We start from the raw sequence: 55,873 nt of genomic DNA, 5'->3' as shown, positions 1-55,873 counted from the left end.
TATCGCCGATACCCGCACGGTGCTGACCTTCCGGGCGTTCTGAGCGTCGGTTTTCAGACAGCTTGCGAGCGCGGCGCCGCGCCGCGCTTTTGGGGGAAGGGCGGTCACCGACCGCCCCGCGGCTCGTTCAGCGCTGATAGATCGCTTCCGGCAGCGTCACCCATTGCGTCACGCGCTTGTCGTCGGCGCAGCGCTGCAGGGCCGCGCTTCCCGAGATGACGTCGCCCGTTCCCGGGCCGCTCTTGACGATGAGAAAGACCTGGGTGCCGTGTCCTGCCGAGGCGCTGACGCAGGCGGCATAGTCGTTCGGCTTGACCTGGGCCGCGGCGGCGGTGCGCCAGGCATTGGAGATGCGGGCATCCGTGATCCGGCCCGGCACCAGCTGAACCAGCCGCTGGGCCAGCAGCGAGCGCCCGTCGGGCGGCACGGCGAACTGTTCGACCCCGTCGGCCGTGACCTGGCCCTGCACCATGGGGGGACGCGCCGGAGCGCCGCCGCCGAACCGGGTGGTGCTGCAGGCGGCCAGCGCGACCGACAGTCCGACGGCGCCGACAAGACCCCAATGAAAATGCTGCGTCATAGCTCACACTCCTGCGCGTAGCGTCGCCGACGGGCGACCACCGTGATCCGGACGGGACCATACCACCGGCAACGGATGAACAGCCATTTCCGTTTCAGCGGGGAATGGGATTTGGCGAGGGGAAGGCTGCCCGGAGCGGTGGCGACAGGTTAAGGCATGCGAGCATGGCAGGACGAAGACGAAACGCCGCTGTGGATCACGCCCCCACGAGACCGTCGACGAGGCTGGAGAAGAGGCCGCGCCCGTCGATTCCGCCGGCAAGCGGATCGATCAGGTTCTCCGGATGCGGCATCATGCCGAGGATGCGGCGGTTGGCGGAGTAGATGCCCGCGATATTGTTCAGCGAGCCGTTCGGATTGGTGGCGGCGCTGACCTTGCCGGCCGCGTCGCAATAGCGGAAGGCGACGAGCCCGTCTCCTTCGAGCTGCGTGAGAGTCTCCGGGCTGCAGAAATAATTGCCCTCGCCATGTGCCACGCAGACGTCGATGGCCTGCCCCTGGCGGTAGGCGCGGGTGTAGAGCGTATCGGTGCGCTCCACGCGCAGATGCACGCGCTTGCAGATGAATTTCAGGTCGGCATTGCGCATCAGCACGCCCGGCAGGAGGCCGCCATCGGTGATGATCTGGAAGCCGTTGCAGATGCCGAGCACGAGGCCGCCGCGCAGGGCATGGTCGCGGATGGCTTCCATGATGGCGGCTCTGGCCGCAATGGCGCCGCAGCGCAGATAGTCCCCATAGGAGAAGCCGCCGGGCAGCACCACGAGGTCCGTCTGGGCCGGCAGCGCCGTATCGGCGTGCCAGACCATCTCGACCCGGGCTCCCGCCTGCCTCAGCGCCTTGGCGACGTCCCGTTCGCGGTTGGAACCGGGGAAGATGACGACGGCTGCCTTCATGGAGATTCCTCGCTGTTCGCGGCCCAAGGCCTCCGATCCCGCGCCTTATCGGCCCGGACGGAAGCCCGGGTCAAGCGGAGAGTCGGCATGGCTCCCCTGCTCGCGGCGTGCGGGCAGGGCGGAGCCGCAACCACCCTGCGCCGCTTTCAGCGGGCGGTGTCGAGCCCGTCCGTCAGCCGCTCGAAGGCCGCGATGTCGCCGGCTGAAAGGTCGGGCGCCGACATCCTCGCTTCCAGCGTCCCGCCGGCTTGCCGCAGCAGCAGGACGATGGCGCCGGTCTTCGCCAGCGCACGGTCCTCGATGTCGTAGACACCGCGATAGCCGCTCATGGCCCCGACGACCACCGGCTCGACCGGCCGGCGCGGGCGAATGCGCGAACCCGGTGTCAGGCTCTGCACGCGCAGATCGACGGCGGCACCCGCCGCCGCACCCGGGCCGAAGGCGCCGAATCCGGGCATCGCCAGACGCCGCCCGTCCCGCACGAATGTCACGACGGCGCCCGGTGAGCAGACCGGGGCGATGCAGCGCAGCGTCAGGAGGGAAGGCGGAACCGGCGGAGCCTGTTCCGTCCAGGCCTGCGCATCGTAGCGGAGCGAGAGGCCGTCGCGACGGGCGGCCGTCCATGTGGTGTCGGCGACGCCCGGGCCCGGCGCGAAGGCCAGGAAGGCGGCCGCGAGGGCGGCCCGTCCGTGCCTCAGGCGATGTCGATCGTGTAATTCTCGATGACGGTGTTGGCCAGGAGCTTTTCGCATGCCGCCTTCAGGGTTTCGCGCGCGGCATCCGCATCGGGCTGGGCCAATTCGATGTCGAACACCTTGCCTTGCCGTACACCGCCGACCCCGGCAATGCCGAGCGAGGCGAGTGCTCCCTCGATCGCCTTGCCCTGGGGGTCCAGCACGCCGGTTTTCAGCGTAACGACGACACGGGCCTTCATGCAACACCTCATGGATCTGGCAGTCCGCCTGAAAACCGCTTCCGTCCGGACGTCTGTCGCTCCCCGGCACGCCGCGCGGCGGGGAGGGAAGACATCCAGGGGCTGCGGACACGTCCGCCGCCGGGGGACAAGCGCCGTCTTGCGTCTGGCTCGCCGGGCGGACGGGATGGTTTTCAAACAGTCTTCGAAGTGTTGCGCTTAAAGCAGTCGGCGCGGCTGTTCAATCTCCGCTTTGCATTTGGCGCCGCGACGGCGCCCTGCTACCGCGTCGCCGCGATGATCAACCGCTTCGAAACCGCGGCGTCGGCGGCAATGAGGACGATGAAGGTGGTGCCCGCCGGGCCGCGCCTGCTCACCGCATAGCCTTCAACATGGCGGGACTTCGCCCCGCCGGTCATCGCGAGGTGAACGCCGGACCATGCGCCGTTGCCGAAATTCTCGGCGACGACCTGCGGCGGCGGCGTCTTGCTTCCCGGCCGCGCCGGCCTGGCGATGGCCGCCGCCAGTTGCCGGGGCTGCGCGAGCGCACGCTCCAGCGCCGCGGCCTCCTCGCCCGTGGCGGTGAAGCGTTCGAGCGCCGCATCGTAGCCGCACCGGGCGAGGGTGCACAATTGCATGCCTTCGACGCGAACGTCCCGATTGGTCAGGAAAGCCCGCATCGGCAGGACCTGCCAGGACCCCTGGTCCGGCATGGTCGCCGCGGCATCGCCGATCCAATAGTCGCAGGCGGCGAGCGAGAAGAAGCCGATGGTCACGAAAAAGGCCCGCACGCCAAAGCGCGCGAGCCTTTTCCCGAATTGCAAGCTGGTAAACGTCACGGGAGAAACGCGGTCACTGGACGAGCTTGGGTCCCGTGGTCACCACATTCTCCATCTCGTTGAGGATGCCGAGACGGCGGGCGACTTCGGTATAGGCTTCGACGAGGCCGCCCATGTCGCGGCGGAAACGATCCTTGTCGAGCTTGTCGTTCGACTTGATGTCCCACAGGCGGCAGGAATCCGGCGAGATCTCATCGGCGAGAACGATGCGCATCATCTCGTTTTCCCACAGCCGGCCGCATTCGATCTTGAAATCGACCAGACGGATGCCGACGCCCAGGAAGAGGCCGGACAGGAAGTCGTTGACGCGGATCGCGAGCGCCATGATGTCGTCGAGCTCGGGCGGGCTCGCCCAACCGAAGGCGGTGATGTGCTCTTCGGAGACCATGGGGTCGTTGAGCTGGTCGTTCTTGTAGTAGAACTCGATGATCGAGCGGGGGAGCTGGGTGCCTTCCTCCAGGCCGAGCCGCGTCGCGATCGAGCCGGCGGCGACGTTGCGCACGACCACTTCGAGCGGGATAATCTCGACCTCGCGAATCAGCTGCTCGCGCATGTTCAGCCGGCGGATGAAATGCGTGGGGACGCCGATGTCGTTGAGGTTCTGGAAGAGATATTCCGAGATGCGGTTGTTGAGCACGCCCTTGCCGTCAATGACCTCGTGTTTCTTGGCATTGAAAGCAGTGGCGTCGTCTTTGAAGTGCTGTATCAGCGTGCCGGGCTCAGGTCCCTCATAGAGGACCTTCGCCTTGCCTTCGTAAATGCGGCGGCGGCGGTTCATCGGGATGTACCGTGGTTTGAGAAAATCCGTCAAAGTGCCAGGGCTCCTGGAAATGCGATCCGTGGGCCGGCGCAATTGGCGATTCGATTTGCGACAGCAAACCGGAGACGGAACCAACCTAGCCGATCCCGGCCCTCGGCACAACGATTGTGCCAATGGATCGCGCCGAACTGTTTGACCCTGCACAATGCACCGGCGTCTTACGGCAGGTTAATTTGATTTGGGGATTGTTGGCCTATATGCAACAGGGTGAGTACCTAACTCAACAGGAATCGACCGATGACCACCTTCGACAAGCGCGAAGAAGCCTATGAGAGCAAGTTCGCTCACGACGAGGAGCTGCGTTTCAAGGCGACTGCCCGCCGGAACAAGCTGCTCGGGCTGTGGGCTGCCGAGAAGCTCGGGCTTGCCGGCGAAGAGGCGAGCAGCTACGCCAAATCCGTCGTGATGTCGGACTTCGAGGAGATCGGCGACAACGACGTCGTACGCAAGGTTCTCGGCGACTTCGGCGCCGCCCATATCGGCATCAGCGAGCAGCAGATCCGCGAGACCATGTTCGAGCTCCTCGGCCAGGCGGCGCTGGAGGTTCAGAACGGCGTCTGAGCCGGCCGGTCCCGCCCCGCTTGCGGCGAAGGCGGACTTCTCCTTTCTCCAGACAGGTTTGCCGATGGCTGTTCCTGCGTTGCGTGCCCGTCTCGCCGGCGGCGAGAAGATCTTCGCCGGATGGATGGCTTCGGCCTATCCTCGCATGGCCGAGATGCTCGGCCGCGTCGGCTTCGATGCGGTCATCGTCGACCTCCAGCACGGCGAGGCCGCGTTCACGGAAGCGCGGGACGCCATCGTCGCCGCTCATCTGGTCGGCAAGCCGGCCGGCATACGAGCCGGCCTCGAGGCCTTCGGCGAGGCGGCGCGGCTGCTCGATTGCGGCGCCGAGTTCGTCATCCTGCCGATGATCAACAGCGCAGCCGATGCGCGCAGGCTCGTCGACACCCTGAAATATCCGCCCGTCGGCGGGCGGAGCTGGGGTCCTACCCGTGCGGTCGGCCTCTTCGAGACCGACGCGGAGACCTATCGCGCCCGCGCCAATGACGATTTCATCGTGCTCGCCATGATCGAGACGCGGCAGGCGGTCGAAGCGATGGAGGACATCCTCGACGTTCCCGGCCTCGACGGCGTGTTCGTCGGCCCGAGCGATCTGTCGATCAGCCTCAGCGACGGCGCCAGGCTCGATCACCGCATGCCGGAATCGGTCGCGGTGATGGAGCGGCTTCTGGTCGCCGCCAAGGCCCGCCGCAAGGTGACGGCGATCTTCTGCAGCGGCGGCGAGGCGGCTGCCCGCAACGCCGCCATGGGCTTCGACATCATGGCCGTCGGGTCGGACTGGGCGTTCTTCATCAGCGGCGCCCAGGCGGCCCTGAAGGCGGCCCGCGGCGACGACGGCAAGAAGGTGGCTTCCTACTGACGTCGGCGGCAAGCCCGGCAGTGCGGCATTCGCCGGGCGGTGCAGGGCAAGCGTCGGAGCGATTTCGATCCGCCCGGCAGGGTGCACGCTTCGGTCATTTCAGCTTGGTCAGGAAGCTCGCGAGGCGGAGAAGACCTTCCGGCCAGGGCCCGTGGCCCGATTCGACATTGATGTGGCCCGCCTCGCCGGCATCGACGAATTCGCTGCCCCAGGCCTCGGCGAAGCTGCTCGCCCGGTTGACCTCGCAATAGGGATCGTTCCGGCTGGCGACGAGCAGGGACGGGAAGGGCAGGGGCGCCATCGGCAGGGGGGTGAAATCGAGCGCATGGCCCGGCGTCAGGTCCGGCCTGTCGGCGTCCGGCGGGGCGACCAGCAGGGCGCCGACGACATGCTCCTTCAGCCGGTCCGCGGCCAGGACCGCGGTGGACACGCCGAGGGAATGGGCGATGATGATGGCCGGGCGCGTCGATGTGTGGACGGCTTCGACCAGGCGCCCGACCCAGGCCTCCCGGGTGGGACGGTCCCAATCGTCCTGTTCGACGCGCCGCGCCGTCGAAAGCCGCGCCTGCCAGCGGGACTGCCAGTGGTCCGGTCCGGAATTGCCCAACCCCGGCAGGATCAGGATGTCGGTATCGGAAATGCGCAAGAAAGCTCTCCCTCCGAGAGCAGATTTGCGTTTTCAGCGAACCGCAAAACTGCCCCAATCGTTGCGTCAACGCATCTTCCTGATCGAAAAGCCCATCAGCTTTTCTGAAAGACGCCTTAGCCCTTGCCGAACACCCGGTCGAAGACGGTGTCGACATGCTTGAGGTGATAGCCTTCGTCGAACATCGCCTCCAGCGTCTCGTCGGCCAGCAGTGAGGAAACGTCGGGGTCGGCCTTGAGGAAGGCCAGGAAGTCGCCTTCGCCGCGCCAGACCTTCATCGCGTTGCGCTGGACGAGACGATAGGAATCCTCGCGGCTCGCCCCTGCCTGCGTCAGCGCCAGCAGCACGCGCTGCGAATTGTGCAAGCCGCCGAGGCGATCGAGATTGCGGCGCATGTTGTCGGGATAGATCAGCAATTTGTCGATGACGCCGGCGAGCCGCGCCAGGGCGAAATCGAGCGTGACGGTGGCATCGGGGCCGATCATGCGCTCGACCGAGGAATGGGAAATGTCGCGCTCGTGCCACAGCGCCACATTCTCCATGGCGGGCATGGCGTAGGAGCGGACCATGCGGGCGAGGCCGGTGAGATTCTCGGTCAGGACCGGGTTGCGCTTGTGTGGCATGGCGGAGGAGCCCTTCTGGCCCTCGGAGAAGAACTCCTCGGCCTCGAGCACTTCGGTGCGCTGCAGATGGCGGATCTCGATGGCGAGGCGTTCGATCGAGGAAGCGACCACGCCGAGCGTGGTGAAGAACATCGCATGGCGGTCGCGCGGGATGACCTGGGTCGAGACCGGCTCGACCGCGAGGCCCATCTTGGCCGCGACATGTTCCTCGACGCGCGGATCGATATTGGCGAAGGTGCCGACGGCGCCGGAGATCGCGCAGGTGGCGATTTCCCGGCGGGCGGCGATGAGGCGTTCGCGGTTGCGCGCGAATTCGGCATAGGCCTGCGCCAGCTTGAGCCCGAACGTCACCGGCTCGGCATGGATGCCGTGGCTGCGGCCGATGGTGGGCGTGTATTTATGCTCGAACGCCCGCTTCTTCAGCGCCGCCAGGAGCGCGTCGACATCGGCGATGAGCAGGTCGGTGGCGCGCGACAATTGCACGGCGAAGCAGGTGTCCAGCACGTCCGACGAGGTCATGCCCTGGTGCAGGAAGCGTGCGTCCGGGCCGACGATCTCGCCGAGATGGGTCAGGAAGGCGATGACGTCGTGCTTCACCTCGCGCTCGATCTCGTCGATCCGCGCGACGTCGAACACCGCGTCCTTGGCCTTGGCCCAGATGGTGGCGGCGGCTTCCCTGGGCACCACGCCGAGCTCGGCGAGGGCATCGGTGGCATGGGCCTCGATCTCGAACCAGATGCGGAAGCGGGTCTGCTCCGCCCAGATCGAGACCATTTGGGGGCGGCTGTAGCGAGTAATCATCGAAGGACCTCTGAATTCAGCGTCCTTGTAGGCACGATCGCGGCGAAAGTGTACCCGTCTTCGCGAGATTTATGCGGGATGGCGTGCCGGCTTCCGACCGGCACGCGGTTCTGTCCGTCCCCCTCAGCGGCCGGTTGCGGCCTCGCGGATGGCGGCGATATTGGCGGCATAGGCGGCGGGACCGCCCTTGAACACCGCGGAGCCCGCTACGAGCGCATTGGCGCCGGCAGCGGCGACCAGCGGCGCCGTCGAGGGCGCGATGCCGCCGTCCACCTCGATATCGACGGGCCGGTCGCCGATCTTGGAGCGCACGGCGGAGATCTTGGACAGCATCGCCGGGATGAAGGCCTGTCCGCCGAATCCGGGATTGACGGTCATCACCAGCACGAGGTCGACGAGGTCGAGCACATAGTCGATGGCATCGGCGGGCGTGCCGGGATTGAGCGCGACGCCGGCCCGCTTGCCGAGGCCGCGAATGATCTGCAGCGAGCGGTGCAGATGGGGTCCCGCCTCGGCGTGGACGGTGATGCCGTCGGCGCCCGCCTCGGCGAAGTCCTCCAGATAGGCATCGACCGGCGAGATCATCAGGTGAACGTCGAGCTTGGTGCGCACATGCGGCCGGATCGCGGCGGCGACGCCGGCCCCGATGGTGAGGTTCGGCACGAAATGCCCGTCCATCACGTCGAAATGCACCCAGTCCGCGCCAGCATCCTCGATGGCCTTTATTTCGGCGCCGAGGCTGGCGAAATCCGCGGAAAGGATGGACGGGGCGATGACGATGGGACGGGGCATGAGGGCTCCTGCCGGGGATGGATGACGAGATGACGTATCGGTTCGCCCGTGTCGTGCCAGAGCCTTACGCGCTTTGCAAATGGCCGAACCGTTCGCGCCACGCGGGCAAGGCCGGTGCGTAGGGCAGGGACGACGCCTCATAGATGCCGCGGGCGCAGGCGCGGGCGAGCACATGGGCCGCCGTCGTGCCGAGCCCGATCAGGTCCGCCACGGGATCGGCAATGCCGACCTTGCCGGTCGCCGCCGCGAACACCGTGTCGCCGTCGAGTGGCGTATGCACCGGGTGGATGGCACGCGAAAGGCCATCCTGCGCCATGACGGCGAAATGCCTGGCCTGCGCCTTGGAGAGGCGGGCATCGGTGGCGACGACGGCGATCGTGGTATTCTCCGGCCGCACCCCCTTGTAGCGCAGCGCCAGCGCGTCCGCCGGCCAGGGATGCGGCAGGCCGAGGCCGCCATATTCGGCATCCCTCTCATAGGGAGCAGACCAGAAATGCGGCCCGTCGCCGATGGTGACGCTGCCGAGGGCGTTCACCGCCACCAGCGCGCCGACGGTGAAGGGGCCGATGCGCGCCGAGGCAGAGCCGAGGCCGCCCTTGAGCGAGGCCGTCGTCGCGCCTGTGCCGGCGCCTTCGGTGCCGAGCAGGAACGCCGGGCCGGCCCGGCCCGCGGCTTCGAGTCCGAGGTCGCGATAGGGCGAATGCAGGCCCCATGCCTTGTCGCCGCCATTGAGCAGGTCGAACAGGATCGCCCCCGGCACGATCGGCACGCAGGCGTCGCCGACGCGGAAGCCGCGTCCATGCTGCGCCAGGAAGGCCATGACGCCGCCCGCCGCCTCCAGGCCGAAGGCCGATCCGCCGGAGAGGACGATGGCGTCGACACGCTCCACCGTCCTTTCGAGCCCGAGGAGATCGGTCTCGCGCGTGCCGGGCGCTCCGCCCCGCACATCCACGGCGGCGATGGTGGGCTCGTCGAAGAGGATCGCGGTCGTCCCCGATCCCAGGGCGAGGTCCCGGGCGTTGCCCACGGCGATGCCCTCGACATCGGTGATGAGGTTCTGCAAAGGGGGCCTCCGGCAGATTACGAGGGGCTCCACCCTGAGCCTCCCGCCCGCCTTGTCAACACCCGCTGCGACATCGCCGCCGATCACGACCGCATGATCGCGGTGCAAACGGACTTGGGCGGCGGCGCATGGCGCTGTAGAGCAGAAAGCGGTACGCCCGGCTCGGCCGAGCGGGGCGCCCGATCGTTCACGCACGCACGGATGCATCGATGGCCGACATAACCCTGCCCGCAGTGTTCCTCGCGGGCCTCGCTTCGTTCCTGTCGCCCTGCGTGCTTCCCCTGGTGCCGCCTTATCTCACCTATCTCGCCGGGGCCACCATCGACGAGATCACCGGCGAGACGGTCGACCGCGTCGTGCGGCGGCGGGTGGTGATCTGCGCGGTGTTCTTCATGGCGGGTCTCGCCACCATCTTCATTTCGCTGGGGGCCAGCGCGTCACTGGTGGGCTCGCTGCTGGTCTCGGCCCGGCGCGTGCTTGCCGGCTGGCTCATGCATGCGGCGGATGCCGGTGTCCTGCCGATGAGCTGGGCGGTGTCGGTCGATCCCTTCGCCCTGGTCGCCGGCGTCATCATCATTGCGATGGGCCTGCATTTCCTCGGCGTCTTTCGCATCGCGATGCTGTATCGCCACGCCCGCTTCCACAGCCGCGCCACGCCGGGGCCCTGGGGCGCCTATGTGATGGGCCTTGCCTTCGCCTTCGGCTGGACGCCCTGCATCGGGCCGGTGCTGGCGACCGTGCTGGCCGTCGCCGGGCGGGAGGCGAGCGTCGGCTACGGCGCCTTTCTCCTGGGTATCTATACCGCGGGCCTCGGCCTGCCCTTCGTCGTCGCCGCCCTTGCGATGAACCCGTTCATGCGCTTCCTGCGCCGCTTCCGCACGCATGTCGGCACGGTCGAGAAAGTGATGGGCGGCCTTCTCGTGGTGGCCGGCCTGGCCTTCCTCACCGGCGGCATGGCCGATGTCTCGATCTGGCTGCAGAGCACCTTTCCGGTGCTGACGAGGCTGGGCTGACACAAAAGAAACGCCCCGGCGAACCGGGGCGTGAGTGCTGCTTGTTCGAGGCGCCGGAGCGAGAGGCTCGCTCAGTTGGTCTCGTTCTGGAAGTAGGAGATCTGGCCGTCGGGGCCCTTCTTCCACGTGTACATCACGTAGTCGAGGCTCGTGCGGTCACCCTTCTTGTCGTAGGAGATGTCGCCGAGCACGGTGTGGAACGCCATGCCGGAATGCATCACGTCAGCCATCTTCTGGGTGTCGACGGACTTGGCTGCTTCGGCGGCCTGCTTGAAGATCTGCACGGCCGCGTAGGCATAGAGCGTGTAGGCTTCCGGATTGTAGGTCTTGAATTCCTTGATGACCTCGGCGGCAGCCGGGTTCTTCTTCGGATCCGGACCGTAGGACATCAGGGTGCCGATGACGGCATCGCCGCCGATGGTGGCGAATTCGGCGGTGGTGATGCCGTCGCCCGAGAGCATGACCGTCTTCAGGCCTTGCTCACGCATCTGCTTGACGATGAGGCCGCCTTCGGTCTGCAGGCCGCCCCAGAGGAGCACATCGGCGCCGGCCGACTTGATCTTGGTGACGACGGCCGAATAGTCCTTCTCACCCGTCGTGATGCCTTCATAGACGACTTCCTTCACGCCGTCGGCGTTGAGGTCCGCCTTGGCGAAGTCGGCCAGGCCCTTGCCATAGGGGGTCTTGTCATGAAGGATGGCGACCTTCTTGCCCTTGAAATGGGCGAGCACGTAATCGGCCCACACCCGGCCCTGCTGGTCGTCCGTGCCGCAGGTACGGAACGCATTCCACAGGCCACGGCCGGTGACGGCGACGTTCGTCGCCGAGGGCGTGATGAACAGGATGCCGGCCTTGTCGTAGACGTTCGAGGCGGGAATGGTCACGCCGGAGTTGAAGTGCCCGACGACCATGGTGACGCTGTCGCCGACGAACTTGTTGGCGACGTCGACGCCCTGCTTCGGATCGGACACGTCGTCGCCGACTTCGAGCTCGATCTTCTGGCCGAGAATGCCGCCCGCGGCGTTGATGTCCTCGACGGCCTGCTTGGTGCCGTTGAAGAGCTGCGCGCCGAAGGTGGCGTTGGGGCCGGTCATGGGACCGGCAACACCCATCTTGATCTGGGCGCTGGCGGTGCCGGCGAACGCAAGGCCGGCAGCCAGCGCCACGCTCGTCAACAAGATTTTCTTCATGTGGTTCTCCCTGTGGATGAACGGCTTCCGTAAGAAGCCGGTATCGGCTGAAACAATCACGCCGCCTGAGGACATTCTGCTCAGTTTGCCGTGATTGTCACCCGCTTTCGACGGCTCTCCCGGCCGCGAAATCTCAAATACGAATACCCCTCAGCCTCTCGATTTCCAGCTCAGGGGACCCGTGGACTCGAATCGCCAGGCATAACGCGTCGTCATCTGGCGGGCCCGCGTATGGCGATAGCCCAGAAAGCCGATGACCAGGATGATGCAGAGATCGACGAGATAATAGTGAAGCGATATCAGCGTCCCGCCGAAGGGGGCGAAGTGGATGTATCGCACGGCCGCGGCGAGGATGAGCAGATAGGCTACCAGGACCGTACGGGGCCGCCAGGTCAAGGCACAGGCCCTGCCCGACATCCAGGCGGCGGCCCCCCCCATGATCAGGGTGATGAGGAGGAAGTGGAAGACGGTATCTTCGTAGATGATGCCTTGCATCGTCAGTGTCCTCCTTCCAGATAGGCTGCTCGGACCTCCGGGCGGGCGAGCAATTCCCTGCCCGTCCCCGACATGGTGATGACCCCATTGACCATGACATAGCCGCGATGGGCCAGCTTCAGGGCATGGAAGGCATTCTGCTCGACGAGGAAGACCGTCAGGCCCTGCTGGGCGTTGAGGTCATGAATGGCGCCGAAGATCTGCTTGACGATCAGCGGGGCGAGACCCAGCGAGGGCTCGTCCAGCATGAGGAGCCTCGGCCGGCTCATCAGGGCCCGGGCGATGGCGAGCATCTGCTGCTCACCGCCCGAAAGTGTCCCGCCGCGCTGCGCCGCTCTTTCCTTCAATCGGGGAAAGAGCGTGAACATCTTCTCCAGGTCCTCGGCGAAATGGGCGTAGCCGTCGATGGACGCGCCCATCTGGAGGTTTTCATAGACCGTCATGCGCGGGAAGATGCGGCGGCCTTCCGGCGATTGCGCGATCCTCAGCCGTGCGATGTCGTGGATCGGCAGCCTGGTGATGTCCTTGCCGTCGAACCAGACCTGTCCCTCACGGGCGCGGGGCGAGCCGAATACCGTCATCATCAGGGTCGATTTGCCGGCACCGTTGGCGCCGATGATCGTGACGATCTCGCCCTGGTTGATCTCGACATCGACGCCCCTGAGCGCCTGGATCTTGCCGTAGAACGTGTTGACGCCGCGGACGGCGAGGAGGGGAGAACTCATAGGCCCACCTCCGCTTCGGCCTGCTCGACCTCGTCGTCATCGACACCGAGATAGGCGGCGATCACCTTGGGGTCGTTGCGGACCTCGTCCGGCGTGCCGTCGGCGATCTTCACGCCATAGTCGAGCACCACCACGTGATCCGAGATTTCCATCACCACGGACATGTCGTGTTCGATGAGGAGAAGGGACGTGTCGTGCTCGTCGCGGATCGAACGCAGCAGCAGGTTGAGCTCGAGGCTTTCACGCGGATTGAGGCCCGCCGCCGGCTCGTCGAGGCAGAGCACCACCGGATCCGTGCACATCGCTCGCGCGATCTCGAGGCGCCGCTGGTCGCCATAGGGCAGGTCGCCGGCAGGGTCGTCGGCACGTGGCGTCAATTTCGTCTTCTCCAGCCAGTATTTCGCCTTCTCCATCGCCGCTTTCTCGGCACGCGCATAAGAGGGCAGGCCGAGAAGGCCGAAGATCGAATAGCCCGACTGGCGCATCAGCACGTTGTGCTGGGCCACCAGCAGGTTCTCCAGGACCGTCATGCCCGAAAACAGGCGGATGTTCTGGAACGTCCGCGCCATCCGGGCCTTCTGGTTGACTTCGAAATTCGGCATCCGCTCCAGCAGGAACAGCTTGTTGTCCCCGGCGGAGGAGCTCTGGCGCGCGCTCGCCGTCAGCGCCTCCATCTGGTCCCAAGCCGCCGCCGAGCCGTGCCGCAAGGCGATGCGGCCTTCGCTGGGCTTGTAGAAGCCGGTGATGCAATTGAAGACCGTGGTCTTGCCCGCCCCGTTCGGCCCGATGAGCGCCGTGATGTCGCCCTTGCCGGCCTCGAAGGTGAGATTCCTGACGGCCGTCAGGCCGCCGAAGCGCATCGTGACGTTTTCGATCTTCAGGATGGGATCGTCGATCCAGCGATGGTTCATCCGTGGCCCTCCTTCACGAGGTCACCCGAGACGGCGCGGCGTTCCCTGAGGAAGGCTGTCGGGCTGCGGCTCGAGATCAGGCCGCGCGGTCGCCACAGCATCATCAGCACCATGGCGAGGCCGAAGATGAGGTAGCGGTATTGGTCGGGATCGAAATCCTGACCGAATATATGCTTGAGGAAGGTGAGCTCGCGCAGGAGCTCGAGGCCGCCCTGCATGGCGATCGCGGCGATGACCACACCGAGAAGGCTGCCGCTGCCGCCGAGCACGACGATGGACAGAACCATCACCGACTCCATGAACACGAAGCTTTCCGGGCTGACGGAGGTTTGGCGGGCCGCGAAGCACACCCCGGCGAGGCCGCCGAACATCGCGCCGGTGGCGAAGGCGGCGAGCTTGGTCTTGGTGGTGTCGACGCCGAGGGAGCGGCAGGCGATCTCGTCCTCGCGCAGGGCTTCCCAGGCGCGCCCGACCGGCAGCCGGCGCAGGCGCGAGGACACCACGGCGGTGATCAGCACGAGGACCAGGACGACATAATAGAGCGCGACGTTCGGATAGACGAAGCCCGACAGGAAGCGCGTATTCGGCAGGCCGAACGTCGCCGCGAAGCCGTGCGGCGACGCGTCGAAGGGGATGCCGGGGATGCTGGGCTGGGGGATGTCGTTGATGCCGGCCGGGCCGCCGGTCACCGGCTCCCAGTTGATCAGCACGATGCGGATGATCTCGCCGAAGGCCAGCGTGACGATGGCCAGATAGTCACCGCGCAGGCGCAGCACCGGAAATCCGAGGATGATGCCCCAGAACGCGGCGAGGATGCCGCCGAGAGGCAGGAGGATCCAGAAGGATAGCCCGAAACGCGTCGACAGGATCGCATAGGTGTAGGCGCCCACCGCGTAGAACGCGACATAGCCCAGATCGAGCAGGCCGGCGAGGCCGACCACGATGTTGAGGCCCCATCCCAGCATGATGTAGATCAGGATGATGATGCCGTAATTGCTGATCCACTTCATCGACGCGTTCGGGCCGAGGCCGAGGATCGTCAGGATCGGAAACACGATCGCGAAACCGAGGCCGAGGAAGAGCGGCACGCGCGAGGTGCCCCAGCGGGCGAGCACGCCGCCGACGGCGGCGAGCCTCGAATGTCCGCTCTCCCGGCCCTTGCCGGCCTGGTAGAGCATGATCAGCGCGCGGATGACCATGACGGCCACCACCATGCCGGCCAAGGCCGTCCAGCGCGACTGGAGGATCGTGCTCTGGGTCGTGTTGTCGGAAATGGTCTGGAAGCCGATGATCGGGCCGAACAGGCCGATGGCGATCACGCCCCACAACAGAATATCGGCGATGGCGCCCGTCAGCGACGTGCCCGTCTTATTGCTGCTCGCCATGTGCCTACACCTTTTCCACTTCTGGCCGACCGAGCAGGCCCTGCGGAAGGAAGATCAGGGTGATCGCGAGGATCGAGAAGGCTGCCACGTCCTTGTAGTCGGACCCGAAGGCGCCTGCCCAGAACGTCTCGATCAAGCCGATGAGGATGCCGCCGATCACCGCGCCGGTGAGGGAACCGATGCCTCCGAGGACCGCGGCGGTGAAGGCCTTCACGCCGGGCACGAAGCCGTCGTGGAAATTGATGTTGCCGTAGAAGATCAGGTACATGACGCCGGCGACCGCCGCGAGGGCCGCGCCCATCACGAAGGTCAGCGAAATCGTGCGGTCGACATCGACGCCGAGGAGAGCCGCCATCTTGCGATCCTGTTCACAAGCCCGTTGCGCCCGTCCGAGCGGCGTCTTGGTGACCAGGTACCAGAAGCCGACGAGCAGGACGATGGTGACCACCAGGATCATCAGCTGCTTGTACGATACCGTCGCATCGATGCCGTTTTCGCTCAGTAGCGTGATCGTGCCGGGCATCGGGTCCTTGAAGGCCTTGCCTTCTGTGCCTTGCGCGACCTGCACGAAGTTGGAAAGAGCGATCGACATGCCGATGGCCGAGATCAGCGGCGCCAGACGGAAGGAGCCCCGCAGCGGCCGATAGGCGATGCGCTCGATCGCCCAGTTCCACAGCGAGGTCAGGACCATGCCGATGACCAGCATGAGCAGGAGCGCCAGCGCGACCGATGCAATGCCCAGCCACGTCGTGACCGCGACAAAGACAATCAGTGCGATGAAGGCGGAGAGCATGAAAAGATCGCCATGAGCGAAATTCACCATGCCGATAATGCCGAAAACCATGGTGTAGCCAATGGCTACGAGGCCATATAGCGACCCGATCGTCAGCCCGTTGATGAGCTGCTGGACGAATTCTACCATCGTCTATGAACTTCCCCTTTGCCGTCGCCGCCTTTGTTCTTTCTCCGACACGGTCTCCGCAAGAATCCGGCGGAGCTTGTGCCTAAGAGACAGGCAGTCAATCGACGTATCCTGTTCATAGCAAGGGGAATGGAACCTGACAATCGACTGGCGCGATCATGGCGGCAAGATTGTGGAATTCACGAATTTTTTGGGCAGAAGGGCAATTTCTGGGCATTAAATGGCGGAAAACGCGTCAAACCAGCCTGATCGCCACCGATTTCGGCCTCGGCCGTGGCGCGCCGGCGGGGAACGGGCCGGAATGGCTCTCCAACTTTTGACGAATCTCTCTATTCCCGATCAAAAATTCGGCATCCAGCAATCGAAGTCGAAATCCAACGTGGAATGGTTCAAACCACAAGCAGAGATTGCCCGTAGAAATATAGATTATCGTCAGATCGGCTTTGCTTGGCCGCGCAATGTTTCCAGGGCTTCCGGGGTGTCGATGTCGATCGATGCGCCCTGCGTCTCGACGGGCAGCTCGACGACGGCGTCGGCATTGGCGGCAAGGATCTGCCGCGCGCCGGCGTCGCCTTGCAGGCCGGCGAGATCGCCGAAGAAGCGCCGTGCCCAGATCACGGGGTTGCCGCGCCGGCCATCGACCATGGGCAGCACCACGAGCGCCCCCTTGGCCGGCTCGAAGGCGTCGATCAGGCGGTCGATCAGCGCGGCGTCGACGAGGGGCATGTCGGCCAGCGAGATCAGCGCCGCGTCGCAGTGCGGCGGCAGGGCTCCGACGCCGGCGCGAACCGAGGTGGAGAGCCCCTCGGCGAAATCCGGATTGTGCACGAAGGCGACCGCGAGGCCGGCGAGGGCGGCGCGGACGTCCTCCGCCTGGTGACCGGTCACCACGGTGACGCCGGAGGCCTTCGAGGCGAGCGCGGCCTCCACGGCGTGGCGAACGAGGGGCTTGCCGCGATAGTCCGCCAGCAGCTTGTTCGGCCCGCCCATGCGGGTGGAACGGCCGGCCGCGAGGACGACCGCCGCGACGGTGGGACGCGTCTCGGCCTCGATCTGCGCATTCGTGCGCGGCTGGGGACGGGACACGATCTCCATCAGCAGCCCGCCCACGCCCAGGCCGATGATGTCGGCGCGTGTGACCGGCACGCCCGCCAGCAGGCGCTGGAGGATCCAGTCGAAGCCGTTCTCCTTGGGCGAACGGGCGCATCCCGGCGCGCCGAGAACCGACATGGCGCCTCGCTGTCCGAGCAGGAGGAGGTTGCCCGGATCGACCGGCATGCCGAAATGCCGGACCTGCCCGCCCGCCGCCTCGATCGCTGCGGGGATGACGTCCCGCCGGTCGGCGATGGCGGAGGCGCCGAAGATGATGCCGAGATCGGCACCGGCGGCCTCGGCCCGCGTCAGGGCGGCGCTCAGGGCCGAGGCCTCGTGCGGCACGCGCTCGTCGAGAATCAGGCTGGCCCCGGCCGGCGCCAGGCGATCCCTCAGGACCTGCAGCGTGCGGGCGATGACGCTGTCCTTGAGACCGGGAAGAACGGTCGAAATGGCGGCGACGCGAAGCGGCCGGAACGGCGCCACGCGGATCACCGGCCGGGCGAGGAGGGCGAGCGCACGCGCCAGCACCGTCTCGTCGACCGCAAAGGGAATGATCTTGACCGTGCCGATCATCTCGCCCGCCTTCACCGCGCTGAAGGCCGGCAAGGTCGCGAAGGTGATGCTCTCATCGACGGCGTTGAGGGCGTCGATGACCGCGCGGTCGAGAACGAGGACGCCGGCCCGCCGGGCGAACAGGTTGGCCCGTCCGGTGAAGGCGTCCTCGACGCGGACCTCGTCGCCGCTGAGCGCCTGGGCGACGCGTTCGGCTGCGGCATCCTCTCCGACATCGGTCGGATCGAGGCGCGCGATCACGATGCGCGCAATGCCCTCGCGGCGGAGGGCGGCGATTTCGGCCGCCCGGACGCGCGTGCCCTTCTTCAGGACGAGCGCCCCCTTGCGGATGGAATGCACCGCCACGCCTTCCAGGGCTTCCTCGATGGGAACGTCGCCAAAGAACATCGTTGTGACAATCGAATGAGAGAAGTCTTGCGAATGGGAGAAGTCTTGCGGGAGGATCTTCGGAAGAAAGAGTGTGACCTCAGGCCGGAAGCCGCGGCTTCTTCTCGCCGCTTTCGAGCCTGAGCGCGGAAGTGATCTCGGCGATGATCGCGACGGCGATCTCGGCCGGACTGATGGCGCCGATGTCGAGGCCGATCGGAGCGCGGATCCGGGCGAGCGCCTGGTCGGAAATGCCTTCGGCGCGCAGGCGCTCCAGGCGCCGGGCATGGGTCTTCCGCGAGCCGAGGGCGCCGATATAGAAGCAGTCGCGCGCCAGGGCGTGCGCGAGCGCGGGATCGTCGATCTTGGGGTCGTGGGTCAGGGCGACGAAGGCGGTGTAGCGGTCGATGCCGAGCGGGGGCAGGGCGACGTCCGGCCAGTCGGCCACGAGGCGCACATCCGGAAACCGCTCGGGCGAAGCGAAGGCGGTGCGGGGATCGACGACGACCGGATCATAGCCCAGGAGCCGGGCGAGGGGGACGAGGGCCTGGCTGATATGCACGGCGCCGGTCATCACCAGCTTCACCGGCGGCACATGCACCGTCACGAAATAGGACCGGCCGTCCTGCTCGACGCGGGCGGACTTGCCCTGCCGCATCTGGACGGCGAGGAGCGCGCCGAGCGGATCGCTGGCGATGGCGGATTCGGCGACGAGCCGTTCCTCGCCGCTGTCGAGATCGGTCACCAGGGCCACGGCCCGGCGGTCCTGCCGTGCGCGGTTGAGCGCCTGAAGGGTGGCGAGTTTCATGGTTCAGTCCAGTTTCTCGACATAGACGCGGATAGTGCCGCCGCAGGACAGGCCGACCCGCCACGCGGTCTCGTCGGCCACGCCGAATTCGAGCATTTTCGGCTTGCCATCGCTGATGACGTCGAGCGCTTCGGTCACCACCGCGCCTTCGACGCAGCCGCCGGAGACCGAGCCGAGGAAATTGCCGTCCTCGTCGATCACTAGGTTGGAGCCCGTCGGGCGGGGGGCCGAGCCCCATGTCTCGACCACGGTGGCGAGCGCGACGCCCTTGCCCTGCTCGCGCCAGTCCTGGGCGCGCTGGAGGATTTCCTGGTCGGATGCGAGGGATCCGCCGGGAGAGTCGGGGGATGCGGGAATCATGTCTATCCAGCCTTTCTGAGCCATGCCCGCGGATCGGCCGCGGCATCGGCGCTGCGATCCAGTGCCTTCACCAGATCGCCCATGCTCCTGAGATTGTGGATCGTCCTGAATTCGTCAACATGGGGCAGCATCGCCTTGATGCCGGCGGCCCGCGCCTCGAACGCGTCGAAGCGCAGGAGCGGATTGAGCCAGATCAGCCGCCGGCAGGAGCGGTGCAGCCGGTCGAGCTCGCGGGCGAGCACGGTGTCGACCTGCCGTTCGAGCCCATCGGTGATCAGCAGCACCAGGGCGCCCTGGCCGAGCACGCGCCGGGACCAATCCTTGTTGAAGCGTTCGAGGCAATGGGAGATGCGCGTGCCGCCGTCCCAGTCCTTCACGTCCCTGGCGGCGCGCTCCAGCGCCTCGTCGGGATCGCGGGCGCGCAGGGCGCGGGTGATGTCGGTCAGCCGCGTCGCGAACACGAAGGCGTGGACCCGGCGGCCCTTCTCGGAGATCGCATGGAGGAAATGCAGGAAAAGCCGTGAATAATCCGCCATCGAACCCGAAATGTCGCACAGGGCGACGATGGGCGGGTGCTTTTGGCCCGGGCGGCGGCAGGCGATGTCGATGAGGTTGCCGCCGCTGCGCATGCTGGCCCGCAAGGTGCGCCTCAGATCGATGACGGTGTCGCCGCCGGCGACGAGGCGGCGGGTGCGCACCTGGTCGAAAGGCAAGCGCAGCCGCGCCATTTCGCGCTGGGCGGCGGCGATTTCGGCTGACGTCATCTGCGCGAAGTCCTTGTCCTTGAGGACCTCGCGTTCGGACATCGTCAGCTTGGCGTCGAATTCGACCAGCCGCTCCTCCTCCCGCTGGCGCGGAGGCTCCTTGTAGAAGGCGTCGTTGACGCGTTGCGAACCGGCCTTCGGCTTGTCCTTCTCCTTCAGCGACGCCGCCACCGGCGACATCATGGCGATCAGCTTCTCCGTCAAGGCACGCTTGCGCCAGAACAGGTCGAAGGCCTGGCGGAACAGCAGCGATTGCTCGTGCCGGGTGACGAAGACGCAATGCAGCGTCCAGTAGAAATCCTCCCTGGCGCCCAGCCCCGCTGCCTCGACGGCCCGGATGGCATCGAGCACCGAGGCGGGGCCGATCGGCATGCCGACCTCGCGCAGGCATCGGGCGAAATAGGCGATATTGTCGGCGAGCCGTCCCGGCTGGAGGTCGTCAGGTGGCGGCATCGACGCCCGCCCTGACGTTGTCGATGATCCGCTTGGCCTCGCTGCCCGACAGCCGCGCGATATCGTCCTGGTATTTGAGGAGCACGCCGAGCGTGTCGGAGACGAGGGCAGGATCGAGCGCGACGGCGTCGAGCTCGGTGAGCGCGGTCGCCCAGTCCAGCGTCTCGGCGACGCCGGGCGCCTTGAACAGGTCCTCGCCGCGCAGGGCCTGGACGAAGGCGACGATCTCGCGCGACAGCTTCTCCGGCACATGCGGCACCTTGCGGCGCAGGATTTCGAGTTCGTTGCCGGCGCTCGGATAATCGACCCAATGATAGAGGCAGCGCCGCTTCAGGGCGTCGTGGATCTCGCGGGTACGGTTCGAGGTGATGATGACGATGGGCGGTTCGCCCGCCTTGATGGTACCGAACTCGGGTATGGTGACCTGGAAGTCGGAAAGCACTTCGAGCAGATAGGCCTCGAAGGCTTCGTCCGTGCGGTCGAGCTCGTCGATCAGCAGGATGGGGGCGCCGCCCACCTGTGGACGCACGGCCTCCAGGATCGGCCGGGCGATGAGAAAGCGCTCCGAGAACAGGTCCGAACCGAGGCTTGCCCGATCGATGTCCCCGGTCGCCTCGGCCAAGCGGATCTCGACCATCTGCGCCATGGTGTTCCACTCATAGACGGCGGATGCGATGTCGAGCCCCTCATAGCATTGCAGGCGGATCAGCGGCCGGCCGAGCGTGGCGGACAGCACCTTGGCGATCTCGGTCTTGCCGACCCCGGCCTCGCCTTCGAGGAAAAGCGGCCGACCCATGCGCAGCGCCAGGAACAGGACGGTGGAAAGATCGCGTCCGGCGACATAATCGGCCTTGGCGAGGAGCGAAGCGGTCTCGTCGATCGAGGTGGGGAGAGAAGGCAAAATGATCTCCTGAGTGCACGGCCCACTATAGGATAAGTCTGGCCGGGGCGTAGCAAAACCTTATCGCGCGATCCAGGCGCGAAACCGCGCTGCGAAGGAGCCCGACCACGCCGCACCGGCGCCGGACGGGTCGGAACTGTGTCCTGTCGCCGCATGGACCGGGCTGATCGGCGCGTCGGCGCCGTCACGCCGCGGCAGGGCCCTCGAATGGGGCAGGGCGCGTGCGCCGGCGGGACGGGGGCGATTCGGCGTGGGGGGAACGGAGTGCTGCGCTTGCAGCCGCCCCGCTGTAGGCTGGGGGGCTTGGCCGGGAAGAACGGCGCCGCCTGCCGGCGCGGGGCAGGGCCGGGGTATCGGCAGGGAAGCGGCGGACATCACGGACGCGCGCCGGCCTCGGAGGGGGGGCCGGCGCATGGGAGCCTATGTCCGCCGCCTTCGCGACGTGGGGATCACTGTGCCGCGGCGACGGCCCTGCGGGTCAGCACACCGATCAGATGGGCACGATATTCCGCGCTGGCATGGATATCGCCGTTGAGTTCGTCGGCCGACACGGTGACGCCGTCGAGAGCCGCGGCGTCGAAGCGGCCCGACAGCGCTTCCTCGGCCGCTGCGTGGCGGAACGCGCCGTTCGAGCCGGCACCGGTGATTGCCACGCGTACGGCACCGTCCTTTTCGGCGACGAAGACGCCGACCAGCGCGTAGCGCGACGCCGGATTGCGGAATTTCTCATAAGCCGCCCGGCCCGGGATGGGGAAGGAGACCTTGGTGACGATCTCGCCCTCTTCGAGGGCGGTGTCGAACATCCCGGTGAAGAAATCATCCGCCGCGATCGTCCGCCGGTCCGTGATGATGCTGGCGCCGAGCGCCAGGGCCGCGGCCGGGTAATCGGCGGCCGGGTCGTTGTTGGCGATCGAGCCGCCGATGGTGCCGCGCGAGCGCACCGCCGGGTCGCCGATCAGGCCGGCCAGCGCCGCCAGGGCCGGAATGGCCTCGCCCACCGCCGCGCTGGTCGCGACGTCGGCATGGCGCGTCATGGCGCCGATCACGACGTCGTCGCCCTGGATCTCGATGCCGGACAGGCCCTCGACCTTGTTGAGGTCGATCAGCGTGGCCGGGCTGGCGAGGCGCAGCTTCATGGTCGGCAGCAGCGTGTGGCCGCCGGCGATCAGCTTGGCGTCCTCGGCCGCGGCGAAGGCGGCGACCGCGTCCTGGATGGAGGTGGGGCGCTGATAGGTGAAGGGGTACATGGTTCATTCATCTCCCGATGAAGGCAGGCGCTCGGGCGAGCTCCTGCCGAAACTGAAAAACGGGCATGCAAGAGGCATGCCCGCCTCGATCATTGCGCGGCCTTGCGCAGGCGGCCGGCGCGGCGGGCGGCGTCCCAGACGACCTGCGGGGTCGCAGGCATCGCGATATCCTCGATCCCGATCGCGTCGGTGATCGCATTCATGACGGCCGGCGGGGCGGCGATCGCGCCGGCCTCGCCGCAGCCCTTGATGCCCAGCGGGTTGGACGGGCAGGTCGTCTTGGTCATGCCGACATTGAAGGACGGCAGGTTGTCGGCGCGCGGCATGCAGTAATCCATGAAGGACGCCGTCAGCAACTGGCCTTCGCCATTGTAGAACGCCCCTTCCATCAGCGCCTGGCCGACACCCTGGCCGATGCCGCCATGGACCTGGCCCTCGACGATCATCGGATTGATGATCTCGCCGAAATCATCCACCGCCGTCCACCGGTCGACGGTGGTGATGCCGGTCTCCGGGTCGATCTCGACCTCGCAGATGTGGACGCCGGCCGGGAAGGTGAAATTGACGGGATCGTAGAAGGCGCCTTCCTTCAGGCCCGGCTCGAGGTCCTGGCCGGAGAATTTATGGGCGATATAGGCCTGGAGGGCCACTTCGCCGAAGGCGAGACCCTTGTCGGTGCCGGCGACCGAGAAGCGGCCGTCCTTGAACTCGATGTCGCCCTCGGAGGCTTCGAGCACATAGGAGGCGACCTTCTTGCCCTTGACGATGATCTTGTCGATCGCCTTGAACACCGCCGACATGCCGACGGCGCCCGACCGCGAGCCGTAGGTGCCCATGCCGAACTGCACCTTGTCGGTATCGCCATGCACCACCGCGACCGAATCGATGGGAATGCCGAGCCGATCGGAGACGAGCTGGGCGAAGGTCGTCTCGTGGCCCTGGCCGTGGCTGTGCGAGCCGGTGAGCACCTCGACGGTGCCGATCGGGTTGACGCGGACCTCGGCCGATTCCCACAGCCCGACGCCTGCGCCGAGCGAGCCCACGGCCTGGGAAGGCGCGATGCCGCAGGCCTCGATATAGGCCGAATAGCCGAGGCCGCGCAGCTTGCCGTTGCGTTCCGAGGCGCTGCGCCGCGCCGCGAACCCCTTCACGTCGTGCATCTCCATCGCCTTGTCGAGCGAGGCGTCGTAGTCCCCGGCATCATAGGCCATGATGACGGGCGTCTGGTGCGGGAAGGCCCGCACGAAATTGTTCCTGCGGAACACCGCCGGGTCGAGATTGAGCTCGCGGGCCGCCACTTCGACGAGCCGCTCGACGACGAAGGTCGCCTCCGGCCGTCCGGCACCGCGATAGGCGTCGACCGGCGCCGTATTGGTGTAGACGCCGTCGACTTCGGCATAGATGGCGGGAATGTCGTACTGGCCCGAGAGCAGGGGCGCATAGAGATAGGTCGGCACGCTCGACGAGAAGGTCGACAGATAGGCGCCGAGATTGGCGACGGTATGGACGCGCAGGCCGGTGATCTTGTTGTTGGCGTCGATGGCCAGCTCGGCGTGGGTGACGTGGTCGCGGCCATGGGCGTCGGCCAGGAAGGCCTCGCTGCGATCACCCGTCCACTTGACCGGCCGCCCGATGCGCCGGGCGGCCCAGACGCATACCGTCTCCTCGGCATAGATGAAGATCTTCGAGCCGAAGCCGCCGCCGACATCCGGCGCGATCACCCGCAATTTATGCTCCGGAGCGATGCCGATGAAGGCGGAGAGCACCAGGCGGGCGACATGGGGGTTCTGCGAGGTCGTGTAGAGCGTGTAGGATTCGGTGCCGCTGTCATATTCGCCCACCGCGGCGCGGGGCTCGATCGCATTGGGAATCAGGCGGTTGTTGACGATGTCGAGCCGGGTGATGTGCTTGGCGGCGGCGAAGGCGGCGTCGCAGGGGGCCTGCTCGCCGAGATGCCACTGGAACACGGTGTTGTTCTCGGCTTCGTCATGGACCTGGGGCGCACCGGCGGCCTGGGTTTTCGCCGTATCGGCGATGGCCGGCAGGACCTCATAGGCGACCTCGATCGCCTCGGCGCCGTCCTTGGCCTGGGCCAGGGTCTCGGCCAGAACGACGGCGACGTGGTCGCCGACATAGCGCACCTTGCCCTGCGCCAGGGCGGGGTGTGCGCCCGCCTTCATCGGCGTGCCGTCCTTGGAGTGGATCATCCAGCCGCAGATCAGCCCGCCAATCTTGTCCTCGGCGAGATCCGCGCCGGTGAGGATCTCGATCACGCCCGGCAGCTTGCGCGCCTTGGAGGTGTCGATGGACGCGATCTTGGCGTGGGCATGCGGCGAGCGCAGGAAATAGGCGTGGGCTTGGCCGAAGCGGTTGATGTCGCTGGTGTAATTGCCTTTTCCGGTGATGAAGCGGAAGTCTTCCTTACGGCGCACCGATGCGCCCACGCCGGTGGCGGTCATGGCGTTCTCTCCCATTATGCTGGACGGAGCCGCTTCGAAGGCGGCCTTGTTCTCTTCGGCGAACGAACTTCCGCCGAAGGCGTATGCGGGGCATCACGCGAAGGCATAGGGGCCTATTCGGCCGCCTGGAGCGCCGAATCATCCTGCGTCATGGCCTTGGCGCCGGCAGCGATCGACTTCACGATGTTGTGGTAGCCGGTGCAGCGGCAGATATTGCCTTCGAGCTCATGGCGGATGGTGCTCTCGTCGAGGTCGCCGCCCTTGCGGTTGACGAGGTCGACCGCGGTCATGATCATGCCGGGCGTGCAGAAGCCGCATTGCAGACCGTGATTTTCGCGGAAAGCTTCCTGCATGGGATGAAGCCGGCCGTTTACGGCAAGGCCTTCGATGGTCGTCACCGAGGTACCATCGGCCTGGATGGCGAGGGTCGTGCAAGCCTTGACGGCACGCCCGTCCATATGCACGACGCAGGCGCCGCATTGGCTCGTATCGCAGCCGACATGGGTGCCGGTGAGCCTCAGATGCTCGCGTAGGAAATCGACGAGCAAAGTCCGTGAATCGATATCAGCCGTGACGTCTCGCCCGTTGACGAGAAGTGAGACGGAAGCCATGGGGTCCTCCAAAACCGGTTCGCGACCTGTTGCCCTCCGTTCCTCCGGCGGTGATTTCCGCGCCGGCGGACAGAGGACTCTCATGAAGCAGGTCAGAACGATTTCAATCTGGACCCCCGATTTTCGACGGTCAAGACGGAAGCCGGAAACTTTCCGGACAATCGTCGCGCCGGCTCCCGGCGCATCCCGTCCCTGCTGCGGCAGCGGCCCCGGCCATGAGTCGACGAGCACCAAACTGCGGCAAAACGACAACAGGTGCACAGGATTTGTTCAATTTTATTGGCCTCCTCCGCAGAAAGCGTTCATTCATCTCGAAATTGTCGCAGACCCCAGCTATAAGCCGGGTCGATGATACCTCGAGTTTGGCCCAATTTTGGAACCGCGTAACCCTCGAACGTCCGAACTCCTTGCGGCGATAGCGTCAGCGGACGGGGAGGATCGAATCTATTTCGGCGACCTCACCGCCGCGATGCGCAACCGTGCCTTCGGCATCCTTTTCCTGCTCTTCGGCATTCCCAATTGCATCCCCATGCCGCCCGGAATTCCGGTGATCTGCGGCATCATCATCGCGCTCATCGCTGCGCAGATGATCATGGGCCGCGATAATCTCTGGCTGCCGCAATGGCTCGCCAAGCGGAGCTTTTCCAGGGTCGACCTGCGACGAATCGTCAAGAAGGCCGACCCGTCGATCCGCTGGGTCGAGCGCTTCGCCAAGCCGCGGCTGCCTCTTTTCGCCGATGCGCGCGCCCGGCGCATCGTGGGTATCGTCGGCCTGATTCTCGGCCTCGCCTTGCTCCTGCCGATTCCCATCATCGGCAACGTGCCGCTCGGCATACCCATCTGCATCCTCGGCCTTGGCCTGGTCGAGCGCGACGGCGCCATCATTCTTGCCGGCTACGTCGCCACCGGCATCGGATTGCTGATCACCGCCGGCCTCGGATGGCTCATCTTCCAGGGCGCGCTTGCGATCTTCTGACGCTCCTGACGCTCCTGACGCGCCGGATCGAGGGGAAGGACGAAAGCGTCCGGCCGATCAATGGATCGATAATCCGTGCGCGTCCCATTCGTTCCTCGGGACCGCCTCGCCGAAGCGTCCGGCCGATCAATGGATCGATAATCCGTGCGCGTCCCATTCGTTCCTCGGGACCGCCTCGCCGACCGTGTACTCCAGCGAGAGGACGCGCATGCGGTCGGGAGTCGCGGCGCAGGTGAAGGAATATTGATACCAGACGCCATGGCTGCGAAAGGCGCCGCCATCGCCGTGCAGCGTGTCGCCTGAAATGCTCGGGTCATCCAGCGCATAGGCGATGACGCTGTCTGGGCGGTAGGCGCGCTTCTCGTGGCGCAACTTCTCCATGAGGGCGATGTCGCAGACCTGCTGGAAGCGGTCCGACGGCGCAAGCTTGGCGAGGCTCGCCTCCGTCTTGTTGTTGTTGCGGGCAGTCGCAGGGGCGACCGACACCACGGCGAGAGCTGCGATGAGAAGTATTCTTTTCATTCTTCAAGTCCGACAATTCGTACCGCAGGGTGCGCTTGGTATTTCCATCCCGATGCGGATATCCACGGCCAGAAGAACGAGGCCGCGCGGAAATCGGCATCACGCGCGCTATTTTCCGGATATTGTTGCTGAACTGCACCGGAATCGCGGTGCCGACCGGATGGTTTCGGCAACACGATCGCGGCGGGAACCGGTTGTTCCTTCCGATTCGTCGAACAAATACCGCCATACTTTGTCAATGTCGATCAGCCTTTTGCCGCAACCACCCGAAGGCTCCGATTCGCTCCCGCGTTCCCCGGGCTCTCCGGGCTTGGCACCGGCGGCCGAAAGGCGGCTATTGTGGCCGCCACACGACACGATGCGAGACATTCCATGACGCAGCGCGACTCCCGTCCGACCATCGCCGACCCTGACGACGACCCCCGCCTCTGGCTCGAGGCCGTCGAGGGCAGCGAAGCCATCGCCTGGGTCTCCCGCCAGAATGCGGCAACCCTGCGGCGCTTCGGCGGCACAGGCTTCGAACAGGATCGCGACACCCTCGCCGCCATCCTCGACCGGCCCGACAGGATCCCGCTCGTCACCCGCCACGGATGCCATGTCTACAATGTCTGGAAGGATGCCGGGAATCCGCGCGGCCTGTGGCGGCGCACCACCCTGGCCTCCTATGCCCAGGCGCAGCCGCAATGGGAAGTGCTGCTCGACCTCGATGCCCTCGCTTGCACCGAGGGGGAGGACTGGATCTGGGCGGGCGCCGCGGTCGAGGCGGGTGCCCGGCCACAGCGTGCCCTGGCGAGGCTGTCGCGCGGCGGCAGCGATGCCGCCATGCATCGCGAGTTCGACCTGGAGGAGCGCCGCTTCGTCGCCGGCGGCTTCGTCCTGCCGGAGGCCAAGGGAGGCCTGGCATGGATCGACCGGGATACCGTCGCGATGGCGAGCAGCCTCGGCGAAGGCATGGCGACCCGCTCGGGCTATGCGCGCACCATACGCCTGTGGCGGCGCGGCGCCGATCCGCTCGCGGCGCCGGTGATCTTCGAGACCACGGCCGATGCGATGAGCGTGTGGGCGGAGGTCGATCGGACGGCCGGCGGCGAAAGGCTCTGGTTTCTGGAAAAACCGGCCTTTTTCGATACGATCGGCTGGGTCGGCGACCGGAGCGGGCCCCGCCAGCGCCTCGACCTGCCGCTCGATGCCGCCTGGAACGTCTTCGGCGATTGGCTGGCCGTGAAGCCGCGCAAGGCATGGACGGTCGGCGGGGCGACCCATGCGGCCGACACGCTGCTCGGCATCTCCTTGTTCGCCTTCCTCGCCGGGGAGCGTCGGTTCGCGACGCTGTTCGAGCCGGGCGAGCGGCGGGTGCTGAAGGCCTTCTTCTGGAATGCCGGACGCCTGGTCCTGTCGGTCATGGACAATCTCGAACCCGTCTTCGAGATCGCTGTCCCCGCCGAGCCGGCGTTTCCGGAAGGTCATGGCTGGGAGCGGCATCCGATCGACAATCTGCCCGGGAAGGGCGTCGTCAGCCTGTGGTCGCTCGACGAGGATGAAAGCGAGAGCAATGGCGAGCTTCTCGTCGCCGTGGAAGATCCGGTCACGCCGCCGCAGATTCTCCTGCTCGACATCGCCGAAGGGGCCGCCGAGCCCCGTGCGCCGATGCTGCTGAAACGCAGCCCGGCGTCGTTCGACGCCTCGGGGCTGGTCGTCACCCGCCACAGCGCCGTCTCGATCGACGGCGAGGCGATTCCCTATGTCCAGGTGGGGCCGGCCGCCGTCACCGGCGAGGCGCCCGTTCACATGACCGGCTATGGCGGCTTCGGTGTCACGGTCGAGCCTCATTACGGCTCGGCCGTCGGCAAGCTGTGGCTCGAACGCGGCGGCACCAGCGTCATCGCCAATATTCGTGGCGGCGGTGAGTTCGGCTCGCGCTGGCACGATGCCGGGCGCCGGGAGGGCAAGCGGCTCTCCCATGACGACTTCGCGGCCGTGGCCCGGGATCTGGTCAAGCGCGGCGTGACGCGGCCCGGCCGAATCGCCGCCGAGGGCGGCTCGAACGGGGGTCTTCTGATCGCCAACATGCTGACGCGATATCCCGAACGCTTCGGCGCCCTGTTCTGCACCATCCCGTTGATCGACATGCGCCGCTATTCGAAGCTCCTCGCCGGCGCCAGCTGGATCGACGAATATGGCGATCCGGACCGGCCGGCCGACTGGGCGTTCCTCCGCGACATCTCGGCCTATCATCGCGCCGAAGCCGATCGCCCCTATCCGCCGATTCTGATCGCGACCACCCGCCGGGATGACCGTGTCCATCCCGGCCATGCCCGCAAGATGGCGGCCAAGCTCCAGGATCTGGGCTATGAAGCTTCCTTCTACGAGCCGGAGGCCGGCGGGCACGGCTACGGCAAGGACAACAGCGAGCGGGCTTCCTTCATCGCCCTCGGCCACGCTTTCCTGCGGCGCGCGATCGGCTGGGAGACCGACGACGGCATCTTGTCAAACCCTTGAGGGTTGCCCGAAGCCCCGGGCTCCCTTCCTCTTCGCGGCGGAAGGGAGCAGGCCCATGTCGCGTTTCAAGGCTTCGGTCGCATGGCTTGCCTCAGCCCGCATCGAGCACGCCGTTCTTGCCCGTCGCATAGGGCGGGCGGGGGATGGCGATGTGGGCCGCCCGCAGCGCGGCCGACCAGCGCTCGCGCAGGTCGTGATAATAAGGTTCCCCCGGCTCGATCCGGTAGTTGATGTCGGCCTTCAGCGCGTCGCGATGGGCGACCATGATGTCGATGGGCATGCCGACGCCCAGATTGGAGCGCATGGTCGAGTCCATCGAGATCAGGCCGATCTTGAGAGCGTCCGGAATATCCGTGTTGAAGTTGACCGCCCGGTCGAGGATGGGCTTGCCATATTTGTGCTCGCCGATCTGGAGATAGGGGGTGTCGGCGGTCACCTCAATGAAATTGCCGGCGGAATAGATCATGAAGAGCCGCATCTTGCCGCCCCGGATCTGGCCGCCGAAGAGGATGGCGACATCGAAGCGGCTGTTGTGCTCCTCGAGGCTGCGGCCGTCGGTTTCATATACCGTGCGGATGGCGCGCCCGATGAGCTGCGCCGCCTTGAACATGCTCGGCATCGTCATCAGCGTATCGACGACGCCCGTCTCGGTATTCTCCATGCCTTCCTGGACGTAGTTCAGCACGGCCTGGCTGACCGAGAGATTGCCGGAGGTGCACATGGCCATGATGCGCTCGCCGGGCTCCTCGAAGACATGGAGCTTGCGGAAGGTGGCGATGTTGTCGATGCCCGCATTGGTGCGCGTATCCGCGATCATCACGAGGCCGTCACGCACCGAAATTCCGACGCAATAGGTCATCGACTCCACTCCCGGCGCAAGCCACGAAACCAGGCGCCGCGACTTCGCGCCGCCGGCCACCCCCAAGGCGTCCCTTTAGAGCAAGACGGCATGCGCGCAAACCGGCAATTGCGGCAGGCGCGCTGCGCGAGGGCGGTCAGCCCTGCGACTGGTGCTGGGCCTGCGATCGCGGCGACCTTTCGCTGATCTCGAATTTGACGTCGAGCTTCTCGCCGTCGCCGCCATAATAGGCCCCGCGCATCGGCGCCGCACCGAGATAGTCGAGCGCGGCGGCGACGCGGATATGGCACTCCATTGGACACAGCTCGAGCGAGGGGTCGAAGCCGATCCAGCCGAGGCCGTCGATATGGGCTTCCGCCCAGGCATGATTGGCATTGGCGCTCGCCTCTTCGCCGCCGGGGCGGTAGAGCAGGCCGCTGACATAGCGGGCGGGAATGCCGAGCTGGCGCGCGCAGGCGATGAACAGGTGGGCCATATCCTGGCAGATGCCCCGTCCGGCGCCGAACGCCTCGGTGATGGTCGTGGCCGCCTGCTTGGGATCGCTGACGAATGCGACGCGTTCGTGGATGGCCTGCATCAGCGCATGGGCGGCCCCGAGAGGGCTGCCTTCATTGCCGGCGACGGCCTGGGCGAAATCCCGGATCGCCTCGTCCGCCTGGGTGAGGGCAGTCTCGCGCAGATAGAGCGAAACGGGGAAGCGCTCGATCACGCCGCGAACCACGCCCGCCCTGTCATGGGTCTCGACTTCGCCCTCGACCCGCACATGCATCTCTTCGATGGTGCCCGCGGCGGAGAACACATGGGTGACGTTGCCGAAGGCATCCTCCGATTCGGACAGCCGCACGTCCTGGTCGACAGTGATGCGCCAGCGCACGATATGCTGGCCGTCATGCGAGCGCGGCGTGAGCCGCAGGGTCTGAATCACCGATTTTGCGGGGCGCTCGTAGCGATAGAGCGTATCGTGAGCGACGCGGATGCGCATGTCATGCCTCCTTGCCGGCCTCAGATGAGATATTGTTCGGCAATCGCCGCGCTCAGATTGTTGTTGTCGGTGATGAAGTCCGTCACGAAATCATGCAGTCCGGACTGGAACACCTCCTCGATGCTCAGATTGCGCAGGCGGGACTGGGTTACCCGGGCAAGGCGCTGGGAGGGACCCTGCCGGCCATAGACCTGCGCGAGTTCGTCGAGATGATGGCTCACATTCTCGTAGCATGACGCCAGCGAACGCGGCATCTGCAGGTTGAGCGTCAGGAGGTCGGCCACCAGCCACGGCTTGAGGCTCTCCTTGTAGACCCAGTGATAGGCCGTGAGCGCGGAAACGGCCCTGAGGATCGCGGTCCACTGGAAATAATCGAGGCTGCCGCCAACGCTTTCCGAAGGGGGGAGGAGAACGTGGTATTTCACGTCGAGGATGCGGGCGGTGTTGTCGGCCCGCTCCAGGAAGAGGCCGATTCGCGCGAAGGCATAGGCGTCGTTGCGCAGCATCGTCCGGTAGGCCGAGCCGTCGAACATCAAGGAGACGCCCTTCACCCATTCGAGGAAGCGCGACACCTCCTCGCGGCTCATGCGCGAGGGATCGTAGTTCTTGAGCTGCAGCCAGGCATCGTTGATGGTCGACCACATCTCGGTCGTCAGCGCCGTCCGGATCCCGCGGGCGTTGGAGCGCGCCAGTTCGAAGCAATTGCGGATCGAGGAGGGGTTGGCGGGCGAGAACGCCAGGAATTCCATCACGGTGCGTTCGTTGGCTTCGTCGTAGCAGGCCGAAAAGGCCGGCCCGCAGCCCGCCGTTTCCACGGCGCTTTCCCATTCGGTGGTGACGCCGCCATAGGATGCGGGCAGGGAGGAGAGCCGATAGGCGGCATCGAGAATGCGGGCGAGATATTCGGCCCGTTCCACGTAGCGAGCCAGCCAGAAGAGATTATCGGCGGTACGTGAAAGCATGGTGGTCAGTCCGAAGAGGCATGGAAGGCGGGAGGCAGGCGTGCGGGATGCGGGTCATCGATCGAGGATCCACGTATCCTTCGTGCCGCCGCCCTGGCTGGAATTGACCACCAGGGATCCCTCCTTCAATGCGACGCGGGTCAGGCCTCCCGGAACGATGCGGATCTTGTCCGAGCCCGTGAGCACGAAGGGGCGCAGGTCGACGTGGCGCGGCGCCAGCCCCTCGTCGACATAGCAGGGGCATGTCGACAGGGCCAGCGTCGGCTGGGCGATATAGTTGAAGGGATGGGCCTCCAGCCGGGTGCGGAATTCGGCGATCTGCTCCTTGGTCGCGTGCGGGCCGATCAGCATGCCGTAGCCACCCGATCCCGACACTTCCTTCACCACCAGGTCCGACAGGTGATCGACGACATAGGCGAGGGCGTCGGGTTCCCTGCAGCGCCATGTCGGCACATTGTGGAGGATCGGCTCCTCGCCGAGGAAGAAGCGCACGATCTCCGGCATATAGGAGTAGACCGCCTTGTCGTCGGCGACGCCGGTGCCCACCGCGTTGGTGAGCGTGACGTTTCCGGCCAGATAGGCGGTCATCAGCCCGGGGACGCCGAGTGCCGAATCGGGCCGGAAGACGAGGGGGTCGAGGAATTCGTCGTCGATGCGGCGATAGATCACGTCGACGCGCCGCGGCCCCTCGGTGGTGCGCATATAGACGATCTCGTCGCGGACGAAGAGATCGCGCCCTTCGACGATCTCGATGCCGAGCCGGTCGGCGAGGAAGGAATGCTCGTAATAGGCCGAATTATACATGCCCGGCGTGAGCAGCACGACCACCGGCTCCGACGAGGCCGAGCGCGGGGCGATCGAGCGCAGCGTCGCCAGCAACTCGTCGGTGTAGTTCTCGACCGGCGCGATGCGATGCCGCGCCACCACCTCGGGGAAGAGGCGCATCGTCACTTCGCGGTTCTCCAGCATGTAGGAGACGCCCGAAGGAGTGCGCGCATTGTCTTCCAGGACATAGAAGGTGTCGGCGTCCATCCGCACGATGTCGATGCCGGCGATATGGACGTAGACGTCGTGCGGCACGCTCTGGCCGGCCATTTCCGGCCGGAACGCAGGATTGTTGAAGATGAGGTCTTCCGGCACGACGCCGGCGCGCACCACCTCGCGCTTGCCGTAGACGTCGCGGATATACATGTTGAGCGCGCGCACGCGCTGCTCGAGGCCGCGCTTGAGCGATGCCCATTCCTTCGCCGCGAGAATGCGCGGAATGATGTCGAAGGGAATGAGGCGTTCGGCGCCGTCCTTGTCGCCATAGACCGCGAAGGTGATGCCGATGCGCCGGAACAGGAGTTCCGCCTCGTTTCGTCGGTGCGTCAGCAATTCCTTGGGTGTCGTGGCGAGCCAGTGGGCGAGATCGGCATAGGCAGGTCGAATCGTGCCGTCGCTCAAGGTCATCTCGTCAAACGCCACCATACATGCCTCCGGATTCCCGCCTGCGCACACTCTGAGGGAGTTCGATGGGGCCGGCAAGGGATCAATGTGCGATGGAGGCGTCCGCAATGAAAAAGTGGCGATATTTGCCTTTCTTCTAGGCAAATTGCCTCTCTTTGTCCCGCAAATCAGCCCGATAAAGCGGCTTCCCGGTGCGATGGGGTGCGCTGGACGGGCGAATGGGGCAGCAAAGTGAGCGATCGTTCGCTTCACGCCCATCGAGTCTGCCGGTCGGCGGCTCTGCCTGACGCGGTCAGATCAGCTGCAGGCCGCGCAGGCTCGCATGGCCGTTGCGGCCGATGATGAGATGGTCGTGCAGGACGATGCCGAGCGGCTTGGCGACATCGGCGATGGTGCGCGTCATCGTGATGTCGGCGGCGGAGGGGGAGGGATCTCCCGAGGGGTGGTTGTGCACGAGAATCAGCGCGGTCGCCGACAGTTCGAGCGCCCGCTTGACGATCTCGCGCGGGTAGACGGGCGTGTGATTGACGGTGCCGGTCTGCTGGATTTCGTCGGCGATCAGGCCGTTGCGCGTGTCGAGAAAGAGGATGCGGAAGATCTCGCGCTCGGCGAAGGCCATGGTGCTCCGGCAATAGTCGATGAGGCTCGCCGAGGAACTCAGCACCGGGCGCTTGGCGAGATCCCCCTTGGCGAGCCGGTGGCCGGCCGCCTCGATGATCTTGAGGTCCCCCGCGACGTTGTCGCTGATCCCCTCGACCTCCTTGAGGCGGGCGAGCGGCGCGCCGAGCACTTCGGCCAGCGAGCCGAAGCGGGCGATGAGCGTCTTGGCGAGCGGCTTGACGTCCCGGCGCGGGATCGAGCGGAACAGGATCAGTTCGAGCAGCTCATAGTCCGGGAGCCTGCCGCCGGTTTCGGCGAAGCGCTCGCGCAGGCGCTCGCGGTGGCCGTGGAAATGCGGCTCCGGCGCGGAGATGGCCGCCTCGCCGAGTTCGAGAAGCGGCGCAGCCGTGGAACCCTTCCGGCGCTTCCCGGCGTCAGGCGGCGTCGCCATAGGGGGGCTTGTCGAGCTTGCCGGGCGACAGCGTGAAGATCTCGTATCCCGTTTCGGTGACGGCGACGGAGTGCTCGAACTGGGCGGAGAGCGACCGGTCACGGGTGACCGCCGTCCAGCCGTCGCTGAGAATCTTCACGTCCGGCCGGCCGAGATTGATCATCGGCTCCACGGTGAAGAACATGCCGGGCTTGAGCACGATTCCTTCGCCGCGGCGGCCGTAATGCAGGATGTTCGGCTCGTCGTGGAACAGCCGGCCGAGACCGTGGCCGCAGAAGTCGCGCACCACCGAGCAGCGCTCGCCCTCCGCGAAGACCTGGATCGCATGGCCGATGTCGCCGGTGGTGGCGCCGGGGCGGATCACCTCGATGCCACGCATCATCGCCTCGTAGGTGACCTCGATCAGGCGCTCGGCCCGGCGCGACACCTCGCCCGCCGTGTACATGCGGCTGGAATCGCCGTGCCAGCCGTCGAGGACGACGGTGTAGTCGATGTTCAGGATATCGCCGTCGCGCAGCGGCTTGTCGTTGGGGATGCCGTGGCAGACGACGTGATTGAGCGAGATGCAGCTCGATTTGGGGTAGCCGCGATAATAGAGCGTGGCCGGATAGGCCTTGTTGTCCATCGCGAACTCGAAGGCGAGCTTGTCGATCGCCTCGGTGGTCACGCCCGGGCGCACGGCATCCGCCATCAGGTCGAGAGCCTGCGCCGCCAGACGTCCGGCAGCCCGCATGCCTTCGAACGCTTCCGGGCCATGGATCTTGATCTGGCCGTTCTTGCGCTGAGGTGACAGTTCCGCGTCGATGAAGCTCATGAAACCTTCCGGGGCGTTTGCCGAATTCTTATGCCATTTGGGTATGCGAACAGGAAAGAGAATTTTGAAATTTGCATGACGGACTTGCGCTTGCGTCTGTTCGGCTTCATTCGTGCGCGTCGAACGCAAGCGAGACGGACTTGATGTTGGACGAACTGGACCAGAGCCCCTATGGCGAACGGGCGCCTTCGGCCGCAGTGGCGCGGATCATGGGAGTGACGCGGCGCCAACCCGACAATTGGCTGGGACGGCGCATCGCCTATGCCCTTCGCAGCTATGCCAGGAGCCAGCTGACCGGGCCGGTCGACACCGAAGCGATGGGGGCGCGGTTCCGCCTCTACCCCTTCACCAATGTCTGCGAGAAGAAGATCCTGTTCACGCCGCAATTCTTCGATCCGGTCGAGCGCGACTTCATCCGCTCGCGCCTGAGGCCCGACTTCGTCTTTCTCGACGTCGGTGCCAATATCGGCGGCTATTCGCTGGCAGTGGCGGCCTTCGCCGGTCCGCAAGCCCGCATCATCGCCTTCGAGCCGCAGCCGCAGATCTTCGAGCGCCTCGCCTACAACATCGCCCAGAACCCGTTCGGTACCATCAAGGCGGTTGCCTGCGCCGTCGCCGATCACGACGGCGAGCTCACGCTCTTCCTCAACTGCGAGAACCGCGGCCAGGCCAGCGTGAAGCTGGTCGCGAGCGAGCAATCCTCAGGCGGCATGATCAAGGTGCCCGCAAAGTCGCTGCTTTCCCTGCTGCGCGAGGAAGAACTCACCCATGTCGACGCCGCCAAGCTCGATGTCGAGGGCGCCGAGGACCTGATCATGGAGCCCTTCCTGCGCGACGCGCCGAAATCGTTGTGGCCGAGGCTCCTGCTGGTGGAGAACATCGAGGGGCGATGGCACAAGGACGTCGGCATCCTCCTGCTCGACCACGGCTACAGGAGCATCACGATCAGCCTGCGCAACGTCGCTTTCGAGCTTCCAGACGCGACATGATCCCGAGGCGAAACGCCGGGGAGGGGACGATCATCGAATCGCCCTCGTAAATGGAAGACCTGCGCCAAGGAGCGGGTCGATCGGCGATCGACCCTGCAAATCCCGCATCGGAACGGGATGTCCGGCCGTCCGGGGTTACCGTCCGAAAATGCCCTTGAAGAACTGCGCCATGGTATTGCGCTTCTTCTTGCGCTCGAGTTCCGCGGCGTCCTTCAGCCAGGTGATCTGCACGACGCGGCGCTCGCCGGCGAAGGGCTTGTGGCCGTGCCAGGAATTGTCGGCGCGGCGGAAGCCGAAGCAGGTTCCCATCACCGGCGGGATCTCGGCCGTCATCGAATCGAAATCGTCCGGACCTTTGAGGACGCGCAGGCGGCCGGCGCCGTCGTCGTTCCAGGCGTCGTTCATGTAGACGAGGAAGGTGGCGAGCTTGCTTTCGCTGTCGGTATGGATCCGGCCGTCCTTGAGCTGCGACAGGCGCCGTACCGTGGTCAGGCGCGGATGCGGATCGAGGTCGAGGCCGAGCTTGGACGAGAGGGCTTCGGCCATGTCGGAGCTTTCGAGCTCGTCGATCAGCTGCTTGAAGGTTCCGCGCTGGTCCACTTCCTCGACGGTCAGGAAGCCGGGCTTTTCGATCTTGGGGAAGTCCTGCCGCAACTGGGGGATCTTCTCCTCGTTCAGGAAACCGTCCCCGACGATGTATCGGTAGGGCTGGGTATGAACCTCGGCTGCCCGGATGACGTCGAGATTGATGATGTTTGTGTTCACGCGACACCTCCACGCACTGGGCGGGCTATAGTATGAAACGACGACGATGTCAGTCGATTTTCCCACGGGCCGCACGGTGATGATACCGTCGGCGCTGCTCAACGAATCCACAGTCCGGCAGGAACCGGCCCACCGTCTCAACCGTTGTCATTTTCGTGACCTTTTCAAGCAGCGTCAAGCTGGATCCGGGCGGGGGGCTCGCGGCCCGCCGGCCTGCCGCTGAGAGAGGCGGTGGCCGCGCGCCTGCGGGCGAGTGACAGGCGGCATTGGAAAATCCGGCATCCTGCTCGCTTGCGATTTGACAAGGGGCTGCTTGATCGGTGTTCTCTCCTACCCCAATTCTGGCTGAGCCGCCCATGCGGCGTGCCAATGCCTGTGCGAGGATCAGCCTTTGTCCCTGACGCCTGCCGATGTCCGCCGCGCGCTCGAACTCGTCAAACTGCCGGCGAGCGGCCAATCCCTGCCGGCTTCGGGCCGCCTGACCGAGATCCGCATCGACGGAGCCAAGGTGATGTTCGCCATCGCCATCGATCCGACCGAGGCGCGTGCGATGGAACCCGTACGCGCGGCGGCCGAGAGCGCCGTGCGCGGCCTGCCCGGCGTCGCCAACGTCCTCGTCGGCCTCACGGCGGACAGGCCGGCGGGCGAGGCGCGCCGCACCGAGCCCGGGCCGCGCGCGCAGGCGGCGCAGCAGCGCCCGGTCGGCCTGCCCGGCATCGACAAGGTGATCGCCGTCGCCTCCGGCAAGGGCGGCGTCGGCAAGTCGACCACCGCCTGCAACCTCGCCATCTGCCTGGCCCAGACGGGGCTGCGCGTCGGCCTGCTCGATGCCGACATCTTCGGTCCGTCGATTCCCAAGCTGTTCGGCCTGCGCGGAAAGCCCGAAGTGGTGGAGGGGCGGATCATGAAGCCGCTCGAAGCCTATGGCGTGAAGGTGATGTCGATCGGCTTCCTCGTCGACGAGGAGACGCCGATGATCTGGCGAGGCCCGATGGTGATGTCGGCCCTCACGCAGCTTTTGCGCGAAGTGCGCTGGGGCGAGCTCGACGTCCTCGTCGTCGACATGCCGCCCGGCACCGGCGATGCGCAATTGACCATGGCGCAGCACACGCCGCTGGCCGGCGCCGTCATCGTCTCGACACCGCAGGACCTGGCGCTGATCGATGCCCGACGCGGCGTAGCGATGTTCCAGAAGGTGAGCGTGCCGGTGCTCGGCATCGTCGAGAACATGTCGACTTTCTCCTGCCCGAACTGCGGCCACGTCTCGCATCTGTTCGGCCATGGCGGTGCGCGGCGCGAGGCGGAACGGCTCGGCGTGCCTTTCCTCGGCGAATTGCCGCTGTCGCTGGAGGTGCGCGAGCGTTCCGACAGCGGCAGGCCGGTCGCCGCGACGCTTCCCGACAGTGCCGAAGCGGGCATCTACCGCCAGATGGCCGCCTCCGTATGGGCGACCTTGTCCGGCGGCGGGCCGGATCGACGCGCCCCGCCGCGGATCGTCATCGAATAGGGACGGGGGGCCGCCGCGCCGCCGGCGGAACCGCAACGAGACTGAAGAAGCAATCGGTTGGGAAAAAGCAGATGGAAAGCAGCGGCCAGTCTTCCTCCGCCACGGTGAGGGCGGCGATCCTCGTCATCGGCGACGAGATCCTGTCGGGGCGCACCAAGGACAAGAATATCGGCTATATCGCCGAGTTCCTCACCGGCGTCGGCATCGACGTCAAGGAAGTGCGGGTGGTTCCGGACGAGGAGGATCGCATCATCGAAGCGCTCGATGCGCTTCGCGGCCGGTACGACTATGTGTTCACCACCGGCGGCATCGGCCCGACCCATGACGACATCACCGCCGATGCGGTGGCCAAGGCCTTCGGCGTCGCCATCGACGTCGACCCGCGTGCGGTGGCGGTGATGACGGCCCATTACGGCGGCTCCGAGCACCTCACGCCGGCGCGCCTGCGCATGGCCCGCATTCCGGCGGGCGCCGAACTCGTGGACAACCCGGTTTCGGCGGCGCCGGGCTTCATGCTCGGCAATGTCGTCGTGATGGCGGGCGTGCCGCACATCATGCAGCGCATGCTCGACAATGCCGCGCTGAAGCTGCGCACCGGCTCCGTGACCCTGTCCGACAGCGTGTCGCCCGGGCCGGGCATCGGCGAGGGCATGATCGCCGAGCCGCTGGCCGCCATCGCCGCCGGCCATCCCGAGGTGTCGATCGGCTCCTATCCTTCCTTCGGCCCGGCCGGCTTCCAGACCCAGCTGGTGATCCGCGGCAAGGATGCGGCGAAGGTCGCCGCGGCCAAGGCCGATATCGAGGCGATGGTGACGGGGCTCCGGCGATAGAATCCGGCCGCTCCGGCCTATCCGGCGTGTGCGGGCTTGATTGCGCCGATTTCGCGGGTATGAAGGACCGCCCGCGAACAAGGATCGGACCATGAGCTCGCCCAAGCCCGACAAGGCCTTCCCCGTTTCCTGGGACCAGTTCCATCGCGATGCGCGGGCGCTCGCCTGGCGGCTGTCGGGCAATGGTCCGTTCAACGCCATCGTCTGCATCACGCGCGGCGGCCTCGTGCCGGCGGCGATCATCTCGCGGGAACTCGGCATCCGCCTGATCGAGACGGTGTGCATCGCCAGCTACCACGACTACAAGACGCAGAGCGGCCTGATGGTGCTCAAGGATGTCGACGACAAGCTCGCGGTGAACGGCGGCGAGGGCATCCTGGTGGTCGACGATCTCGTCGATACCGGCAAGACGGCGCGCGTCGTGCGCGAGCGGCTGCCGAAGGCGCATTTCGCCACCGTCTACGCCAAGCCACTGGGCCGGCCGCTGGTGGACACCTTCGTCACCGAAGTCAGCCAGGATACCTGGATCTATTTCCCCTGGGACATGGGCCTCGCCTTCCAGCCGCCGATCGCGCAGGAGAACAACGGCTAGAGCGCAGCGGTTTCAGGTTGAACCGCCGAGCCCGTCACCGGTCGCCCGTCCTGGAAACGCAAAGCGGCAAAAGGCCGGCCGATCGATGCCGGTCCTTCAAATCCTGCAGCCTTGCAGGAACAACCGTGCGCAAACCCTTGCACGCCGGAGGATTTCCTCGCCCGAGGGTGCCGGCGCGCGGCCCAGCATGACGTTGCGCTGCGGCTCCATGATCATCATGCCCCGCAGCATGCCCACGGCGAGGGCTGGATCGTCCAGCCTCATCAGTCCGCGATCGCATTGGCGCCGGAGCCATCGTTCCATGGCCAGGCTCGTGCGCAGCACCGCGGTATCGTAGAAAGCGTTGGAGATCTCGGGGAAACGGTCGCTTTCCCCGATGACGAGACGGTTGATGGCGATCGTCTCGGGGCTGAGCGTCAGCCTGCCATAGGCGGCGAGGATGCGCCCGAGCGCCTCCTCCAGATCGGTCGCCTCCAGGGTTTCGTCGTCGATCGCCAGCATGAACAGTCCGATCCTGTCGGCGACGACGGCGGTGAAGAGATCCGCCTTGGTGGGGATGAGGCGGTACATCGTCTTGGTCGAGATGCCGGCCCGCTGCGCCACCGTCGCCATGCTGGTTCCGGCATAGCCGCTCTTCTGGAATTCGCATGCCGCGGCTTCGACGAGGAGGTGGCGGGTGTCCTCGTCGCACCGCAGCTGCGGCCGCCCTCTTGGGCGCGCCGCCACCGCCTGAATTTGTCGCATAATCATTTTCCAAATTATCGTTGACAGTCCAGATCTAGCGGTTATTTTAGAAAATATCAAGTTTCCTTAATTCTGGTTTTTGTAGATCATTGAGCCGATGCGCCGATTTGGCTTCGAGCCGGGCGAGGCGGCCGGGAGCCGAGACGATGACAAAGCATTCAACCTCCCTGGAGATCGAACGGCGGATATCCGCGACAGAGGCCGCTCCGTCCCTGCAGCAGCCGCTTCTGCGCGGCAAGGGCGAGGGACGGCAGGCGCCGGCGCTTGCCGGCGAGGCGGCCGTGGTCGCTCCCCCGGCGAGGAAAGGCCGGCTGCGTCCGGCGCTGCTCGCCGCCGCAGGCATCGCCGCGGCAACGGGCGCAGCCTGGTTCGGCTGGCAATACTGGACGGTCGGGCGTTTCCAGATCTCCACGGATGACGCCTATATCCAGGCGGACAACACGACGATCGCCCCCAAGGTCTCCGGCTATATCGCCGCCGTCCTCGTCGGCGACAACCAGCCGGTGAAGGCCGGCCAGGTGCTGGCCCGTATCGACGACCGCGATTTCCGGGTCGCCCTCGACCAGGCCAAGGCCGATGTGGCCGCAGCCCGTGCGGCGATCGCCAGCAAGCAGGCCTCCCTCGATGCGCAGCAGTCGCTCATCGAGGCGGCGAAGGCCACCGTCACCGTCGACCAGGCCAACCTGACCTTCGCCCAGCAGGATGACCGGCGCTATTCGGCGCTGGCCTCGAACGGTTTCGGCAGCGTGCAGAACGCTCAGCAGGCTTCGGCCCGCATCGCTGCCGGGCGCGCCGCCGTGGAGCGGGATACGGCCTCCCTCGTCAACGCGACCAAGCAGGTCGACCTCCTGAAGGCCCAACTCGCGCAGGCGCAGGCGACGCTCGCCCATGACGAGGCGGTGCAGGACCAGGCCGAGCTGAACCTCTCCTATACCAACGTCGTCGCGCCGGTGGACGGCGTCGTCGGCAACCGCACGCTGCGCGTTGGGCAATATGTGCAGGCCGGCACGCAGCTGATGGCGGTGGTGCCGCTGGCGGCCGCCTATGTCGTCGCCAACTACAAGGAGACGCAGCTGACCGGCGTCCGTCCCGGCCAGGCCGCCGACATCGACGTCGACATGTTCCCGGGCGTGACCTTCCATGGCCATGTCGACAGCATCGCGCCGGCGAGCGGGCAGGAATTCGCGCTGCTGCCGCCCGACAACGCGACGGGCAACTTCACCAAGGTCGTCCAGCGCATTCCCGTCAAGATCGTCCTCGATGCCGGCAATCCGCTCGCCGGCGGGCTGCGGCCCGGCATGTCGGTCTATCCGACGATCGAGACCGGGGCCCGGTCCTGAGGATCGAGGCCCGTCCCTGACATTCGAACATCACAACCTCCGGAGGGCATGGCGATGTCCCGTTCTGTCCAAGCTGCTTCACCGTCCGCCGACAAGGCCAGCCTGGCGACATGGATCGCCGTGCTCGCCGGCATGATCGGCGCCTTCATGGCGATCCTGAACATCCAGATCACCAATGCCTCCCTCCTCGACATCGAGGGCGGCATCGGCACCGGCGTCGACAACGGCGCCTGGGTGTCGACCTCCTATCTCATCGGCGAGATCGTGGTCATCCCGCTCACCGGCTATCTCAGCCAGGTCCTGTCCTTCCGCCGCTACATCATCGGCAGCACCTTCTTCTTCGCGCTGTTCTCGATGGCGTGCGCCTTCGCCCATGACCTCGGCACCATGATCGCCATGCGCGGCCTGCAGGGCTTCGCCGGCGGCGTGCTGATCCCGATGGCCTTCACCATGGTCGTCACCCGCCTGCCCAAGCCCCAGCAGCCGCTCGGTCTCGCCATGTTCGCGCTGGCCGTGACCTTCGCGCCCGCCATCGGCCCGACCATCGGCGGTTATCTGACCGAAAATTACGGCTGGCAAGCGATCTTCTTCATCAACACCGTGCCCAGCCTCGTCATGATCGTGGCGCTGCTGATGACACTGGAACGCGAGCCGATGCGCCTCGGCCTCCTGAAGGAGGGCGACTGGGCGGGCATCGCCACCATGACCATCGGGCTCTCCTCGCTGCAGACGCTGCTCGAGGAGGGCAACCAGGACGACTGGTTCGCCTCGGCCTTCATCGTTCGCCTCGCCGTCATCGCCGCGGTCTTCCTCACCGCGTTCATCTGGATCGAGCTCACGGTGAAGAAGCCGCTGGTCGACCTCCGACTGCTGCGCGGCCGCAATTTCGGCATCGGCACCCTCGCCAACGCGCTGGTGGGCTTTGCCCTGTTCGGCACCGTCTATGTGCTGCCGCAATATCTGGCGCAGGTGCAGGGCTACAATGCCGAACAGATCGGCGAGGTGCTGGCCTGGACGGGCCTGCCGCAGATCGTGCTGATCCCGCTGGTGCCGCGCCTGATGAAGACGTTCGACATCCGCTATATCGGCTTCGTCGGCGTCGCCCTCTTCGCCGCCAGTTGCTTCATGAATATCGGCATGTCGCTCGACTATTCCGGCGACCAGTTCTTCTGGCCGAACATCGTGCGCGCCATCGGGCAGGCGATGATCATCACACCCCTGACGGCGATCGCGACGCTCGACATCGCGCCCAAGGATGCCGCCAACGCTTCCGGCCTGTTCAACATGCTGCGCAATCTCGCCGGCGCCGTCGGCACGGCGACGCTGGCGACCATCATCACCAAGCGCGAGCAGTTCCATTCCAATATCATCGGCCAGTCCGTCACGCTCTACCGGCAGGAGGTGCGCGACAGGATCACGGCGATGACCGGCTATTTCACGGCGCACGGCGTCTCGGATCCGGCGCTGGCGCATCGCGAGGCCATCGCCGCGCTCGGCAGCACCGTCAAGCGGCAGGCGCTCGTGATGAGTTTCAGCGACACCTTCGCCGTCATCGGCGTCATGCTGGCGATCGCCGCCCTGTCGCTTCTCCTCGCCCGCAAGGGCCAGGCCGGGGCTGTCGCGGCGCACTGAAGCAGAACCCCGGCTGGCGCGGACGTCCCGTCCGTTGGGGGCCGAGATAAGGCGATTTTCGGCCCATAACAGTTCAGGATATGTCATTGCCGGGCTTGTCCCGGCAATCCAGCCGGGACGCCAGCCGTCATGCCGCACGAAGTCTGGATATCCGGGACAGGCCCGGGTAGGACAAATTCTGCCTCCTCCTCCTATCTCAGCACCTCTGGACGGGATGTCCCCGCAGCCGGGAGGAGCCTGCCGATTGGGCAAGTGCCTATCGGTTTGGCCTCCAAATTCATCAGCGCAATGGCCGCCGAAAAGCATTGCCATACCGACGATGGAAAAGCGCCGCTCCATCGCCGCGCCACCCTGGCACATAATTTGCTTTCCCCTGAATTTTGAATTCATTATGCAAGGGGATACGGATGAAATACGCCTCGGTCGCTCTGGCGGCTTCGATCGTCGCAGGCAGTTTCGGCCTGATCGCGGGTTCCTCGCCGGTCATGGCCGACGATCTGTCCTATTTCGAGAAGCAGCTCGAGCCCTATCGCGCCAAGCCCTCCTTCGTGGCGCCGGGGCCGAGCTTCGATGCGCCGAACTGCATGAAGGGCAAGTCGATCCTCAGTATCCCCGTCTCCAGCGCCAATCCCTTCACGGCGAATATCGAGAAGGCGATGCAGGCCGTCGCCAAGGATGTCGGCTTCAAGTTCACGACCTGGGAGAACCAGGGCCAGAGCTCGCAATGGGTCCAGGGCATGGACACCGCCCTTAACCAGAAGGTCAGCCTGATCGATCTGCTCGCCGGCTCCGACCCGCGCGTCCTCGTGCCGCAGGTGAAGGCGGCGCAGGCCGCCAAGATCCCCGTCATCGCCTCCCACTACAATGGCGTCGAGCAGACGTCGATCGTCAACGGCTTCGCCGACGGCGACGTGCCGATCGACTATTTCAAGGCCGGCTCGCTCCTCGTCGACTGGGCGATGGTGAGCACCAAGGGCAAGCTGAACGCGCTCGTGCTGATCGCCAGCGGCCCGCTCTCGACCGATTCCATGGTTGCCGGCATCAATGCCGAGCTCAAGCATTGCGACGGCTGCAAGACCAAGACGCTCAACTACACCGTGCCGGACTGGGGCACCCGCATCACCCCGGGCGTGCAGGCCGCGCTCCTCGCCGATCCGACCATCAACTACGTCATCGTCATCTATGACAGCATGGCGCAGTTCGTGGTTCCCGCCATCACCATCACCGGCTCGCAGGATCGCGTGAAGGTCGATGCCTTCAACGGCACGCCCTTCGTGCTCGGCCTCGTCCAGGCCGGCCAGGTCGAGATGGATATCGGCGAGAATCTCGACTGGATCGGCCATTCGATCCTCGATTCGGAAATGCGCCGGGTCTGCGGCCTGCCGCTGGTCTCGGACCCCAAGATCCCCTTCCTGATGTTCACCAAGGACAATGCCAAGGATGCCGGCACGCCGCCCCAGCTCTCGCAGGGCTATGGCGACGCCTATGTCAAGGGTTTCCACGATCTGTGGCAGCTGAAGTGAGCGAGGCCGTCGGAGGTGAGCCCGCCAGGCCGGCCGCCCGCCCCCAGGGGCTGCCCCTGGCGCTGCTCCTGACCGGCCTCACCAAGACCTTCGGCGGACAGCGCGCCCTGGACGACGCCTCGCTGGAGGTCGCCCAGGGCGAGGTCCACGGCCTGCTGGGGCAGAACGGCTCCGGCAAGTCGACCCTCATCAAGGTGCTGGCGGGCTTTCACGCGCCCGACCCGGGCGGACGCCTGACGATCTGCGGCACTGACGTACCGATGCCGCTCGCCCCCGGCGCCTTCCGGCGCCACCGCATCAGCTTCGTGCACCAGCATCTGGGCCTCATCCCGAGCCTGACCGTGCTGGAGAACATGCTGATCGGCCGGCTGGCGCACAGCCGCTCCCTGGCGATCAACTGGGGCCGCGAGCGCCGCGCGGCGGCGGCGCGCTTCGAATCCTACGGCGTGCCGCTCGATCCCGGCGCGACCCTCGCCGATCTTTCGCCGGTGCAGCGCGCCTTGCTCGCCATCATGCGCGCCACGGAGGAGATGCAGGGCGGGGAGGGCGAAGGCAATGGCCTGCTGATCCTCGACGAACCCACGCCCTTCCTGCCGCGCCGGGACGTCGACCAGCTTTTCCGCGTGGTGCGGGCGGTGGTCGCCGGGGGCGCCAGCGTCATCTTCGTTTCGCACGACGTCGACGAGGTGCTGGAGATCACCGACCGGGCGACCGTGCTGCGCGACGGCCGGGTGGCCGGGCGGCTGGTCACGGCGCGCTCCTCCAAGCAGGATTTCATCGAGGCGATCGTCGGCCGCCGTCTCGCACTGGCCGAGCGCCCGCCTGCGCCGCCCGCGGCTGCCGCGCCGCTCCTGACGGTGACGGGGCTTTCGGGCGGCACCATCGCCGGGCTGGACCTCACTGCGGCCGAAGGCGAGGTCGTCGGGCTCACCGGCCTCATCGGCTCGGGCTATGACGAAATTCCGTATCTGCTCTATGGCGCGCGGCCGGCGGCGGGCGCCCTCCGGCTCGGCGGCGACGATTTCGGCCTCGCCGGCTTCTCGCCGCGCGAGGCCATGGCCCGCGGCGTCGTCCTCATCCCCGGCGACCGCCCGAATGCCGGCGCGATCGGCGTGCTGCCGGTGTCCGACAATGTGACGATGCCCGTCCTCGGCACGCGCTTCCGGGGCTGGCGGCTCGACCGCGGCGGCATGGTGCGCCTCGCGCGGGAGCTGGGCGAGCGCTTCGACGTGCGGCCGCCCAATCCGCTGCTGCCGATGGCGGCCCTCAGCGGCGGCAACCAGCAGAAGGTGCTTCTGGCCAAGTGGCTGCAGCAGGCGCCCCGTCTCGTGCTCCTCGACGAGCCGACCCAGGGCGTCGACATCGGAGCGCGCCAGACGGTGTTCCGCCATATCGCCGATGCGGCCGCCGCCGGTGCGACCGTGCTCTGCGCCAGCTCCGACTACGAACAGCTCGCCGCCATCTGCAGCCGCGTGCTGATCTTTTCCGAGGGGCGCGTCGTCGCCACCCTGACCGGAAGCGACATAACCAAGGAGGCGATCGCGGAGCGAAGCCTCGGCGCCGCGGCGCGATGAAAGGCCCGTCCATGTCCAATACAGCCCAGAGCGAAGCGGTGTCCGCCAAAGCGGACGGGGCCGGCAGGAGACGCTTCTTCGGCAGGGTCGAGCAGTTCGGCCTCATCGTGGTCTGGCTGCTGATGATCGCCGTGTTCGGCTATCTCCAGCCCGACACCTTCCTCACCTGGGCCAATTTCTCCACCATCCTCGGCTCGCAGGCGGTGCTGGTCGTGGTGACGCTCGGCCTCCTGATCCCGCTCACCGCCAATGATTTCGACCTGTCGATCGCCTATACGATGACCATGTCGTCCATGCTCATCGCGGTGATGAACGTCAATATGGGCATCGGCATCGGCTGGGCGGTCGCCGCCGCGCTTCTTGCCGGCATCGTGATCGGCCTCGTCAACGGAGTGCTGATTACCGTCTTCCGCATCCACTCGCTCATCGTTACGCTCGGCGTCGGCACCTTCCTGCACGGCATGACGCTATGGATGAGCGATTCGATGACGATATCGGGGGTTTCGAACATCCTCATCAATGCCGTCATCGTGCAGCGCCTGTTCGGCATCCCGCTCGAATTCTACTACGCGATCGCCATCGCGCTGATCATCTGGTACGGGCTCGAATATACGGCCCCCGGCCGCCGCATCCTCTTCGTCGGGCGCGGGCGCGAAGTGGCGCGCCTGTCCGGCATCAACACCGATCGGGTGCGCATCGCTTGCCTCGCCGCCTCGGGCTTTCTCGGTGCGCTCGCCGGCGTGCTCTATACGGGCACGCAGGGCGCGGCGGACCCGGTCTCCGGCGTGTCCTATCAATTGCCCGCCTTCGCCGCCGCCTTCCTCGGCTCCACCTGCATCGTGCCGGGCCGCTTCAATCCCTGGGGCACGACGGTCGCGGTCTATTTCCTCGTCACCGGCATCACCGGCCTCGTCTTCCTCGGCTTCAGCTCCTTCATCCAGGAGATGTTCTACGGCGGGGCCCTGGTGGTAGCGGTGACGCTGTCGCAGCTCGTCCGCGGGCGGCAGGAGCAGCAGTTCTGATCCGCCTGCATCCAAGAAATCCCTGATCATCGGAGGCCAGGATGGCAATCTCGCTCGAACGCGACCTCATCGGCTATGGCGCGCACCCGCCCGACCCCAAATGGCCGAACGGCGCCCGCCTCGCGCTCAACTTCGTCCTGAATTTCGAGGAAGGCTCCGAATACAGCATCGGCGACGGCGACGGGCTCACCGATTCCGGCCTCGTCGAGATGCCGGGCTCGCCGGTGACGCGGGGCGAACGCGATCTCGCCGCCGAATCCATGTTCGAATATGGCAGCCGCGTCGGCTTCTGGCGGCTGATGCGCATCTTCGCCGAGCGCGACCTGCCGATGACGATCTATGCCTGCGCCCTCGCACTGGAGCGCAACCAGCCGGCGGCCGACGCCATCCGTGCGGCGGAGCACGACATCTGCTGCCATGGCTGGCGCTGGATCGAGCATTTCAAGCTCTCGGAGGCTGAGGAGCGCGAGCATATCCGGCTGGCGATCGAAAGCCTGGAGCGGACCGTCGGCGGACGGCCCCTCGGCTGGTATTGCCGCTACGGACCGAGCGTCAACACCCGCAGGCTGCTGATGGAGGAGGGCGGCTTCCTCTATGACAGCGACAGCTACAATGACGAGTTGCCCTATTACGTGCTGGCCGAAGGCAAGCCGCAGCTCGTCGTGCCCTACACGCTGACCAACAACGACGTGAAATGGGGCACGGCGAATTTCGGCACCGGCGAGGATTTCTTCACCTATCTGCGCGAGAGCTTCGATGTCCTCTACGACGAAGGCCGGACGGCGCCGAAGATGATGAATGTCGGCATGCATATGCGCCTGCTCGGCCATCCCGGCCGGGCCTCCGGGCTGATGCGCTTCCTCGACTACGTCAAGTCGAAGCCGGACGTGTGGGTCTGCAAGCGGCTCGACCTCGCCCACCACTGGCTGGAAAACCACCCCTACAAGGAGAGCGCCTGATGCCCGTCCTCAAGCTCGAGCCGGTCACGGCGGAAGCCTTCGCGCCGTTCGGGCAGATCCTGCCCGCCCGCCAGACCGGCGAGCCGCGCCTCGAGCTGATCGAGGAGCTGCAGAATCTGCGCGATACCGGCAAGGCCCGCCTCAGCCTCGCCGCCGTCGCGCCGAAGGCGCTGCCGCTCACCGCGGTGGAGATGGAACGCCATGTGTTCTCCTCGCAGGCCTTCATTCCCTATGATGGCCAGGGCTTTTTGGTGCTGGTGGCGCCGCACGGCGCCGACGGCCTGCCGGACGTGTCGGGCCTCAGGGCCTTCCGCTTTCCGGGCGATGTCGGCGTCAACTACCGCGCTGACACCTGGCACCACCCGCTGACCGCCCTCGACGGCCCGTCGCGCTTCGTGGTGCTCACCTTCGTCGACGGCACCGAGACGGACGAGCAATTCGTACCGCTGCCGGAGCCGGTGACGATCGAGGCGTGAGGGCAGGGGCAACGGAGCGCCGGCGCGCGGATGGGCCGGCATCCTTCTCGCCCGTGCGGGAGCAGGAGAAATCGCGCCATTTGCGGGCCGTTGAAACCCGCAGGGGCGGGATCGCCGCAATCGTCTCGGTCCTCGTCTCTCCGGATGCCGGCGTTCGGCGCTTGACTCCGGAGGAAGGTCGTCGCATCTCATGGGGAGAACAAAAATAGAACTTGCTCTGACAAGAACAAAAAGTGTACATGTTCCCATGTGCCGGGTGAGCGGATGATTCCTTTCAGTTCGGCATCAGCACGGTTCGTTCCCCGTTCGACAGTTGCGGGGCGGCCCGGCCGAGGTGACGAATCCATTCTCGCTTGGTAGGGAACAGGGCACATGAGTCAGACGCAGTTGCGCTTGGTCGAAGGAACTTCCATGGACAAGACGAAGGCGCTCGACGCCGCCCTTTCCCAGATCGAACGTGCCTTCGGCAAGGGTTCGATCATGCGGCTCGGCAAGAACACCAAGTCGATGGAAGTGGAGGCGATCCCGACCGGTTCGCTCGGCCTCGACATCGCGCTCGGCGTCGGCGGCCTGCCCAAGGGGCGGGTGATCGAGATCTACGGGCCGGAATCCTCCGGCAAGACCACCCTGGCGCTGCACAGCGTCGCCGAAGCGCAGAAGAAGGGCGGCGTCTGCGCCTTCATCGATGCCGAGCATGCGCTCGACCCGATCTATGCCCGCAAGCTCGGCGTCAATCTCGACGACCTCCTGATTTCGCAGCCCGACACCGGCGAGCAGGCGCTCGAGATCTGCGACACGCTGGTGCGCTCCGGCGCCATCGACGTCATCGTCATCGACTCGGTGGCGGCGCTGACGCCGAAGGCCGAGATCGAAGGCGAGATGGGCGATGTCCAGCCCGGCCTGCAAGCGCGCCTGATGAGCCAGGCTCTGCGCAAGCTGACGGCCTCGATCGGCCGCTCCAATTCCATGGTCATCTTCATCAACCAGATCCGCATGAAGATCGGCGTGATGTATGGCAGCCCGGAGACGACGACGGGCGGCAACGCGCTGAAATTCTATGCCTCCGTGCGCCTCGACATCCGCCGTATCGGCGCGATCAAGGACCGGGAGGAGGTCGTCGGCAACCAGACCCGCGTCAAGGTGGTCAAGAACAAGGTCGCGCCGCCCTTCAAGCAGATCGAGTTCGACATCATGTATGGCGAGGGCATCTCTAAGGTCGGCGAGCTCGTCGATCTCGGCGTCAAGGCCGGCGTGGTCGAGAAGTCCGGCGCCTGGTTCAGCCATGAGAGCCAGCGGCTCGGGCAGGGACGCGAGAATGCCAAGCAGTTCCTGAAGGACAATCCGGACGTCGCCAACAAGATCGAGAGTTCGATTCGCCAGAATGCCGGCCTGATCGCCGAGCGCATCCTCGACAATATCGACCCGGCCGAGGCGGACGAGGAGTAGGGCGCAGCCTTATTCGAGGGGGCGGGCAGACGCGCGATCGCGCCTGTCGGGGCGTGGGTTCCGGCCCCGGCGGATCGTGCTTCGGCGGCATGGCGCGGCATCGGCCTGGCGGTCCAGGCCAATCAAGCGGCCGCAGGAGGCTTTTGCCAGCGAAGGCGAGCCAAAAACCCGTCCGGCAGCCTCGCCGGACGGGTTTTTGACGTTTACTCTGCTCGACAGGCCGGTACGGCATCGCTACAACGCGCCACCACCATATTGATGCTGGCTCCCGGCGGGATCCGGCCAGCGGGAACAGGCATATCGAGCAATGAGCGGCGTCAACGAGATCCGGTCCACCTTTCTCGACTATTTTGCGCGCAACGGCCACGAGCCGGTGGCATCCTCCCCGCTGGTGCCGCGCAACGACCCGACGCTGATGTTCACCAATGCCGGCATGGTGCAGTTCAAGAATGTCTTCACCGGCGTCGAGAAGCGGCCCTATTCGCGCGCCGCGACCTCGCAGAAATGCGTGCGCGCCGGCGGCAAGCACAACGACCTCGACAATGTCGGCTACACCGCCCGCCACCACACCTTCTTCGAGATGCTGGGGAACTTCTCCTTCGGCGACTATTTCAAGGAACGGGCGATCGAGCTCGCCTGGAACCTGATCACCAGGGATTTCGGCCTGCCGAAATCCAAGCTGATGGTCACCGTCTATTCCGAGGACGACGACGCCTACGCGCTGTGGAAGAAGATCGCCGGTCTCTCCGACGACAAGATCATCCGTATCGCCACCTCCGACAATTTCTGGCGCATGGGCGATACCGGCCCCTGCGGCCCCTGCTCCGAGATCTTCTATGACCATGGCGAGCAGATCTGGGGCGGGCCTCCCGGCTCGCCCGATGCCGACGGCGACCGCTTCATCGAGATCTGGAACCTCGTCTTCATGCAGTTCGAGGAACTGGCGGGCGGCGAGCGCCTGGCGCTGCCGCGTCCCTCGATCGACACCGGCATGGGACTGGAGCGCATCGCGGCGGTGCTGCAGCACAAGCACAACAATTACGACATCGACCTCTTCCAGGCGCTGATCCGCGCCTCGGTGGATGCGATCGGCGTACCTGCGGACGAGGCGCATGTCGCCAGCCATCGCGTGATCGCCGATCACCTTCGGGCGTCGTCCTTCCTGGTCGCCGACGGCGTGCTGCCCTCCAACGAGGGCCGCGGCTATGTGCTGCGCCGCATCATGCGGCGCGCCATGCGCCATGCCTCGCTGCTCGGCGCCAAGGATCCGGTGATGTGGAAGCTGGTGCCGGCGCTGGTGCGCGAAATGGGCGCGGCCTATCCCGAGCTCGGCCGGGCGGAGACGCTGATCACCGAGACGCTGCAATTGGAGGAGACGAGCTTCCGCCGCACGCTGGAGCGCGGTCTCGGCCTGCTCGAGGCGGAGTCGAAGAAACTCGGCGACGGACAGGTCTTCTCGGGCGACGTCGCCTTCACGCTGTACGACACCTATGGCTTTCCGCTCGACCTCACGCAGGATGCCTTGCGCTCGCGCAACATCAGCGTCGACGAAGAGGCCTTCCACGCCGCGATGGCGCAGCAGAAGCAGCGGGCCCGCGCGGCGTGGGCCGGTTCCGGCGATGCGGCCACCGAGACCGTGTGGTTCGGCCTGCGCGAGGAACTCGGCGCCACCGAATTCCTCGGCTACGAGACCGAGACGGCGGAAGGCGTCGCCCTGGCCCTCGTCCGGGACGGCAAGGCCGTCGAGGCGCTGGAGCCGGGCGAGAGCGGCTTCCTCGTCCTCAACCAGACGCCGTTCTACGGTGAATCCGGCGGCCAGCAGGGCGATGCTGGACTCATCCATGGCGCCGGCGTCAAGCTGCACGTCACCGACACCCAAAAGAAGCTCGGCGACCTCTTCGTCCATGCCGTCACCGTCGACGAGGGCACGCTGCGGAAGGGCGCCGCGCTCGAGCTGGCGGTCGACCACAAGCGCCGCTCGGCCATCCGCGCCAACCATTCGGCGACGCATCTCCTGCACGAGGCGCTGCGCCTCACGCTGGGCGACCACGTCGCCCAGAAGGGCTCGCTGGTCGCGCCCGACCGGCTCCGCTTCGACTTCTCGCATCCCAAGCCGATCTCGGACGAGGAATTGCGGGAGATCGAAGACCTCGCCAACGAGATCGTGCTGCAGAACACCGAGGTGACGACCCGCCTGATGAGCGTCGACGACGCCATCGCCTCCGGCGCCCGCGCGCTGTTCGGCGAGAAATATGGCGACGAGGTGCGCGTCGTCGCCATGGGCGAGGGGCTGCCCGGCTCCAACAAGGCCTGGTCCGTCGAGCTGTGCGGCGGCACCCATGTCCGGCGCACCGGCGACATCGGCCTCATCCGCATCGTGTCGGAAGGCGCGGTGGCGGCCGGCGTGCGCCGCCTCGAAGCGATGACGGCGGAGGGGGCCCGCAAGCATCTGGTCGGCGAGAGCCGCCTGCTGCAGGGCCTGTCGGATCTGCTCCGCGTGCCGGTGCATGAAGCCGGCGAGCGCCTGACGACGCTGCTCGAGGAGCGCCGGAAGTTCGAGCGCGACCTCGCCGAGGCGCGCAAGAAGCTCGCCATGGGCGGAGGCGGCGGCGAGAGCGAGATCCGCATGGTCGGCGATGCCCGCCTGCTCGCCAAGGCGGTCACCGGCATCGATCTCAGGGACCTCAAGGCGCTGGCCGACGAGGGCAAGAAGCAGATCGGTTCGGGCGTCGTCGCCATCGTCGCCACCTCGGAGGACGGCCGCGCCGGCCTCGTCGTCGGCGTGACCGCCGATCTCACCGGGCGCTTCAACGCAGTCGATCTGGTGCGCAAGGGCTCGGAAGCGCTCGGCGGCAAGGGCGGCGGCGGTCGGCCGGACCTGGCGCAGGCCGGCGGCCCCGACGGCTCCCGGGCCAAGGAGGCGCTCGACGCCATCGCCGCCCACCTCGCAGAGGCCTGAGGCATGATGCCGGCACCCGAAACGCCGAACTGGATGCGGCCGCTCTGGGTGCGGCTCGCCCTCTGCCTGGCGCCCGCCGCCTGGGCGGCCGGCGAATTGTGGCACGGCAACCAGATGTGGGGCAGCCTGTTCGGCATCATTGCCGCCTATGGCGCCTGGATCTACATCGTCCGCTATCGCCCCCCGGAAGGGTAGGCGGTCCTGCCGGACGCCATTTCCGCTGATCTCGGGGGACGTTCCATGTCGGCTTTTCCGGTCTACGCCTTCGACAACGCCATCGTCCGCCTGCCGGCGACGAGCGTCGTGCAGGGCCTGCGCGCCGAGGACCGCGGCGCCCCGACCCATGAGGGGGTCGGCGCCGAGCATCGGGCCTATGTCGAGGCCCTCAGGCTGGCGGGCGTCGAGGTCGAGATCCTCCCGGCGCTGGAGGCCTTTCCGGATTCGATCTTCGTCGAGGATCCCGCGCTGGTCTTCGCCGAAGGCGCCATCCTGCTGCGTCCCGGCGCGCCCAGCCGTTTCGGCGAGACGGCGGCGATCGAGCCGGTGCTGCGGCGCCGCTTCGAGCGGGTGCTGTCGCTGCCCGGGCCCGGCTTCGCCGATGGCGGCGATGTCCTGGTGACGCTGCAGGCGGTGATGATCGGTCTTTCCGACCGCACCGACCGGCAGGGCGCCGAAGCGTTGGTCGCGTGCCTGGCCGAACTCGGCCGCCGCGGCGAGATCGTCACCACGCCGCCCGGCGTCCTGCACTTCAAGTCGGATTGCTCGCTGCTCGACGAGGGCACCATGCTGTCGACGGCCAGGCTCGCCGCGTCCGGCGTCTTCGCCGGCCTGCGCGTCCTCCACACGCCGGAGGGCGAGGAGGCCGGCGCGAACGCCCTGCGCGTCAACGAGCGCGTCCTCGTCGGCGAGGACTATCCGCGCACGGCGGCCCTGCTCGAGGCGGAGGGCTTCAGCGTGGTGCGGCTGCCGACGTCGCAGATCGCCAGGATCGACGCCGGCCTCTCCTGCATGTCGCTGCGCTGGCACGCTTGATCTGGGGCGGGACCGTCCCGCCCCAGTGCGCAGAGACCGATGCGACGGGAAGGGCGATCACCGGTCGCCCTCTTCCTTTCCCCTGCTCTCGGGGTCACCGAGACGGGCGATCGGTGATCGCCGCTCCACAGGCACCCGTCAGGGCGCGCGGCTCGTCTTGGCGAAGGAGGCTTCGAAGCGCCGGAAGGCCGCCTCGATCACCAGCGTGGTGAGGAGATAGCCGACGGCGACGGTCAGCAGCGGGGTATAGGTGATCGCTTCCCGCGAGCGGATGATGTTGATCTGGCCGAGCAGGTCCTGCACCGTCACCAGATAGGCGAGTGCCGTCGATTTCAGGCACAGCACGGTCTCGCCCGCGAAAGTCGGCATCATCGCCTGCATGGCGCGGGGCAGCCAGATGCGGCGCACGAGGCTGAAGCCGCGGAAGCCGAAGGCGCGGGCCGCCTCGAGTTCGCCGCGCGGCACCGACAGCAGGGCCCCCCGCATCACCTCGCCGACATAGGCGCCGACGCTAACGACGAGGGCGAAGATCACGTAATAATAGCCTTCCCGCAGGAACGGCCAGATGAAGCTGTGGCGGATGCCGGGAATGGCCGGAAACAGCGAGCCCAGGCCGACATAATAGATGAACATCTGCACGAGCAGCGGCGTACCGCGGATGATCGAAACGAAGGCCGTCGAGACCGCGTAGACGAACCTGTT

At 66.3% G+C, this 55,873-nt stretch carries 56 protein-coding genes (2 of these 56 running past the window's edge); 22 read left to right on the top strand and 34 right to left on the bottom strand.

Features of this window, described 5'->3' with window-relative positions:
- On the top strand, positions 1-43 hold the 3' portion of the coding sequence (locus tag J3R73_RS19055; RefSeq protein ID WP_307430334.1) for an Lrp/AsnC ligand binding domain-containing protein. Its footprint begins 194 nt before the window's first position; 43 of the gene's 237 nt are visible here — the last part of the coding sequence; its start codon lies off the left edge, out of view; it ends in the stop codon at positions 41-43.
- Between the two features lie 84 nt (positions 44-127).
- On the opposite strand, the gene J3R73_RS19050 is transcribed toward J3R73_RS19055, so the two are convergent.
- The 6 genes from J3R73_RS19050 to purC all read right to left on the bottom strand — a co-directional run bounded on the left by J3R73_RS19050 (position 128) and on the right by purC (position 4,002).
- Positions 128-580 carry a hypothetical protein gene (locus J3R73_RS19050; protein WP_307430331.1) on the bottom strand — a complete coding sequence of 151 codons (453 nt, stop codon included), beginning with the start codon at positions 578-580 and terminating at the stop codon, positions 128-130.
- A gap of 196 nt (positions 581-776) precedes the next feature.
- Positions 777-1,472 (bottom strand): phosphoribosylformylglycinamidine synthase subunit PurQ, encoded by a 696-nt coding sequence (gene purQ / locus J3R73_RS19045; RefSeq protein WP_307430328.1) that lies wholly within the window; start codon positions 1,470-1,472, stop codon positions 777-779.
- Positions 1,473-1,618: 146 nt separating this feature from the next.
- A complete protein-coding gene (locus J3R73_RS19040) occupies positions 1,619-2,224 on the bottom strand; it encodes a hypothetical protein (protein ID WP_307430325.1) in 606 nt (201 codons plus the stop codon).
- On the bottom strand, positions 2,167-2,406 hold the full coding sequence (gene purS / locus J3R73_RS19035) for a phosphoribosylformylglycinamidine synthase subunit PurS (protein ID WP_307430322.1): 240 nt from the start codon (positions 2,404-2,406) through the stop codon (positions 2,167-2,169). Before purS ends, J3R73_RS19040 begins: the two co-directional genes overlap by 58 nt.
- 260 nt (positions 2,407-2,666) lie before the next feature.
- Positions 2,667-3,161 (bottom strand): hypothetical protein, encoded by a 495-nt coding sequence (locus J3R73_RS19030; protein ID WP_307430319.1) that lies wholly within the window; start codon positions 3,159-3,161, stop codon positions 2,667-2,669.
- A 76-nt stretch (positions 3,162-3,237) separates the two neighbouring features.
- Entirely contained in the window at positions 3,238-4,002 is a 765-nt protein-coding gene (gene purC, locus J3R73_RS19025; protein WP_307430314.1) for a phosphoribosylaminoimidazolesuccinocarboxamide synthase, read from the bottom strand.
- A gap of 279 nt (positions 4,003-4,281) precedes the next feature.
- On the opposite strand from purC, the gene J3R73_RS19020 reads away from it, so the two are divergent.
- The gene (locus tag J3R73_RS19020) at positions 4,282-4,605 is read left to right on the top strand and encodes a DUF1476 domain-containing protein (protein WP_307430311.1); all 324 of its coding nucleotides are present in this window, start codon (positions 4,282-4,284) and stop codon (positions 4,603-4,605) included.
- 64 nt (positions 4,606-4,669) lie between these two features.
- Complete coding sequence (locus J3R73_RS19015; RefSeq protein ID WP_307430309.1) at positions 4,670-5,464, top strand: HpcH/HpaI aldolase family protein; 795 nt, start codon at positions 4,670-4,672, stop codon at positions 5,462-5,464.
- A gap of 94 nt (positions 5,465-5,558) precedes the next feature.
- Here the strand turns inward: J3R73_RS19015 and J3R73_RS19010 are convergent, their stop codons facing one another.
- The 4 genes from J3R73_RS19010 to J3R73_RS18995 all read right to left on the bottom strand — a co-directional run bounded on the left by J3R73_RS19010 (position 5,559) and on the right by J3R73_RS18995 (position 9,389).
- Entirely contained in the window at positions 5,559-6,110 is a 552-nt protein-coding gene (locus J3R73_RS19010; RefSeq protein ID WP_307430306.1) for an RBBP9/YdeN family alpha/beta hydrolase, read from the bottom strand.
- Positions 6,111-6,226: 116 nt separating this feature from the next.
- Positions 6,227-7,534, bottom strand: a complete 1,308-nt coding sequence (gene purB / locus J3R73_RS19005) for an adenylosuccinate lyase (protein ID WP_307430305.1) — start codon at positions 7,532-7,534, stop codon at positions 6,227-6,229.
- A gap of 123 nt (positions 7,535-7,657) precedes the next feature.
- Positions 7,658-8,326 carry a ribulose-phosphate 3-epimerase gene (gene rpe, locus J3R73_RS19000; RefSeq protein WP_307430303.1) on the bottom strand — a complete coding sequence of 223 codons (669 nt, stop codon included), beginning with the start codon at positions 8,324-8,326 and terminating at the stop codon, positions 7,658-7,660.
- Positions 8,327-8,390: 64 nt separating this feature from the next.
- Positions 8,391-9,389 (bottom strand): P1 family peptidase, encoded by a 999-nt coding sequence (locus tag J3R73_RS18995; protein ID WP_307430301.1) that lies wholly within the window; start codon positions 9,387-9,389, stop codon positions 8,391-8,393.
- A gap of 209 nt (positions 9,390-9,598) precedes the next feature.
- On the opposite strand from J3R73_RS18995, the gene J3R73_RS18990 reads away from it, so the two are divergent.
- Complete coding sequence (locus J3R73_RS18990) at positions 9,599-10,402, top strand: cytochrome c biogenesis CcdA family protein (RefSeq protein ID WP_307430298.1); 804 nt, start codon at positions 9,599-9,601, stop codon at positions 10,400-10,402.
- Between the two features lie 71 nt (positions 10,403-10,473).
- On the opposite strand, the gene J3R73_RS18985 is transcribed toward J3R73_RS18990, so the two are convergent.
- The 6 genes from J3R73_RS18985 to J3R73_RS18960 all read right to left on the bottom strand — a co-directional run bounded on the left by J3R73_RS18985 (position 10,474) and on the right by J3R73_RS18960 (position 16,030).
- Positions 10,474-11,592 carry a branched-chain amino acid ABC transporter substrate-binding protein gene (locus J3R73_RS18985; protein WP_307430290.1) on the bottom strand — a complete coding sequence of 373 codons (1,119 nt, stop codon included), beginning with the start codon at positions 11,590-11,592 and terminating at the stop codon, positions 10,474-10,476.
- A gap of 150 nt (positions 11,593-11,742) precedes the next feature.
- Positions 11,743-12,087 (bottom strand): DUF6867 family protein, encoded by a 345-nt coding sequence (locus J3R73_RS18980; protein WP_307430287.1) that lies wholly within the window; start codon positions 12,085-12,087, stop codon positions 11,743-11,745.
- Between the two features lie 2 nt (positions 12,088-12,089).
- The gene (locus J3R73_RS18975) at positions 12,090-12,812 is read right to left on the bottom strand and encodes an ABC transporter ATP-binding protein (RefSeq protein WP_307430285.1); all 723 of its coding nucleotides are present in this window, start codon (positions 12,810-12,812) and stop codon (positions 12,090-12,092) included.
- The gene (locus J3R73_RS18970) at positions 12,809-13,723 is read right to left on the bottom strand and encodes an ABC transporter ATP-binding protein (protein ID WP_307430283.1); all 915 of its coding nucleotides are present in this window, start codon (positions 13,721-13,723) and stop codon (positions 12,809-12,811) included. The genes J3R73_RS18975 and J3R73_RS18970 overlap by 4 nt, the downstream gene beginning before the upstream one ends.
- Positions 13,720-15,108 carry a high-affinity branched-chain amino acid ABC transporter permease LivM gene (gene livM / locus J3R73_RS18965; RefSeq protein ID WP_307430280.1) on the bottom strand — a complete coding sequence of 463 codons (1,389 nt, stop codon included), beginning with the start codon at positions 15,106-15,108 and terminating at the stop codon, positions 13,720-13,722. Before livM ends, J3R73_RS18970 begins: the two co-directional genes overlap by 4 nt.
- Before the next feature lie 4 nt (positions 15,109-15,112).
- On the bottom strand, positions 15,113-16,030 hold the full coding sequence (locus J3R73_RS18960) for a branched-chain amino acid ABC transporter permease (protein ID WP_307430277.1): 918 nt from the start codon (positions 16,028-16,030) through the stop codon (positions 15,113-15,115).
- 158 nt (positions 16,031-16,188) lie between these two features.
- On the opposite strand from J3R73_RS18960, the gene J3R73_RS18955 reads away from it, so the two are divergent.
- Positions 16,189-16,350: a hypothetical protein gene (locus J3R73_RS18955; RefSeq protein WP_307430275.1), complete on the top strand. Its 162-nt coding sequence runs from the start codon at positions 16,189-16,191 to the stop codon at positions 16,348-16,350.
- A gap of 112 nt (positions 16,351-16,462) precedes the next feature.
- Here the strand turns inward: J3R73_RS18955 and J3R73_RS18950 are convergent, their stop codons facing one another.
- The 8 genes from J3R73_RS18950 to J3R73_RS18915 form a co-directional block, all read right to left on the bottom strand.
- Positions 16,463-18,085: an NTP transferase domain-containing protein gene (locus J3R73_RS18950; protein ID WP_307430273.1), complete on the bottom strand. Its 1,623-nt coding sequence runs from the start codon at positions 18,083-18,085 to the stop codon at positions 16,463-16,465.
- Positions 18,086-18,164: 79 nt separating this feature from the next.
- Positions 18,165-18,872, bottom strand: coding sequence for an XdhC family protein (locus J3R73_RS18945; RefSeq protein ID WP_307430270.1), 708 nt, complete (start codon positions 18,870-18,872; stop codon positions 18,165-18,167).
- A 3-nt stretch (positions 18,873-18,875) separates the two neighbouring features.
- The gene (locus J3R73_RS18940; protein WP_307430267.1) at positions 18,876-19,232 is read right to left on the bottom strand and encodes an XdhC family protein; all 357 of its coding nucleotides are present in this window, start codon (positions 19,230-19,232) and stop codon (positions 18,876-18,878) included.
- 2 nt (positions 19,233-19,234) lie between these two features.
- Positions 19,235-20,449 (bottom strand): vWA domain-containing protein, encoded by a 1,215-nt coding sequence (locus J3R73_RS18935; protein WP_307430264.1) that lies wholly within the window; start codon positions 20,447-20,449, stop codon positions 19,235-19,237.
- Positions 20,436-21,350: an AAA family ATPase gene (locus J3R73_RS18930; protein WP_307430260.1), complete on the bottom strand. Its 915-nt coding sequence runs from the start codon at positions 21,348-21,350 to the stop codon at positions 20,436-20,438. Before J3R73_RS18930 ends, J3R73_RS18935 begins: the two co-directional genes overlap by 14 nt.
- A 449-nt stretch (positions 21,351-21,799) precedes the next feature.
- Positions 21,800-22,597, bottom strand: coding sequence for an FAD binding domain-containing protein (locus J3R73_RS18925; protein WP_307430257.1), 798 nt, complete (start codon positions 22,595-22,597; stop codon positions 21,800-21,802).
- 89 nt (positions 22,598-22,686) lie between these two features.
- Positions 22,687-25,056, bottom strand: coding sequence for a xanthine dehydrogenase family protein molybdopterin-binding subunit (locus J3R73_RS18920; RefSeq protein ID WP_307430254.1), 2,370 nt, complete (start codon positions 25,054-25,056; stop codon positions 22,687-22,689).
- Between the two features lie 113 nt (positions 25,057-25,169).
- Positions 25,170-25,667: a (2Fe-2S)-binding protein gene (locus tag J3R73_RS18915; RefSeq protein ID WP_307430253.1), complete on the bottom strand. Its 498-nt coding sequence runs from the start codon at positions 25,665-25,667 to the stop codon at positions 25,170-25,172.
- Between the two features lie 373 nt (positions 25,668-26,040).
- On the opposite strand from J3R73_RS18915, the gene J3R73_RS18910 reads away from it, so the two are divergent.
- Complete coding sequence (locus J3R73_RS18910) at positions 26,041-26,643, top strand: exopolysaccharide biosynthesis protein (protein WP_307430248.1); 603 nt, start codon at positions 26,041-26,043, stop codon at positions 26,641-26,643.
- A gap of 126 nt (positions 26,644-26,769) precedes the next feature.
- Here the strand turns inward: J3R73_RS18910 and J3R73_RS18905 are convergent, their stop codons facing one another.
- A complete protein-coding gene (locus tag J3R73_RS18905; RefSeq protein ID WP_307430243.1) occupies positions 26,770-27,165 on the bottom strand; it encodes a DUF930 domain-containing protein in 396 nt (131 codons plus the stop codon).
- 372 nt (positions 27,166-27,537) lie between these two features.
- Here J3R73_RS18905 and J3R73_RS18900 point away from each other — a divergent pair, with 372 nt between their 5' ends.
- Positions 27,538-29,664, top strand: a complete 2,127-nt coding sequence (locus J3R73_RS18900; protein ID WP_307430240.1) for a prolyl oligopeptidase family serine peptidase — start codon at positions 27,538-27,540, stop codon at positions 29,662-29,664.
- Positions 29,665-29,755: 91 nt separating this feature from the next.
- On the opposite strand, the gene J3R73_RS18895 is transcribed toward J3R73_RS18900, so the two are convergent.
- The 6 genes from J3R73_RS18895 to map all read right to left on the bottom strand — a co-directional run bounded on the left by J3R73_RS18895 (position 29,756) and on the right by map (position 35,781).
- Positions 29,756-30,523: a proteasome-type protease gene (locus J3R73_RS18895; protein ID WP_307430237.1), complete on the bottom strand. Its 768-nt coding sequence runs from the start codon at positions 30,521-30,523 to the stop codon at positions 29,756-29,758.
- Positions 30,524-30,659: 136 nt separating this feature from the next.
- Positions 30,660-31,505 carry a transglutaminase family protein gene (locus tag J3R73_RS18890; protein WP_307430235.1) on the bottom strand — a complete coding sequence of 282 codons (846 nt, stop codon included), beginning with the start codon at positions 31,503-31,505 and terminating at the stop codon, positions 30,660-30,662.
- 20 nt (positions 31,506-31,525) lie between these two features.
- Positions 31,526-32,467 (bottom strand): alpha-E domain-containing protein, encoded by a 942-nt coding sequence (locus J3R73_RS18885; protein WP_307430233.1) that lies wholly within the window; start codon positions 32,465-32,467, stop codon positions 31,526-31,528.
- Between the two features lie 54 nt (positions 32,468-32,521).
- Complete coding sequence (locus J3R73_RS18880; RefSeq protein WP_307430230.1) at positions 32,522-33,937, bottom strand: circularly permuted type 2 ATP-grasp protein; 1,416 nt, start codon at positions 33,935-33,937, stop codon at positions 32,522-32,524.
- A 271-nt stretch (positions 33,938-34,208) separates the two neighbouring features.
- Complete coding sequence (gene radC, locus J3R73_RS18875; protein WP_307430227.1) at positions 34,209-34,967, bottom strand: RadC family protein; 759 nt, start codon at positions 34,965-34,967, stop codon at positions 34,209-34,211.
- The gene (gene map, locus J3R73_RS18870; RefSeq protein ID WP_307430225.1) at positions 34,951-35,781 is read right to left on the bottom strand and encodes a type I methionyl aminopeptidase; all 831 of its coding nucleotides are present in this window, start codon (positions 35,779-35,781) and stop codon (positions 34,951-34,953) included. The genes radC and map overlap by 17 nt, the downstream gene beginning before the upstream one ends.
- Positions 35,782-35,924: 143 nt before the next feature.
- On the opposite strand from map, the gene J3R73_RS18865 reads away from it, so the two are divergent.
- Positions 35,925-36,770 (top strand): FkbM family methyltransferase, encoded by an 846-nt coding sequence (locus tag J3R73_RS18865; RefSeq protein ID WP_307430222.1) that lies wholly within the window; start codon positions 35,925-35,927, stop codon positions 36,768-36,770.
- Between the two features lie 135 nt (positions 36,771-36,905).
- Here the strand turns inward: J3R73_RS18865 and J3R73_RS18860 are convergent, their stop codons facing one another.
- Positions 36,906-37,535, bottom strand: a complete 630-nt coding sequence (locus J3R73_RS18860) for a 2OG-Fe(II) oxygenase (RefSeq protein ID WP_307430218.1) — start codon at positions 37,533-37,535, stop codon at positions 36,906-36,908.
- 391 nt (positions 37,536-37,926) lie between these two features.
- Here J3R73_RS18860 and J3R73_RS18855 point away from each other — a divergent pair, with 391 nt between their 5' ends.
- From J3R73_RS18855 to gpt, 3 genes are all read left to right on the top strand, one after another.
- Entirely contained in the window at positions 37,927-39,042 is a 1,116-nt protein-coding gene (locus J3R73_RS18855; RefSeq protein WP_307430216.1) for an Mrp/NBP35 family ATP-binding protein, read from the top strand.
- 71 nt (positions 39,043-39,113) lie between these two features.
- Positions 39,114-39,872: a competence/damage-inducible protein A gene (locus J3R73_RS18850; RefSeq protein WP_307430213.1), complete on the top strand. Its 759-nt coding sequence runs from the start codon at positions 39,114-39,116 to the stop codon at positions 39,870-39,872.
- A 91-nt stretch (positions 39,873-39,963) separates the two neighbouring features.
- A complete protein-coding gene (gene gpt, locus J3R73_RS18845; RefSeq protein ID WP_307430210.1) occupies positions 39,964-40,464 on the top strand; it encodes a xanthine phosphoribosyltransferase in 501 nt (166 codons plus the stop codon).
- Between the two features lie 96 nt (positions 40,465-40,560).
- On the opposite strand, the gene J3R73_RS18840 is transcribed toward gpt, so the two are convergent.
- On the bottom strand, positions 40,561-41,208 hold the full coding sequence (locus tag J3R73_RS18840) for a TetR/AcrR family transcriptional regulator (RefSeq protein ID WP_307430207.1): 648 nt from the start codon (positions 41,206-41,208) through the stop codon (positions 40,561-40,563).
- 146 nt (positions 41,209-41,354) lie between these two features.
- Between J3R73_RS18840 and J3R73_RS18835 the strand changes: the two genes are divergently transcribed.
- The 11 genes from J3R73_RS18835 (at position 41,355) to J3R73_RS18785 (ending at position 55,171) form a co-directional block, all read left to right on the top strand.
- Complete coding sequence (locus J3R73_RS18835; protein ID WP_307430204.1) at positions 41,355-42,548, top strand: HlyD family secretion protein; 1,194 nt, start codon at positions 41,355-41,357, stop codon at positions 42,546-42,548.
- A gap of 54 nt (positions 42,549-42,602) precedes the next feature.
- Positions 42,603-44,180, top strand: a complete 1,578-nt coding sequence (locus tag J3R73_RS18830; RefSeq protein ID WP_307430201.1) for a DHA2 family efflux MFS transporter permease subunit — start codon at positions 42,603-42,605, stop codon at positions 44,178-44,180.
- A 407-nt stretch (positions 44,181-44,587) separates the two neighbouring features.
- A complete protein-coding gene (locus J3R73_RS18825; RefSeq protein WP_307430200.1) occupies positions 44,588-45,703 on the top strand; it encodes a sugar ABC transporter substrate-binding protein in 1,116 nt (371 codons plus the stop codon).
- Entirely contained in the window at positions 45,700-47,277 is a 1,578-nt protein-coding gene (locus J3R73_RS18820; protein WP_307430197.1) for a sugar ABC transporter ATP-binding protein, read from the top strand. The genes J3R73_RS18825 and J3R73_RS18820 overlap by 4 nt, the downstream gene beginning before the upstream one ends.
- Positions 47,278-47,288: 11 nt before the next feature.
- Complete coding sequence (locus J3R73_RS18815) at positions 47,289-48,299, top strand: ABC transporter permease (RefSeq protein WP_307430194.1); 1,011 nt, start codon at positions 47,289-47,291, stop codon at positions 48,297-48,299.
- A 41-nt stretch (positions 48,300-48,340) separates the two neighbouring features.
- Positions 48,341-49,258 carry an allantoinase PuuE gene (locus tag J3R73_RS18810; RefSeq protein WP_307430191.1) on the top strand — a complete coding sequence of 306 codons (918 nt, stop codon included), beginning with the start codon at positions 48,341-48,343 and terminating at the stop codon, positions 49,256-49,258.
- Entirely contained in the window at positions 49,258-49,734 is a 477-nt protein-coding gene (locus J3R73_RS18805; protein WP_307430188.1) for an ureidoglycolate lyase, read from the top strand. The genes J3R73_RS18810 and J3R73_RS18805 overlap by 1 nt, the downstream gene beginning before the upstream one ends.
- A gap of 372 nt (positions 49,735-50,106) precedes the next feature.
- Positions 50,107-51,180 carry a recombinase RecA gene (recA, locus tag J3R73_RS18800; protein ID WP_307430185.1) on the top strand — a complete coding sequence of 358 codons (1,074 nt, stop codon included), beginning with the start codon at positions 50,107-50,109 and terminating at the stop codon, positions 51,178-51,180.
- A gap of 307 nt (positions 51,181-51,487) precedes the next feature.
- Positions 51,488-54,139 carry an alanine--tRNA ligase gene (alaS, locus tag J3R73_RS18795; protein ID WP_307430182.1) on the top strand — a complete coding sequence of 884 codons (2,652 nt, stop codon included), beginning with the start codon at positions 51,488-51,490 and terminating at the stop codon, positions 54,137-54,139.
- 3 nt (positions 54,140-54,142) lie between these two features.
- Complete coding sequence (locus J3R73_RS18790; RefSeq protein WP_307430180.1) at positions 54,143-54,334, top strand: hypothetical protein; 192 nt, start codon at positions 54,143-54,145, stop codon at positions 54,332-54,334.
- Positions 54,335-54,379: 45 nt separating this feature from the next.
- The gene (locus J3R73_RS18785) at positions 54,380-55,171 is read left to right on the top strand and encodes a dimethylarginine dimethylaminohydrolase family protein (RefSeq protein WP_307430177.1); all 792 of its coding nucleotides are present in this window, start codon (positions 54,380-54,382) and stop codon (positions 55,169-55,171) included.
- Between the two features lie 138 nt (positions 55,172-55,309).
- On the opposite strand, the gene J3R73_RS18780 is transcribed toward J3R73_RS18785, so the two are convergent.
- A protein-coding gene (locus J3R73_RS18780) for an ABC transporter permease subunit (RefSeq protein ID WP_307430173.1) crosses the window boundary here: on the bottom strand, positions 55,310-55,873 show its 3' portion. 174 nt of this gene lie beyond the right edge of the window; the window shows 564 of its 738 coding nt (coding positions 175-738); its start codon lies off the right edge, out of view; its stop codon occupies positions 55,310-55,312.

It is taken from the genome of Labrys monachus (genome assembly GCF_030814655.1).
GTDB classification, from domain to species: domain Bacteria; phylum Pseudomonadota; class Alphaproteobacteria; order Rhizobiales; family Labraceae; genus Labrys; species Labrys monacha.
The sequence above is the reverse complement of the archived record's forward strand: the minus strand, read 5'-3'. Positions and strand labels throughout refer to the sequence as shown.

Coding starts and splice junctions, on each gene's coding strand:
- J3R73_RS19050 (WP_307430331.1), bottom strand. CDS start 580: ATGACGCAGCATTTTCATTGGGGTCTTGTCGGCGCCGTCGGACTGTCG.
- purQ (WP_307430328.1), bottom strand. CDS start 1,472: ATGAAGGCAGCCGTCGTCATCTTCCCCGGTTCCAACCGCGAACGGGAC.
- J3R73_RS19040 (WP_307430325.1), bottom strand. CDS start 2,224: ATGCGAAAAGCTCCTGGCCAACACCGTCATCGAGAATTACACGATCGA.
- purS (WP_307430322.1), bottom strand. CDS start 2,406: ATGAAGGCCCGTGTCGTCGTTACGCTGAAAACCGGCGTGCTGGACCCC.
- purC (WP_307430314.1), bottom strand. CDS start 4,002: ATGAACCGCCGCCGCCGCATTTACGAAGGCAAGGCGAAGGTCCTCTAT.
- J3R73_RS19020 (WP_307430311.1), top strand. CDS start 4,282: ATGACCACCTTCGACAAGCGCGAAGAAGCCTATGAGAGCAAGTTCGCT.
- J3R73_RS19015 (WP_307430309.1), top strand. CDS start 4,670: ATGGCTGTTCCTGCGTTGCGTGCCCGTCTCGCCGGCGGCGAGAAGATC.
- purB (WP_307430305.1), bottom strand. CDS start 7,534: ATGATTACTCGCTACAGCCGCCCCCAAATGGTCTCGATCTGGGCGGAG.
- rpe (WP_307430303.1), bottom strand. CDS start 8,326: ATGCCCCGTCCCATCGTCATCGCCCCGTCCATCCTTTCCGCGGATTTC.
- J3R73_RS18990 (WP_307430298.1), top strand. CDS start 9,599: ATGGCCGACATAACCCTGCCCGCAGTGTTCCTCGCGGGCCTCGCTTCG.
- J3R73_RS18985 (WP_307430290.1), bottom strand. CDS start 11,592: ATGAAGAAAATCTTGTTGACGAGCGTGGCGCTGGCTGCCGGCCTTGCG.
- J3R73_RS18980 (WP_307430287.1), bottom strand. CDS start 12,087: ATGCAAGGCATCATCTACGAAGATACCGTCTTCCACTTCCTCCTCATC.
- J3R73_RS18975 (WP_307430285.1), bottom strand. CDS start 12,812: ATGAGTTCTCCCCTCCTCGCCGTCCGCGGCGTCAACACGTTCTACGGC.
- J3R73_RS18970 (WP_307430283.1), bottom strand. CDS start 13,723: ATGAACCATCGCTGGATCGACGATCCCATCCTGAAGATCGAAAACGTC.
- livM (WP_307430280.1), bottom strand. CDS start 15,108: ATGGCGAGCAGCAATAAGACGGGCACGTCGCTGACGGGCGCCATCGCC.
- J3R73_RS18960 (WP_307430277.1), bottom strand. CDS start 16,030: ATGGTAGAATTCGTCCAGCAGCTCATCAACGGGCTGACGATCGGGTCG.
- J3R73_RS18955 (WP_307430275.1), top strand. CDS start 16,189: ATGGCGGCAAGATTGTGGAATTCACGAATTTTTTGGGCAGAAGGGCAA.
- J3R73_RS18950 (WP_307430273.1), bottom strand. CDS start 18,085: ATGTTCTTTGGCGACGTTCCCATCGAGGAAGCCCTGGAAGGCGTGGCG.
- J3R73_RS18945 (WP_307430270.1), bottom strand. CDS start 18,872: ATGAAACTCGCCACCCTTCAGGCGCTCAACCGCGCACGGCAGGACCGC.
- J3R73_RS18940 (WP_307430267.1), bottom strand. CDS start 19,232: ATGATTCCCGCATCCCCCGACTCTCCCGGCGGATCCCTCGCATCCGAC.
- J3R73_RS18935 (WP_307430264.1), bottom strand. CDS start 20,449: ATGCCGCCACCTGACGACCTCCAGCCGGGACGGCTCGCCGACAATATC.
- J3R73_RS18925 (WP_307430257.1), bottom strand. CDS start 22,597: ATGTACCCCTTCACCTATCAGCGCCCCACCTCCATCCAGGACGCGGTC.
- J3R73_RS18920 (WP_307430254.1), bottom strand. CDS start 25,056: ATGACCGCCACCGGCGTGGGCGCATCGGTGCGCCGTAAGGAAGACTTC.
- J3R73_RS18915 (WP_307430253.1), bottom strand. CDS start 25,667: ATGGCTTCCGTCTCACTTCTCGTCAACGGGCGAGACGTCACGGCTGAT.
- J3R73_RS18905 (WP_307430243.1), bottom strand. CDS start 27,165: ATGAAAAGAATACTTCTCATCGCAGCTCTCGCCGTGGTGTCGGTCGCC.
- J3R73_RS18900 (WP_307430240.1), top strand. CDS start 27,538: ATGACGCAGCGCGACTCCCGTCCGACCATCGCCGACCCTGACGACGAC.
- J3R73_RS18895 (WP_307430237.1), bottom strand. CDS start 30,523: ATGACCTATTGCGTCGGAATTTCGGTGCGTGACGGCCTCGTGATGATC.
- J3R73_RS18890 (WP_307430235.1), bottom strand. CDS start 31,505: ATGCGCATCCGCGTCGCTCACGATACGCTCTATCGCTACGAGCGCCCC.
- J3R73_RS18885 (WP_307430233.1), bottom strand. CDS start 32,467: ATGCTTTCACGTACCGCCGATAATCTCTTCTGGCTGGCTCGCTACGTG.
- J3R73_RS18880 (WP_307430230.1), bottom strand. CDS start 33,937: ATGGTGGCGTTTGACGAGATGACCTTGAGCGACGGCACGATTCGACCT.
- radC (WP_307430227.1), bottom strand. CDS start 34,967: ATGGCGACGCCGCCTGACGCCGGGAAGCGCCGGAAGGGTTCCACGGCT.
- map (WP_307430225.1), bottom strand. CDS start 35,781: ATGAGCTTCATCGACGCGGAACTGTCACCTCAGCGCAAGAACGGCCAG.
- J3R73_RS18865 (WP_307430222.1), top strand. CDS start 35,925: ATGTTGGACGAACTGGACCAGAGCCCCTATGGCGAACGGGCGCCTTCG.
- J3R73_RS18850 (WP_307430213.1), top strand. CDS start 39,114: ATGGAAAGCAGCGGCCAGTCTTCCTCCGCCACGGTGAGGGCGGCGATC.
- gpt (WP_307430210.1), top strand. CDS start 39,964: ATGAGCTCGCCCAAGCCCGACAAGGCCTTCCCCGTTTCCTGGGACCAG.
- J3R73_RS18840 (WP_307430207.1), bottom strand. CDS start 41,208: ATGCGACAAATTCAGGCGGTGGCGGCGCGCCCAAGAGGGCGGCCGCAG.
- J3R73_RS18835 (WP_307430204.1), top strand. CDS start 41,355: ATGACAAAGCATTCAACCTCCCTGGAGATCGAACGGCGGATATCCGCG.
- J3R73_RS18830 (WP_307430201.1), top strand. CDS start 42,603: ATGTCCCGTTCTGTCCAAGCTGCTTCACCGTCCGCCGACAAGGCCAGC.
- J3R73_RS18825 (WP_307430200.1), top strand. CDS start 44,588: ATGAAATACGCCTCGGTCGCTCTGGCGGCTTCGATCGTCGCAGGCAGT.
- J3R73_RS18815 (WP_307430194.1), top strand. CDS start 47,289: ATGTCCAATACAGCCCAGAGCGAAGCGGTGTCCGCCAAAGCGGACGGG.
- J3R73_RS18810 (WP_307430191.1), top strand. CDS start 48,341: ATGGCAATCTCGCTCGAACGCGACCTCATCGGCTATGGCGCGCACCCG.
- J3R73_RS18805 (WP_307430188.1), top strand. CDS start 49,258: ATGCCCGTCCTCAAGCTCGAGCCGGTCACGGCGGAAGCCTTCGCGCCG.
- recA (WP_307430185.1), top strand. CDS start 50,107: ATGAGTCAGACGCAGTTGCGCTTGGTCGAAGGAACTTCCATGGACAAG.
- alaS (WP_307430182.1), top strand. CDS start 51,488: ATGAGCGGCGTCAACGAGATCCGGTCCACCTTTCTCGACTATTTTGCG.
- J3R73_RS18790 (WP_307430180.1), top strand. CDS start 54,143: ATGATGCCGGCACCCGAAACGCCGAACTGGATGCGGCCGCTCTGGGTG.
- J3R73_RS18785 (WP_307430177.1), top strand. CDS start 54,380: ATGTCGGCTTTTCCGGTCTACGCCTTCGACAACGCCATCGTCCGCCTG.